Source organism: Streptomyces sp. NPDC006544 (assembly GCF_040611715.1).
GTDB lineage: Bacteria > Actinomycetota > Actinomycetes > Streptomycetales > Streptomycetaceae > Streptomyces.
In genome coordinates this window covers 1-55,846 of sequence record NZ_JBEXOV010000025.1, presented here as the reverse complement: position 1 = coordinate 55,846, position 55,846 = coordinate 1, and the positions used below count along the sequence as shown (strand labels likewise).

The 55,846-nt window shown below is 72.8% G+C and carries 49 protein-coding genes and 4 pseudogenes (1 of these 53 cut by a window edge); 30 read left to right on the top strand and 23 right to left on the bottom strand.

Annotation, left to right across the window (positions count from 1 at the left end):
- Window positions 1-235, bottom strand: the 5' portion of a protein-coding gene (locus ABZY44_RS14760; RefSeq protein WP_356653583.1) for an ATP-binding protein. The gene continues 215 nt to the left of window position 1, outside the view; only the first 235 of its 450 coding nucleotides appear in the window; it begins with the start codon at window positions 233-235; the stop codon falls past the left edge of the window.
- A 196-nt stretch (window positions 236-431) separates the two neighbouring features.
- Here ABZY44_RS14760 and ABZY44_RS14755 point away from each other — a divergent pair, with 196 nt between their 5' ends.
- Together ABZY44_RS14755 and ABZY44_RS14750 are read left to right on the top strand one after the other, a co-directional pair.
- On the top strand, window positions 432-1,316 hold the full coding sequence (locus ABZY44_RS14755; protein WP_356653581.1) for a helix-turn-helix transcriptional regulator: 885 nt from the start codon (window positions 432-434) through the stop codon (window positions 1,314-1,316).
- A gap of 13 nt (window positions 1,317-1,329) precedes the next feature.
- Window positions 1,330-1,551 carry a DUF397 domain-containing protein gene (locus ABZY44_RS14750; protein WP_356653579.1) on the top strand — a complete coding sequence of 74 codons (222 nt, stop codon included), beginning with the start codon at window positions 1,330-1,332 and terminating at the stop codon, window positions 1,549-1,551.
- Between the two features lie 43 nt (window positions 1,552-1,594).
- Here ABZY44_RS14750 and ABZY44_RS14745 read toward each other — a convergent pair whose 3' ends face one another.
- Entirely contained in the window at window positions 1,595-2,767 is a 1,173-nt protein-coding gene (locus ABZY44_RS14745; protein WP_356653577.1) for an 8-amino-7-oxononanoate synthase, read from the bottom strand.
- 154 nt (window positions 2,768-2,921) lie between these two features.
- On the opposite strand from ABZY44_RS14745, the gene bioB reads away from it, so the two are divergent.
- Genes bioB through bioD form a run of 3 tightly spaced genes read left to right on the top strand, consistent with a single transcriptional unit; the run spans window position 2,922 to window position 6,235 of the window.
- A complete protein-coding gene (gene bioB, locus ABZY44_RS14740; RefSeq protein ID WP_356653575.1) occupies window positions 2,922-4,157 on the top strand; it encodes a biotin synthase BioB in 1,236 nt (411 codons plus the stop codon).
- A complete protein-coding gene (locus tag ABZY44_RS14735; RefSeq protein WP_356653573.1) occupies window positions 4,150-5,463 on the top strand; it encodes an adenosylmethionine--8-amino-7-oxononanoate transaminase in 1,314 nt (437 codons plus the stop codon). The genes bioB and ABZY44_RS14735 overlap by 8 nt, the downstream gene beginning before the upstream one ends.
- A gap of 1 nt (window position 5,464) precedes the next feature.
- Window positions 5,465-6,235 (top strand): dethiobiotin synthase, encoded by a 771-nt coding sequence (bioD, locus tag ABZY44_RS14730; RefSeq protein WP_356653571.1) that lies wholly within the window; start codon window positions 5,465-5,467, stop codon window positions 6,233-6,235.
- 55 nt (window positions 6,236-6,290) lie between these two features.
- Here bioD and ABZY44_RS14725 read toward each other — a convergent pair whose 3' ends face one another.
- On the bottom strand, window positions 6,291-6,716 hold the full coding sequence (locus tag ABZY44_RS14725; RefSeq protein WP_356653569.1) for a GNAT family N-acetyltransferase: 426 nt from the start codon (window positions 6,714-6,716) through the stop codon (window positions 6,291-6,293).
- Window positions 6,717-6,930: 214 nt separating this feature from the next.
- Between ABZY44_RS14725 and ABZY44_RS14720 the strand changes: the two genes are divergently transcribed.
- From ABZY44_RS14720 to ABZY44_RS14695, 6 genes are all read left to right on the top strand, one after another.
- Window positions 6,931-8,274, top strand: coding sequence for a hemolysin family protein (locus ABZY44_RS14720; RefSeq protein ID WP_356653567.1), 1,344 nt, complete (start codon window positions 6,931-6,933; stop codon window positions 8,272-8,274).
- Window positions 8,271-9,290: a hemolysin family protein gene (locus ABZY44_RS14715; RefSeq protein ID WP_356653565.1), complete on the top strand. Its 1,020-nt coding sequence runs from the start codon at window positions 8,271-8,273 to the stop codon at window positions 9,288-9,290. Before ABZY44_RS14720 ends, ABZY44_RS14715 begins: the two co-directional genes overlap by 4 nt.
- 117 nt (window positions 9,291-9,407) lie before the next feature.
- Window positions 9,408-10,199 (top strand): SGNH/GDSL hydrolase family protein, encoded by a 792-nt coding sequence (locus tag ABZY44_RS14710; RefSeq protein ID WP_356653563.1) that lies wholly within the window; start codon window positions 9,408-9,410, stop codon window positions 10,197-10,199.
- 249 nt (window positions 10,200-10,448) lie between these two features.
- Window positions 10,449-11,882: an adenylosuccinate lyase gene (gene purB, locus ABZY44_RS14705; RefSeq protein ID WP_356653561.1), complete on the top strand. Its 1,434-nt coding sequence runs from the start codon at window positions 10,449-10,451 to the stop codon at window positions 11,880-11,882.
- On the top strand, window positions 11,879-12,421 hold the full coding sequence (mug, locus tag ABZY44_RS14700; RefSeq protein WP_356653635.1) for a G/U mismatch-specific DNA glycosylase: 543 nt from the start codon (window positions 11,879-11,881) through the stop codon (window positions 12,419-12,421). Before purB ends, mug begins: the two co-directional genes overlap by 4 nt.
- Window positions 12,422-12,691: 270 nt before the next feature.
- Window positions 12,692-13,936: a serine hydrolase domain-containing protein gene (locus ABZY44_RS14695; RefSeq protein WP_356653559.1), complete on the top strand. Its 1,245-nt coding sequence runs from the start codon at window positions 12,692-12,694 to the stop codon at window positions 13,934-13,936.
- Window positions 13,937-14,043: 107 nt separating this feature from the next.
- Here the strand turns inward: ABZY44_RS14695 and ABZY44_RS14690 are convergent, their stop codons facing one another.
- Window positions 14,044-14,793 (bottom strand): ABC transporter permease subunit, encoded by a 750-nt coding sequence (locus ABZY44_RS14690; protein WP_356653557.1) that lies wholly within the window; start codon window positions 14,791-14,793, stop codon window positions 14,044-14,046.
- 29 nt (window positions 14,794-14,822) lie between these two features.
- Window positions 14,823-15,734, bottom strand: coding sequence for an ATP-binding cassette domain-containing protein (locus tag ABZY44_RS14685; RefSeq protein ID WP_356653555.1), 912 nt, complete (start codon window positions 15,732-15,734; stop codon window positions 14,823-14,825).
- Window positions 15,735-15,842: 108 nt separating this feature from the next.
- Here ABZY44_RS14685 and ABZY44_RS14680 point away from each other — a divergent pair, with 108 nt between their 5' ends.
- The 3 genes from ABZY44_RS14680 to ABZY44_RS14670 all read left to right on the top strand — a co-directional run bounded on the left by ABZY44_RS14680 (window position 15,843) and on the right by ABZY44_RS14670 (window position 18,967).
- Complete coding sequence (locus tag ABZY44_RS14680) at window positions 15,843-17,036, top strand: histidine kinase (RefSeq protein ID WP_356653553.1); 1,194 nt, start codon at window positions 15,843-15,845, stop codon at window positions 17,034-17,036.
- Window positions 17,037-17,040: 4 nt separating this feature from the next.
- Window positions 17,041-17,691 (top strand): response regulator transcription factor, encoded by a 651-nt coding sequence (locus ABZY44_RS14675; RefSeq protein WP_356653551.1) that lies wholly within the window; start codon window positions 17,041-17,043, stop codon window positions 17,689-17,691.
- A 118-nt stretch (window positions 17,692-17,809) separates the two neighbouring features.
- Window positions 17,810-18,967, top strand: coding sequence for an ROK family transcriptional regulator (locus tag ABZY44_RS14670; protein WP_356653549.1), 1,158 nt, complete (start codon window positions 17,810-17,812; stop codon window positions 18,965-18,967).
- A 134-nt stretch (window positions 18,968-19,101) separates the two neighbouring features.
- Here the strand turns inward: ABZY44_RS14670 and ABZY44_RS14665 are convergent, their stop codons facing one another.
- On the bottom strand, window positions 19,102-19,860 hold the full coding sequence (locus ABZY44_RS14665) for a GntR family transcriptional regulator (protein WP_356653547.1): 759 nt from the start codon (window positions 19,858-19,860) through the stop codon (window positions 19,102-19,104).
- 298 nt (window positions 19,861-20,158) lie between these two features.
- Between ABZY44_RS14665 and ABZY44_RS14660 the strand changes: the two genes are divergently transcribed.
- The 3 genes from ABZY44_RS14660 (at window position 20,159) to ABZY44_RS14650 (ending at window position 24,500) form a co-directional block, all read left to right on the top strand.
- Window positions 20,159-20,998 carry an alpha/beta hydrolase gene (locus ABZY44_RS14660; RefSeq protein ID WP_356653545.1) on the top strand — a complete coding sequence of 280 codons (840 nt, stop codon included), beginning with the start codon at window positions 20,159-20,161 and terminating at the stop codon, window positions 20,996-20,998.
- A 342-nt stretch (window positions 20,999-21,340) separates the two neighbouring features.
- Window positions 21,341-22,942, top strand: a complete 1,602-nt coding sequence (locus ABZY44_RS14655) for an alkaline phosphatase D family protein (protein ID WP_356653543.1) — start codon at window positions 21,341-21,343, stop codon at window positions 22,940-22,942.
- A 121-nt stretch (window positions 22,943-23,063) separates the two neighbouring features.
- Complete coding sequence (locus tag ABZY44_RS14650; protein ID WP_356653541.1) at window positions 23,064-24,500, top strand: GNAT family N-acetyltransferase; 1,437 nt, start codon at window positions 23,064-23,066, stop codon at window positions 24,498-24,500.
- Window positions 24,501-24,552: 52 nt separating this feature from the next.
- Here the strand turns inward: ABZY44_RS14650 and ABZY44_RS14645 are convergent, their stop codons facing one another.
- Window positions 24,553-25,752 (bottom strand): PLP-dependent transferase, encoded by a 1,200-nt coding sequence (locus ABZY44_RS14645; protein WP_356653539.1) that lies wholly within the window; start codon window positions 25,750-25,752, stop codon window positions 24,553-24,555.
- A gap of 60 nt (window positions 25,753-25,812) precedes the next feature.
- On the opposite strand from ABZY44_RS14645, the gene ABZY44_RS14640 reads away from it, so the two are divergent.
- Both ABZY44_RS14640 and ABZY44_RS14635 read left to right on the top strand, forming a co-directional pair.
- Window positions 25,813-26,295 (top strand): Lrp/AsnC family transcriptional regulator, encoded by a 483-nt coding sequence (locus ABZY44_RS14640; protein WP_356653537.1) that lies wholly within the window; start codon window positions 25,813-25,815, stop codon window positions 26,293-26,295.
- 48 nt (window positions 26,296-26,343) lie between these two features.
- Complete coding sequence (locus tag ABZY44_RS14635) at window positions 26,344-28,047, top strand: DUF885 domain-containing protein (RefSeq protein WP_356653535.1); 1,704 nt, start codon at window positions 26,344-26,346, stop codon at window positions 28,045-28,047.
- 67 nt (window positions 28,048-28,114) lie between these two features.
- On the opposite strand, the gene ABZY44_RS14630 is transcribed toward ABZY44_RS14635, so the two are convergent.
- Window positions 28,115-31,138, bottom strand: coding sequence for an SMC family ATPase (locus ABZY44_RS14630; protein ID WP_356653533.1), 3,024 nt, complete (start codon window positions 31,136-31,138; stop codon window positions 28,115-28,117).
- Window positions 31,135-32,307, bottom strand: coding sequence for an exonuclease SbcCD subunit D (locus tag ABZY44_RS14625; protein WP_356653531.1), 1,173 nt, complete (start codon window positions 32,305-32,307; stop codon window positions 31,135-31,137). The genes ABZY44_RS14630 and ABZY44_RS14625 overlap by 4 nt, the downstream gene beginning before the upstream one ends.
- A 204-nt stretch (window positions 32,308-32,511) precedes the next feature.
- Here ABZY44_RS14625 and ABZY44_RS14620 point away from each other — a divergent pair.
- A pseudogene (locus ABZY44_RS14620) lies at window positions 32,512-32,718 on the top strand (PadR family transcriptional regulator); the annotation flags it as partial.
- A gap of 18 nt (window positions 32,719-32,736) precedes the next feature.
- Window positions 32,737-32,900 (top strand): annotated as a pseudogene (locus tag ABZY44_RS14615) (NADPH:quinone reductase); the annotation flags it as partial.
- A gap of 57 nt (window positions 32,901-32,957) precedes the next feature.
- On the opposite strand, the gene ABZY44_RS14610 reads toward ABZY44_RS14615, so the two are convergent.
- On the bottom strand, window positions 32,958-33,545 hold the full coding sequence (locus ABZY44_RS14610; RefSeq protein WP_356653529.1) for a hypothetical protein: 588 nt from the start codon (window positions 33,543-33,545) through the stop codon (window positions 32,958-32,960).
- Between the two features lie 113 nt (window positions 33,546-33,658).
- Between ABZY44_RS14610 and ABZY44_RS14605 the strand changes: the two are divergent.
- Window positions 33,659-33,799: pseudogene (locus ABZY44_RS14605) on the top strand (NADPH:quinone reductase); the annotation flags it as partial.
- A gap of 259 nt (window positions 33,800-34,058) precedes the next feature.
- On the opposite strand, the gene ABZY44_RS14600 reads toward ABZY44_RS14605, so the two are convergent.
- Window positions 34,059-34,685 carry a YigZ family protein gene (locus tag ABZY44_RS14600; protein ID WP_356653527.1) on the bottom strand — a complete coding sequence of 209 codons (627 nt, stop codon included), beginning with the start codon at window positions 34,683-34,685 and terminating at the stop codon, window positions 34,059-34,061.
- Window positions 34,686-34,848: 163 nt separating this feature from the next.
- Between ABZY44_RS14600 and ABZY44_RS14595 the strand changes: the two genes are divergently transcribed.
- Window positions 34,849-35,253 (top strand): CoA-binding protein, encoded by a 405-nt coding sequence (locus ABZY44_RS14595; protein WP_356653525.1) that lies wholly within the window; start codon window positions 34,849-34,851, stop codon window positions 35,251-35,253.
- A 13-nt stretch (window positions 35,254-35,266) separates the two neighbouring features.
- On the opposite strand, the gene ABZY44_RS14590 is transcribed toward ABZY44_RS14595, so the two are convergent.
- Window positions 35,267-35,893, bottom strand: a complete 627-nt coding sequence (locus tag ABZY44_RS14590) for a helix-turn-helix domain-containing protein (protein ID WP_356653523.1) — start codon at window positions 35,891-35,893, stop codon at window positions 35,267-35,269.
- 147 nt (window positions 35,894-36,040) lie between these two features.
- Here ABZY44_RS14590 and ABZY44_RS14585 point away from each other — a divergent pair, with 147 nt between their 5' ends.
- Entirely contained in the window at window positions 36,041-36,910 is an 870-nt protein-coding gene (locus ABZY44_RS14585; RefSeq protein WP_356653633.1) for a DMT family transporter, read from the top strand.
- 49 nt (window positions 36,911-36,959) lie between these two features.
- Here ABZY44_RS14585 and ABZY44_RS14580 read toward each other — a convergent pair whose 3' ends face one another.
- Entirely contained in the window at window positions 36,960-37,574 is a 615-nt protein-coding gene (locus ABZY44_RS14580; protein ID WP_356653521.1) for a GNAT family N-acetyltransferase, read from the bottom strand.
- Entirely contained in the window at window positions 37,571-38,311 is a 741-nt protein-coding gene (locus ABZY44_RS14575; protein ID WP_356653519.1) for an acyltransferase, read from the bottom strand. Before ABZY44_RS14575 ends, ABZY44_RS14580 begins: the two co-directional genes overlap by 4 nt.
- Window positions 38,312-38,473: 162 nt before the next feature.
- Between ABZY44_RS14575 and ABZY44_RS14570 the strand changes: the two genes are divergently transcribed.
- Window positions 38,474-39,019, top strand: a complete 546-nt coding sequence (locus tag ABZY44_RS14570) for a gamma carbonic anhydrase family protein (RefSeq protein ID WP_356653517.1) — start codon at window positions 38,474-38,476, stop codon at window positions 39,017-39,019.
- Window positions 39,020-39,086: 67 nt separating this feature from the next.
- Here ABZY44_RS14570 and ABZY44_RS14565 read toward each other — a convergent pair whose 3' ends face one another.
- The 3 genes from ABZY44_RS14565 to ABZY44_RS14555 all read right to left on the bottom strand — a co-directional run bounded on the left by ABZY44_RS14565 (window position 39,087) and on the right by ABZY44_RS14555 (window position 43,002).
- Window positions 39,087-39,767 carry a DedA family protein gene (locus ABZY44_RS14565; protein WP_356653515.1) on the bottom strand — a complete coding sequence of 227 codons (681 nt, stop codon included), beginning with the start codon at window positions 39,765-39,767 and terminating at the stop codon, window positions 39,087-39,089.
- 60 nt (window positions 39,768-39,827) lie between these two features.
- Window positions 39,828-42,380: a glycoside hydrolase family 3 C-terminal domain-containing protein gene (locus ABZY44_RS14560; RefSeq protein WP_356653513.1), complete on the bottom strand. Its 2,553-nt coding sequence runs from the start codon at window positions 42,378-42,380 to the stop codon at window positions 39,828-39,830.
- Window positions 42,381-42,549: 169 nt separating this feature from the next.
- A complete protein-coding gene (locus ABZY44_RS14555; RefSeq protein WP_204357948.1) occupies window positions 42,550-43,002 on the bottom strand; it encodes a DUF4442 domain-containing protein in 453 nt (150 codons plus the stop codon).
- Window positions 43,003-43,097: 95 nt separating this feature from the next.
- On the opposite strand from ABZY44_RS14555, the gene ABZY44_RS14550 reads away from it, so the two are divergent.
- Window positions 43,098-44,162 carry a hypothetical protein gene (locus ABZY44_RS14550; RefSeq protein WP_356653511.1) on the top strand — a complete coding sequence of 355 codons (1,065 nt, stop codon included), beginning with the start codon at window positions 43,098-43,100 and terminating at the stop codon, window positions 44,160-44,162.
- A gap of 184 nt (window positions 44,163-44,346) precedes the next feature.
- Window positions 44,347-45,540 (top strand): MFS transporter, encoded by a 1,194-nt coding sequence (locus ABZY44_RS14545; RefSeq protein ID WP_356653631.1) that lies wholly within the window; start codon window positions 44,347-44,349, stop codon window positions 45,538-45,540.
- Window positions 45,541-45,595: 55 nt separating this feature from the next.
- Here the strand turns inward: ABZY44_RS14545 and ABZY44_RS14540 are convergent, their stop codons facing one another.
- The 4 genes from ABZY44_RS14540 to ABZY44_RS14525 all read right to left on the bottom strand — a co-directional run bounded on the left by ABZY44_RS14540 (window position 45,596) and on the right by ABZY44_RS14525 (window position 49,677).
- The gene (locus ABZY44_RS14540) at window positions 45,596-46,444 is read right to left on the bottom strand and encodes a fused MFS/spermidine synthase (RefSeq protein ID WP_356653509.1); all 849 of its coding nucleotides are present in this window, start codon (window positions 46,442-46,444) and stop codon (window positions 45,596-45,598) included.
- Window positions 46,445-46,454: 10 nt separating this feature from the next.
- Window positions 46,455-47,393, bottom strand: coding sequence for a patatin-like phospholipase family protein (locus ABZY44_RS14535; protein ID WP_356653507.1), 939 nt, complete (start codon window positions 47,391-47,393; stop codon window positions 46,455-46,457).
- Window positions 47,394-47,495: 102 nt separating this feature from the next.
- Window positions 47,496-48,674 (bottom strand): elongation factor Tu, encoded by a 1,179-nt coding sequence (tuf, locus tag ABZY44_RS14530; RefSeq protein ID WP_356653505.1) that lies wholly within the window; start codon window positions 48,672-48,674, stop codon window positions 47,496-47,498.
- A gap of 286 nt (window positions 48,675-48,960) precedes the next feature.
- Complete coding sequence (locus ABZY44_RS14525) at window positions 48,961-49,677, bottom strand: DNA alkylation repair protein (RefSeq protein WP_356653503.1); 717 nt, start codon at window positions 49,675-49,677, stop codon at window positions 48,961-48,963.
- Between the two features lie 49 nt (window positions 49,678-49,726).
- Between ABZY44_RS14525 and ABZY44_RS14520 the strand changes: the two are divergent.
- Both ABZY44_RS14520 and ABZY44_RS14515 read left to right on the top strand, forming a co-directional pair.
- Window positions 49,727-50,371 (top strand): annotated as a pseudogene (locus tag ABZY44_RS14520) (VTT domain-containing protein); the annotation flags it as partial.
- Window positions 50,372-50,605: 234 nt separating this feature from the next.
- Complete coding sequence (locus tag ABZY44_RS14515; protein ID WP_356653501.1) at window positions 50,606-51,484, top strand: undecaprenyl-diphosphate phosphatase; 879 nt, start codon at window positions 50,606-50,608, stop codon at window positions 51,482-51,484.
- Between the two features lie 311 nt (window positions 51,485-51,795).
- On the opposite strand, the gene ABZY44_RS14510 is transcribed toward ABZY44_RS14515, so the two are convergent.
- Window positions 51,796-51,936: a hypothetical protein gene (locus ABZY44_RS14510; protein WP_356653499.1), complete on the bottom strand. Its 141-nt coding sequence runs from the start codon at window positions 51,934-51,936 to the stop codon at window positions 51,796-51,798.
- A gap of 39 nt (window positions 51,937-51,975) precedes the next feature.
- Window positions 51,976-53,118 (bottom strand): Fic family protein, encoded by a 1,143-nt coding sequence (locus tag ABZY44_RS14505; RefSeq protein WP_356653497.1) that lies wholly within the window; start codon window positions 53,116-53,118, stop codon window positions 51,976-51,978.
- An 805-nt stretch (window positions 53,119-53,923) separates the two neighbouring features.
- Between ABZY44_RS14505 and ABZY44_RS14500 the strand changes: the two genes are divergently transcribed.
- The gene (locus tag ABZY44_RS14500) at window positions 53,924-55,525 is read left to right on the top strand and encodes a DUF4041 domain-containing protein (protein ID WP_356653495.1); all 1,602 of its coding nucleotides are present in this window, start codon (window positions 53,924-53,926) and stop codon (window positions 55,523-55,525) included.
- The last annotated feature ends 321 nt before the right edge of the window (window positions 55,526-55,846 follow it).

Below are 55,846 nucleotides of genomic sequence, written 5' to 3'. Positions count from 1 at the left end.
GCAGCCACTCCTCGCGCTCCAGGCGGATGTCCACGGTGAAGGTGGGGGACTGGCCGAAGGTGTGCTGCACGGCGTTGGTGGCGAGTTCCGAGACGATCAGCCGGACGCTGTCCGCGATGTCGGCCCCGTCGGGCAGTCCCCACCCGCCGAGCACCTCCGCGACGTAGCGGCGGGCGGCCGCGACCGAGGCCGGATCGCTCGGCAGAGTGACGGATGCTTCCTGGTGATCTGCCATGGCGACGGTCCCTTTCCCACCGGGGCGGAACCGTCCCGGTCTGTGCTGGACGCCAGAGTGTCACCCATCGTCCCCCGTTTTCTGCCGTTCCCTCAAGATATGCATATATCTGTCGCTCAATGCGGTGAACTCTGCTACGGAATAGCCTATTTGGACGGCAGACTGGTGCCACCTGTGCCGGTGAAAAGGAGGCGGTGTGCAACACGGTCCCGCGGTGCGCCGGCGCAAGCTCGGCGAGGAATTGCGCGCCCTGCGCGACCGGTCCGGACTCACCAGTGGTGAGGCGGCCCGGCTCGTCGGATGGCACCAGTCGAAAATCAGCCGCATCGAGACGGGGCGCAGTGGCGTCAAGGTGGCGGACATCCGACTGCTGCTCGACGCCTACGGAAGCGTCGCGAGCCCTCAGCAGCGCGCCCTGCTGGAAGCACTCTCGGTATCGGCGGCCGGCCCCGCCCCGGGCGCCGACACCGGGCGCGGGCGCCAGTGGTGGCACGACTACCGGGGCCTGCTGCCGCAGGAGTACCGGGACTTCATCAGCCTGGAGGCGAGCGCCCGGGCCGCCCGGACCGTCGAACTCTCCGTCGTGCCGGGCCTGTTGCAGACACCGGAGTACGCGCGCGCGGTGACCCGGGCGGCGCTCGGCGGACTGCCGGAGCCGAAGGTCGAGGCCCTGGTCGACGTACGGCTCGCGCGCCAGTGCGTACTGCGGGCGGATCCGCCGCTGGAGCTGAGCGCGGTCCTGGACGAGGCGGTGCTGCGGCGGAAGATCGGCGGGCCGGGGGTGATGGCGGAGCAGCTGCGGTACCTGGTGGAGGTGTCGAGCCTGCCCCAAGTACGGCTACAGGTGCTGCCCTTCAGCGTGGGGGGACATCTCGGCCTGACCGGGCCGTTCGTCATCTTCTCATTTCCGAACATCGCCGATCTGGATGTGGTGGTACTCGACCATTTGACGAGTAGCCTCTATCTGGAGCGGAAGGAAGACCTTGAGGCGTACAGCGCCGCGTTCCGCACCATCCAGGCGCACGCCCTCCCGCCCCGCGATTCGTCGGACCTGATCAGCGTCCTCGCTGACGACGCGTAAGGAGGCACTCCCCGTGTCCGCAACCCCCTTATCCACCGGCGGACTCCTGAACAGCGCGAAGTGGCTGCGCAGCAGTCGCAGTACCGGAATGAACAATTGCGTGGAAACGGCCGTCCTCGGTGACGGCCTGCTGGCCGTCCGCGACTCCAAGCGGGAGGACGGCCCGGCCGTGCTCTTCACGGGGCCGGCCTGGGACGGCTTCCTCGTCTCCGTACGGGCGGACCTGGCCCCGTAGGCACCGGGAGGATGAACGGGCGCCCCCGCGCCCGTGGCCCCGACTAGCGGTCCGTGGCTCCGGCCGGAGCGGTCCCGAGGATCGTCTCCACCGCCCGGCTGATCTCCTCCCCCGTGAGATCGGCGCGCGCGGTCAGCCGGAGGCGGGAGATGCCGTCCGGCACCGACGGCGGCCGGAAGCACCCCACGGACAGACCTGCCTCGCGGCAGTCGGCGGCCCAGCGCAGTGCCGCCGACGCCGACGGGGCCCGTACCGACACCACGGCCGCGTCCGGCCGGGCCGCGGTCAGGCCGGACGCGGTGAGCCGCCCGTACAGCTCGGCGGCCACCTCGCGGGCGCGGCCCGCCCGTTCGGGTTCCCGCTCCAGCAGGCGCAGGGCGGCCAGCGCGGCGCCCGTGGCGGCCGGAGCGAGCCCGGTGTCGAAGATGAAGGTCCGGGCCGCGTTGACGAGGTGCCGGATCACCTTGGCCGGGCCGAGCACGGCGCCGCCCTGGCTGCCCAGGGACTTCGAGAGGGTCATCGTCGCCACCACCCCGGGCGCGCCCGCGAGCCCGGCGGCGTGCAGCGCGCCGCGGCCGCCCTCGCCGAGGACCCCGAGCCCGTGCGCGTCGTCCACGAGCAGGGCCGCGCCCTCGGCCCGGCAGGCCTCGGCGTGGCGGGCCAGCGGAGCGGCGTCCCCGTCGACGGAGAACACCGAGTCGGTGACCAGCAGGGCCCGCCCGCCGTGCGCGGCGAGCGTCTTGCGCGCGGCGTCCGGGTCGGAGTGCGGGACGACGGCGGTCTCGGCGCGTGACAGCCGGCACCCGTCGACGATCGAGGCGTGGTTCCCGGCGTCGGAGACGACCAGCGTGCCCCGGTCGCTGAGGGCGGTGACGGCGGCGAGGTTGGCGGCGTACCCGGAGGAGAGCACCAGCGCGGCCTCGAACCCGCAGAACGCGGCGAGCTCGCGCTCCAGCTCCGCGTGCAGTTCGGTCGTGCCGGTGACGAGGCGGGATCCGGTGGCTCCGGCGCCCCAGCGCCCGGCGGCCTCACATGCGCCCCGTACCGTCTCGGGGTGCCGGGACAGCCCGAGGTAGTCGTTGCTCGCGAGGTCGAGGAGCGGTGAGGAGGCCGGTCGCGGACGCAGCGTCCGGACGAGTCCGGCCCGCTCCCGGGCCCGTTCCGCGTCGTCGATCCAGGCGAAGACGTCCACGGGGTCGGGCGTGTGCTGGGGCATCGGCGGTCCTCGTGTTTTGTCGGCAGTCCACAGAGCTGAACGACCCTAACAATCGTGACTTGAGCGCCAGGTGTGGCGATACACACACTCTCTTCCGGCCATGTTGTCGGATCTCTCCTTGGCCGGGAGTGGTGGTGTGGTCCAGGATCGCGTCATGGACCTGCTGAACACCCTCGTGGACAAGGGGCTGCGGCGTGAGCTGCCGACCCGCGAAGAGGCACTCGCCGTGCTGGCGACCTCTGACGACGCACTGCTCGACGTGGTGGCCGCGGCCGGCAAGGTGCGCCGCCAGTGGTTCGGGCGCCGGGTCAAGCTGAACTACCTCGTCAATCTGAAGTCGGGGCTCTGCCCCGAGGACTGCTCGTACTGCTCCCAGCGGCTGGGGTCGAAGGCCGAGATCCTCAAGTACACGTGGCTGAAGCCGGAAGAGGCCTCCCAGGCCGCCGCCGCGGGCGTGGCCGGCGGAGCCAAGCGGGTCTGCCTGGTGGCGAGCGGACGCGGCCCGACCGACCGTGACGTGGACCGCGTGGGCAAGACCATCGAGGCCATCAAGGAGCAGAACGAGGGCATCGAGGTGTGCGCCTGCCTCGGTCTGCTCTCGGACGGCCAGGCGGAGCGCCTGAAGGACGCGGGCGCGGACGCCTACAACCACAACCTCAACACCTCCGAAGCCACCTACGGCGAGATCACCAAGACCCACACCTACGCCGACCGGGTCGACACGGTGCAGAAGGCGCACGCCGCCGGCCTGTCGGCCTGCTCGGGTCTGATCGCGGGCATGGGCGAGAGCGACGAGGACCTCGTCGACGTCGTCTACTCGCTGCGCGAGCTGGACCCGGACTCGGTGCCGGTCAACTTCCTGATCCCCTTCGAAGGCACCCCGCTGGCCAAGGAGTGGAACCTCACCCCGCAGCGCGCCCTGCGCATCCTGGCGATGGTCCGCTTCGTCTGCCCCGACGTCGAGGTCCGCCTCGCGGGCGGGCGCGAGGTCCACCTGCGCACCCTGCAGCCCCTCGCCCTGCACCTCGTCAACTCGATCTTCCTCGGCGACTACCTGACCAGTGAGGGCCAGGCAGGACAGGCCGACCTCGACATGATCGCGGACGCCGGTTTCGAGGTGGAGGGGGCCGGTACCTCGACCCTCCCCGCGCACCGCTCCGAGGTCGCGGAGGCACAGGGCGGCTGCGGCTCGCACGGCGCCGGCGCCTCGGTCTGCGGTTCCTCCGCCCCGGCGGACGAGGCCGGCTGCGGTTCGGCGTGCGGCGGCTGCTCCGGCCACTCCGGGCACGAGGCCCCCGTACCGGCCCAGGCGGAGGCGGGAGAGGTCCGCACCGGCCTGGTGGCGGTGCGCCGACGCGGCGCGGGGACGGACATCGCCCCCAATGCCTGACCTTCACGACCCGCTGCCGGCCGCCGAACTGCTCGCGCTGGACCGGCAGCACGTCTGGCACCCGTACGGCCCCATGCCCGGGCGGCAGGAACCGCTCGTCGTCTCCTGCGCCTCGGGCGTCCGGCTGCGGCTGGCCGAACCGGCGCAGGGGAACGACGAGCTGGTCGACGGCATGTCCTCCTGGTGGTCGGCGATCCACGGGTACAACCACCCGGTGCTGAACGAGGCGGTGACCGGCCAGCTCGGCCGCATGTCGCACGTGATGTTCGGCGGGCTCACCCACGAGCCCGCCGTCCGGCTGGCCGCGAAGCTCGTCGAGATCACCCCGGCCGGCCTGGAACACGTGTTCCTCGCCGACTCGGGCTCGGTCTCCGTCGAGGTCGCGGTGAAGATGTGCCTCCAGTACTGGCGTTCGGTGGGACGCCCCGCGAAGTCCCGCCTGCTCACCTGGCGGGGCGGCTACCACGGGGACACCTGGCAGCCCATGGCCGTCTGCGATCCCCAGGGCGGCATGCACGAGCTGTGGTCGGGCATCCTCCCCCGCCAGCTCTTCGCGGACGCACCGCCGAGCGGGTTCTCCGCACCGGTGGACCCCTCGTACGTCGCCCACCTGCGCTCCTTGGTGTCGGCGCACGCGGACGAGCTGGCCGCGGTGATCGTCGAACCGGTGGTCCAGGGCGCCGGCGGCATGCGCTTCCACAACCCGGCCTACCTCCGGGTCCTGCGCGACCTGTGCGACGAGTTCGGCGTCCTCCTGATCCTGGACGAGATCGCGACGGGATTCGGCCGCACGGGCGCGCTGTTCGCGGCCGACCACGCGGGGATCACCCCGGACGTGATGTGTCTGGGCAAGTCACTGACCGGCGGGTACCTCACCCTCGCCGCCACCCTGTGCACGGAGCGGGTGGCGGACGGCATCTCCCGGGGCGAGGTCCCCGTACTGGCCCACGGACCGACCTTCATGGGCAACCCGCTCGCCACGGCCGTCGCGCTGGCCTCCGTCGACCTGCTCCTCGGCCAGGACTGGCCGCTCGAGATCAAGCGGATCGAGGCGGGCCTGACCGAGGGACTGGCTCCGGCGGCCTCGGTCCCGGGGGTCAAGGAGGTCCGCGTGCTGGGCGCGATCGGCGTGGTGCAGCTCGACCACCAGGTCGACGTGGCGCGCGCCACCCGGGCGGCGGTCCGGGAGGGTGTGTGGCTGCGTCCGTTCCGAGACCTGATCTACACGATGCCGCCGTTCGTCACGGGCGACGCCGACGTGGACCGCATCTGCCGCGGTGTCCTCGCGGCCGCGAAGGAGGCCTGACATGACCGCCGTACCCACGGCCGACCGCCCGGCGCACGGGGCGGGCCTGCCCACCGGCTCGGTCCTCATGGTGTCCGGCACGGGCACGGAGATCGGCAAGACGGTCGTCACCTCGGCCGTCGCGGCGGCCGCGCTCGCCGCCGGCCGCTCGGTGGCCGTCCTCAAGCCGGCCCAGACGGGTGTCGGCCCGGACGAACACGGTGACGCGGCGGAGGTCGTCCGCCTGGCCGGCTCCGTCACCACGGCGGAACTGGTCCGCTACCCGGAGCCGTTGGCCCCGGACCGGGCGGCCCGCCGCGCGGGCCTCGCCACGGTCTCCCCCGCCGAGATCGCCGGAGCGGCGCGCAGCCTCGCCCGGACGCACGATCTGGTCCTGGTCGAGGGCGCGGGCGGTCTCCTGGTCCGCTTCGACGAGGAGGGCCACACCCTGGCCGACGCCGCCCGGCTCCTGGGCGCCCCGACCCTGGTCGTGGCCACGGCGGGGCTGGGCACGCTCAACACCACGGCCCTCACGGCCGAAGCCCTGCGGGCGCGGGGCCTCGTCGGCCTGGGCGTGGTCATCGGCAGCTGGCCCGCCGGTCCCGATCTGGCGGCCCGCTGCAACCTGGCCGACCTTCCGTCGGTCTCGGACCTGCCCCTGCTGGGCGCGGTCCCGGAGCGGGCGGGAGCGCTGGAGCCCGCCGCGTTCCGCGCCGCGGCCCCCGCCTGGCTGGCGCCGTCGCTCCACGGCACCTGGTCGGAGCCGTCCTTCCGGACGCTCTGGCCCGCCTGACGCGGCCCGGCCGGCGGGCCCGCGGGGCGGCCCCCGGCGGGCCACCCCTGCTCCGTCATCCGTTCAGCGGCTTGACCCAGCGGGTCCAGTGGTCCTCCGGGTGGTAGCCCCCGGCCTCCCACGCCCTGCGGCCGCGCTCGTTGCGGTCCAGCACCATGGCGTCCGCCCGTCGCCCGCCGAGCGCCGCGAACCGCTGCTCGGCGGCGGCGAGCAGCGCCGATCCGATCCCCCGGCGGCGGTGGTCCGGGTGCACCGCGAGCCGGTAGAGGTGGCAGCGCCAGCCGTCGAACCCGGCTATGACCGTGCCGAGCAGTTCGCCCTCGCGGCGCGCGAGGAGCAGCGCCTGAGGATCCCGGGCGTGGAGGCGCTCGACGCCGTCGAGGTCATCGCTGATACTCGTGCCCTCGGCGGCAGCCTTCCAGAAGTCGAGGACGGCTGCGAGATCGGCCGCCGATGCGGGATCGATGCGAAGATCGTTCATGCGCGGATCCCATCACGTCCGAGAGGGTCCGCCAAAAGAATGATCCGATCACTTTGCCTTTCCTTTACCCTGTAGGCGACAGTTCCCTTCCTCTCCGAAACGAAAGGTGTGAGCGTCCGCCCATGGGCGAGCCTCCCCGTCCCCTTCCCTCCCCCGCACGACACCGCGCGACGGCACTCCTCCTGGCCGATCATGGGACGGAGGTGAGCGACCGATGACCGAAGTGCTCCTGCTCCTCCTGGCGCTGCTGCTCTGCCTTGCCTGCGGAGTCTTCGTCGCGGCCGAGTTCTCGCTGACCACCGTCGAGCGCAGCGAGCTGGAACAGGCCGTCGAGCGCGGCGAGCGCGGCGCCGACAGCGCACTGACCGCCGTCCGCAGCCTGACCTTCCAGCTCTCCGGCGCCCAGCTCGGCATCACCGTGACCGGCCTGGTCATCGGCATGATCTCCAAGCCCTCGATCGCCGCCCTGCTCCAGGCCCCCTTCGAGGCCATGGGGCTCTCCGCCGGGGCCGCGTCCTCCACCGCCCTGATCCTCGGCACCGTGCTGTCCACCGTCGTCCTGATGGTCGTCGGCGAGCTGGTGCCCAAGAACTGGGCGATCTCCTCGCCGCTGGCCGTCGCCAAGCGCGTCGCCACCATGCAACGGGTCTTCTCCCGTGCTTTCAGGCCGCTGATCAGCCATCTCAACACCACGGCGAACCACATGGTGCGCCGGTTCGGCCTGGAGCCCGCCGAGGAGCTCGCCTCGGCGCGCACCGCGCAGGAGCTGGTGGCCCTGGCCCGGCACTCGGCGAAGGCGGGAGCCCTGGAGAAGGACACCGCCGAGCTGTTCGTGCGGACCTTGAACCTCGCCGATCTGACCGCGGAGAACGTCATGACCCCGCGCGTCCAGGTCACCGCCCTCGACGTGCAGACCAGCGCCGAGGACGTCGCGAACGCGACCCTCGCGACCGGGCTGTCCCGCTTCCCCGTCTACCGGGGCAGCCTCGACAGCGTCGTCGGCACCGTCCACATCAAGGACGTACTCGCCCTGCCCGCGGCGGAGCGGCACCGCCGTCCGGTGTCGCATCTGCTGCGCGAGCCCCTGCTCGTACCGGAGTCGCTCACCGTGGACCGGCTGCTGGACCTGCTGTCCGGCAAGCAGACGATGGCCGTGGTCATCGACGAGTACGGCGGCACGGCCGGAGTGGTCACGCTCGAGGACATCGTCGAGGAGGTCGTCGGCGAAGTACGCGACGAGCACGACCCGCACGAGATCCCCGATCTGGACGCGGCCGGCACCGACGACGCGGGGCGCGCGCTGTACTCCGCGGACGGTTCCGCGCGCACCGACCAGCTCCAGCGGATCGGCCTGCGCGTGCCGGACGGCCCGTACGAGACCCTGGCCGGTCTGATAGCGACCCAGCTCGGGCGGATCCCCGTGGTCGGCGACAGCCTGGAGCTGGACGGCTGGCGCCTGGACGTGGTGGACGCCGGCGGGCGGCGGGCGGCGCGGGTGCTCCTGCACGTGCCGGCCGAGCCCACCACGCGTGACGACGACGGGGAGGAGGCGCGATGACCGCCGTCCAGTTGCTGATCGGCCTGGCGACCCTCGTCGTCAACGCCTTCTTCGTCGGCGCGGAATTCGCGCTGGTCTCGGTCCGGCGCAGCCAGATCGAACCGTACGCGGAGCAGGGTGACCGGCGCGCCAAGTCGGTGCTCTGGGCCCTGGAGCACCTGTCCGCGCTCATGGCGGCCGCCCAGTTGGGCATCACCCTGTGCACGCTGGTGCTGGGCGTGGTGGCCGAACCGGCCATCGCACACCTGCTGACCCCCGCGTTCGACTTCTTCGGGGTACCGGCCGGCCTGACGCACGCGATCTCCTTCGTGGTGGCGCTGGCCCTGGCCACGTACCTGCACATGCTCTTCGGCGAGATGCTGCCGAAGAACGTGGCACTGGCCGAGCCGGTGCGCACGGCACTGCTGCTGGGGCCGCCGCTGGTCGCCCTGGCCCGGGCCCTGAGGCCGGTGATCTTCACGGTCAACGCCTTCGCCAACACCCTGCTGCGTCTGTTGCGCGTGGACGTCAAGGACGAGATCACGGCGACCTTCTCGGACGACGAGCTGGCGCGGATCGTCAAGGACTCCAGTAACGCGGGGCTCATCGACGACCGGGCGAGCGAGCGGCTGCACGACGCCCTGGAGCTCGGGCGCAGGCCGGTCACCGATGTGGTGCTGCCCTCCGACCGGGTGGTTCCGGCCCACGAGGGCATCACCCCGGCCGGCCTGGAGCAGCTGTCGGCGGAGTCGGGGTACTCCCGCTTCCCGATGATCGACGCGGAGCACCGCATCCTGGGCTACCTGCACGTCAAGGACGCCCTGGACGTGACGGAGCGCGACGAGCCCTTTCCGGCCTCGGCGCTGCGGCCGATCGCCCAGGTGCGGGCGGAGACCCCGCTGGACGACGTCCTGACCGCGATGCGGCGCAGCCGTACGCACCTGGCGGCGGTCCTCGGGGCCGACGGCGTGATGACGGGCCTGGTCACGATGGAGGACGTGCTGCGAGAGCTGTTCGGCCGGCCGGCCTCCGCATAGTCCCGCCCCGCCGCGGGCGGGCGGTGCCCCGGTCCCACTTGAGGGGGCCGGGGCACCGCCCGCCCCCGGGCCGGGGCCTGCGCGCAGGGGGTACCGCGCGGTAGCATCGCTCCCGCCATGGAGATGAATGCCTCTTACACCAGTCTCGTCGCGGTCGGCGACTCCTTCACCGAGGGAATGTCCGACCTGCTCCCCGACGGCTCCTACCGGGGCTGGGCCGATCTGCTGGCCGACCGCCTCGCGGCGCGCGAGCCCGGCTTCCGCTACGCGAACCTCGCCGTCCGCGGCAAGCTCATCGGCCAGATCGCCACGGAGCAGGCCCCCGCGGCCGCCGCGATGGGTGCCGACGTGGTGACCCTGGTCGGCGGCCTCAACGACGCACTGCGTCCCAAGGTCGACATGGGCCGGGTCCGCGGGCACCTGGAGGAGGCCGTCGGCCTGCTGGCGCCTTCCTGCAAGACACTGGTCCTGATGCGCTCCCCGGGCCGCAACGGGCCCGTGATGGAACGATTCCGCCCCCGCATGGAGGAGCTCTTCGTCATCATCGAGGAGCTCGCCGCACGGCACGGCGCCCTCGTGGTGGACCTCTACGGCGCCGCCGTCCTCGGGGACCCCCGGATGTGGGACGTGGACCGGCTGCACCTGACGGCCGAGGGCCACCGCAGGGTGGCGGAGGCCGTCTGGCAGGCGCTGGGCCTGCCGCCCGGGGCCGACTGGCGCACCGAGCTGCCGCCCGCCGCCCCGCCGGGCTGGGCCGTGCGCCGCTCGCAGGACCTCAGCTTCGCGCGGCAGCACCTGCTCCCCTGGGTCGGCCGCCGCCTGACGGGCCGCTCCAGCGGGGACGGCCGCCCGGCGAAGCGCCCGGAGCTGCTGGCGTACGAGGCCTGGCAGGAAGAGCGGCTCCCCTAGCCAGCCAGCCAGCCAGGGCTGGGCGGGGCCGGAGGGGGCCGGAGGGGGCCGGAGGGGGCCGAGGGACCGGGGCCCATGCCGCGGGCCCCGGGGAGCTGTGGCCCTGCGGGGGCTGTGGGGGCTGCGGCGGGGCGGGGCGGGGCAGCGACACTGTGGCGCTGTGGCGTGGCTCTCGTAGCAAGGCACAATCCGGGGCGGGGCCCCTACCTGCGTAAACACACAGCCGGGGCCCAAGTAGAATCTCTCTACGTGACTGCCAAGCCCCGCATCCCCAATGTCCTGGCCGGCCGCTACGCCTCCGCGGAGCTCGCCGTCCTGTGGTCCCCCGAGTACAAGGTGACGCTGGAGCGGCGGCTGTGGCTCGCCGTGCTCCGTGCTCAGAAGGACCTCGGTATCGAGGTCCCGGACGAGGCCCTCGCCGATTACGAGCGCGTCCTGGAGACCGTCGACCTCGCCTCCATCGCGGAGCGCGAGAAGGTCACCCGGCACGACGTGAAGGCCCGCATCGAGGAGTTCAACGCCCTCGCCGGCCACGAGCACGTCCACAAGGGCATGACCTCCCGCGACCTCACCGAGAACGTCGAGCAGCTCCAGATCCGGCTCTCGCTGGAACTGGCCCGGGACCGTACGGTCGCCGTCCTCGGCCGACTCGGCAAGCTGGCCGGCGAACACGCCGAGCTGGTCATGGCGGGCCGCTCCCACAACGTCGCCGCGCAGGCGACCACCCTGGGCAAGCGCTTCGCCACCGCGGCCGACGAACTGCTCGTCGCCTACGGGCGCCTCGAGGACCTGCTGGGCCGCTACCCGCTGCGCGGCATCAAGGGCCCCGTCGGCACCGCGCAGGACATGCTCGACCTGCTGGGCGGTGATGCCTCGAAGCTCGCCGACCTGGAGCAGCGCATCGCCTCCCACCTCGGCTTCGGCCAGGCCTTCACCTCGGTCGGCCAGGTCTACCCGCGCTCGCTGGACTACGACGTGGTCACCGCGCTGGTGCAGCTGGCCGCCGCCCCGTCCTCGATCGCCAAGACGATCCGCCTCATGGCCGGTCACGAGCTGGTCACCGAGGGCTTCAAGCCCGGCCAGGTCGGCTCCTCCGCGATGCCCCACAAGATGAACACCCGCTCGTGCGAGCGCGTGAACGGCCTGATGGTCATCCTGCGCGGCTACGCCTCGATGACCGGCGAGCTGGCCGGCGACCAGTGGAACGAGGGCGACGTCTCCTGCTCCGTGGTCCGCCGGGTCGCCCTGCCCGACGCGTTCTTCGCGCTCGACGGCCTGATGGAGACCTTCCTGACGGTCCTCGACGAGTTCGGCGCCTTCCCGGCCGTCGTGGCCCGCGAACTGGACCGTTACCTCCCCTTCCTGGCCACCACCAAGGTCCTGATGGGCGCGGTGCGGGCCGGGGTCGGCCGGGAGGCCGCCCACGAGGTCATCAAGGAGCACGCGGTGGCTTCCGCCCTCGCCATGCGCGAGCAGGGCGCGGAGCGCAACGAGCTGCTGGACAAGCTGGCCGCCGACGAGCGGATGCCGCTGGACCGGGCCCAGCTGGACGCCCTGATGGCCGACAAGCTGTCCTTCACCGGTGCCGCGGGCGACCAGGTCGCCTCGGTGGTCTCCCGCATCGAGGAGATCACCAAGGAGCACCCGGAGGCCGCCGGCTACACCCCGGGGTCGATCCTCTGACCCCCGAAGAGCTGAACGCCGCCCGCGACCGCGTCCTCCCGGACGTGGTCGCGGGCGGTCTTCGTGTGCTCTTCTGCGGCATCAACCCGGGGCTGCTCTCCGCCGCGACGGGACACCACTTCGCCCGCCCCGGCAACCGCTTCTGGCCGGTCCTGCACCTGTCGGGCTTCACCCCGCGCCGCCTGGCCCCGGCGGAGCAGGAGGAACTGCTGGCCTACCGCCTCGGCATCACCAACGTCGTGGCCCGAGCCACCGCACGCGCCGACGAACTCGGCGCCGAGGAGTTCCGCGAGGGCGGCCGGATCCTGACGGCCAAGGTCGAGCTGCTGCGCCCCCAGTGGCTGGCCGTGGTCGGCGTCACCGCCTACCGCACCGCCTTCGGGGAACGAAAAGCGCAGATCGGCCCCCAGGAGCGCACCATCGGCGCCACCCGTGTCTGGGCCCTCCCCAACCCCAGCGGTCTCAACGCCCATTGGACCGCCGAGTCCATGTCCCTCGAGTACGCCCGCCTCCGCGAGGCGGCCGACTCGGGCACTTAGGCCGTCTCTTCCGGATCTTGCCGGGGCCCGCAGCGCCAGACACCACGGGCAAGCCCGACGAGATCCGAAAGATGACGACACGGGCCGCGTCAGGAACGTTCGCCCCGTCACGACGCCCGCACGCACTCTCGCCGGGCCGAGCGCCGCTCTTCGACGGGCAGACGGTGCCGTCGCGGCACCGGAGGAACCGCGGTCGGCGACTCGCCGCGCGACCGGGGTGAGGCGGGCCTACGCTTGGTTGCCCGGGTCCTCGGACGACAGGAGACCGCTGTGAAGTCGACCCCCACGCGACTGCGCCGGGCCTGTGTTGCCGCCGCGGCCGCGAGTGTCCTCCTCGCCCCGGCCGCCGCGGGCTCCGCGTACGGGGCGACCGCCCCGCCGCCCTCCGCCTCCGCCGCTCCGTCCGCCCCCTCCCCCTCCCCCGGCACCGGCTCCGACTTCCCCCGGCTCACGCCGGCCGTCGCGGCGCAGCTGGACGCGGCCGTCCGCCAGGTCATGCGCGAGACGGGGGTGCCGGGCGTGACGGTGGGCCTGTGGGCCCCCGGCAAGGGAAGCTACGTGAAGAGCTTCGGCGTGGCGGACAAGGCGACCGGAGCGCCCATGAAGCCCGATCTGCACATGCGGATCGGCAGCGAGACCAAGACGTTCACGGTCACCGCCCTCCTCCAACTGGTCGACCAGGGGAAGATCGGCCTGGACGACCCGATCGGCACGTACATCACCGGTGTCCCGAACGGGGACCGCATCACCCTGCGCCAACTGGCCGGCATGCGCAGCGGGCTCTTCAACTACAGCGAGGACCCGGGCTTCATCAAGAGGTACCAAGCCGATCCGTCGCAGGCCTTCACACCACAGCAGTTGCTCGCCTACTCCTTCAAGAATCCCGTGCAGTTCCAGCCGGGTGCGGAGTTCGACTACTCCAACACCAACTTGATCCTGCTCGGCCTGGTGATCGAGAAGATCACCGGCCGCCCCCTCCACGAGGTCATCCAGAAGGACGTCGTAGAGCCGGCCGGACTGCACCACACGCTCTTCCCCACCAGCCCCGAGATCCCGGATCCCCACGCGCAGGGCTACACGAACCAGACGGCCTCGGGCAGGACCGTGGACTCTACCGGCTGGAACCCCTCCTGGGGCTGGGCCGCCGGAGAGATGATCTCCGACCTGCAGGACCTGCGCAGTTGGGCACACACCCTCGCCACCGGCACCCTGCTGAAGCCCGCGACCCAGGCCGAGCGCCTGAAGACCACCCCCATGAACCTTCCCGGTGACGGCTACGGGCTCGGCATCTTCAACGTCCAGGGCTGGATCGGCCACAACGGCTCGATCCCCGGCTACGAGGTCCTCCCCGTCTACCTGCCCGAGGCGCGGGCGACGATGGTCATCCTCCTCAACACCGACAGCCAGACCAACGGCCAGGAGCCCAGCACGCTCCTCGGTCAGGCGGTCACCCAGATCGTGACCCCCGACCACGTGTACCCCGGCCACAAGCCCCTGGATCCCAAGCCCAGCTGATACCGCGCCCCGTCCCCGGACCGACCGGGCTCCTCGAGTACGTCACGTCCCTGAGCCGGTCCGATCGTGGCGCGGTGGGGCCGGGGCGCGACGGGCCGTCCCCGGCGTCACGCGTCCCGGCGCCGCAGGGACAACCAGCCGGCGGTCACCGCGACCAGGGCCCACAGGGCCAGCACCCCCAGACCCGTCCAGGGGGCGAGGCCCACGGAGGTGTCCAGTCGCATCATCATCTGGCCCGCACGGTCCGGCAGGAACTGGGCTACGCCCTCGGAGGCCGCGCCCAGCACGAAGGACACGATCAGCGTAAGGGGTATGAGCAGGCTCAGGACCGCGGTCGCACTGCGCAGCACCGCCGTCAGTCCGGCCGCCAGCAGGGTCATCAGCGCCAGGTACATGCCGCAGCCGAACATCGCACGGTAGGTACCCGGGCTGCCCGGGTCCAGTGCGTAGGGCCCCATGAACGCCTGCCCCGCGAAGAAGGTGGCCAGTGCGGTGAGCTGGCCGGCCACGAGGGCGACCGCGCCCACCACCGTCATCTTGGACAGGTAGAGCCGCGTACGGTTCGGCACCGCGGTCAGCGAGGTCCGCAGGGCGCCGTTGTGGAACTCGCCGGACAGCGCGGTCGCGCCGAAGGCGAAGGCGGCGATCTGGCCGAAGTTGAGGCTGTAGAAGGCTGCGAGGAGCGGATCGTCTCCCATGCTGCCGGCCTCCGTCTGGCCGATCATCGCGGCGGTCATCGCCTGGATTCCCACCGTGACGGCGAAGATGCATATCAGCGCCCCGAAGGTGCCGCGCAGGGACCGTATCTTGATCCATTCCGAACGCAGGACGGGGACGGTGGGCAGAGCGGTGCTCATGGGGAGGCCTCTCCAGGTGAAGGGTCGGGTCAGCGGGTGGCAGCGAACTGGGCACTGCCTGCGGTCAGCTCGAGATAGGCCTGCTCCAGCGAGGCCCTCTCGTCGACCAGTTCCAGCATCGGAATGCCTTCGCGGGCGGCGATGACACCGAGCCGCTCGGCCTGTATGCCGTCCACGGTCCACCGCCCTGCTTCGGCGGTGACCAGCTCGAGGTCGTCGCGGGCCAGGGCCTCCCGCAACCGGGCCGGGTCGGTGGTGCGCAGCCGGACCCTCGGGGTGCTGCGGGCGTCGATGAACTCCTCCATCGAGGTGTCGGCCAGCAGCTTGCCCTCCCCGAGTACGACCAGATGGTCGGCGAGGGCCGCGGTCTCGGTCATCAGGTGGCTGGAGACGAGGACCGTGCGCCCCTCTGCGGCCAAGGCGCGCATGAGTTCGCGGATCCAGATGATGCCTTCGGGGTCGAGCCCGTTGGTCGGCTCGTCCAGCAGCAGTACCTCGGGGTCCCCGAGGAGTGCGGCCGCTATGCCGAGGCGCTGGCGCATGCCCAGCGAGAAGGTCTTGATCCGCCGCTTGGCCGCCGAGGCTATTCCCGACTGCTCGAGGACCGCCTCCACCCGGCTCGCCGGAAGGCGGTTGGCCGCGGCGAGGAACCGGAGGTGGTCGCGGGCCGTGCGGCCGCCGTGCGCCGACTGCGCGTCCAGCAGCGCGCCCACCCGGTGGAGGGGATCGGGTAGTTCGGTGAACCGCCGGCCGCCGATGGTGGCCGTTCCGGAAGTGATCCGGTCCAGGCCCAGCAGCAGGCGCATCGTGGTCGACTTCCCGGCGCCGTTGGGTCCGAGGAAGCCGGTGACGCGGCCGGGCACGACATCGAAGGTGAGGTGGTCCACAGCCCTGGTTCGGCCGAATTCCTTGGTCAGTTCTCGGATCTCGATGCTGTTCATGGCTCAAGGTTCGCCGCCGGCCCCGCCCCTCTTCCTCCCCCGTGCGAGGGTTCTCCCTCCCCCACGTGGGGGAGCCGCGCTGATGACCTGAACTGCCACGATGGGGGGATGCACCGACTCATGCGCGCCGCACTGCGCCCAGTGACCTACTCACGCTGGGTGCATCTGTGCGTGCCCATCCTGATGCTGGCGGTGTGGATGTTCATAGGGCCCGAGGCTCCGTGGGTACCGGTGCTCCTCGTCATACCGCTGGGTCTGCTGCCTTGGATGCGGCTGGCCGAGGGGCTCCAGGCGCAGTTCCTCCTCAGTCCGCCCGCGCGGGGCCCCGGGGCCACGCCGGAGCCCGAGGAGCACGGTTTCAGCGCCGTCGCGTCCAAGAAGTGGAGCGACCGCTGGCGGACCTTGCTGTGGCTGGAGATACGGCTCGTCTTCTCGCTGGTCACCCTGATGGTGTCCGTGTGGCTGCCGGTGCTGACGGTCGATCTGATCACGGCCGCGCTCAGCGGAAGGGTCGGCGCGAAGAGCGTGCTGCCCTTCACTCCCCCGTCCTGGGCGGCGTGGCTGCTCGCACCCGTGCCGCTGGTCCTGCTGCTCGTCCTCGTGATCAAGCTCGGCGAGGTGATCACCGTCATCGGCCGTCGGCTGCTGGGGCCGACGGCGGCGGAGCGGGTCAGTGCCCTGGAACTCCGTACCGAGCAGTTGCTGGAGCGCACCCGCATCGCGCGGGAGCTGCACGACTCGATCGGCCACGCACTGACCGTGGCGGTCGTGCAGGCGGGGGCCGCGCGGGCGGCGGGCGACCCGGAGTTCACCGACCGTGCGCTGAGCGCGATCGAGGAGACGGGCCGGGCCGCGCTGGAGGACCTGGAGCGGGTGCTGCTCGTCCTGCGGGAGTCCGGCCGGCGCCCCTCCCAGCGGCCGACCTTGGCGGAGGCGGACCGGCTGCTCGAGTCGGCGCGCGCCTCGGGCGCCGCGGTCGACGCGCAACTGATCGGCCCCCTCGACCAGTTGCCGGGACCGGTCACCCAGGAGGGGTACCGCATCCTGCAAGAGGCACTCACCAATGTGCTGAGGCACTGCGGTCCGGTACCCGTACGGGTGCGGATCGGCATGGTCGCCGACCGGCTGGACCTGGAGGTGACCAATCCACTGCCGGACCGGCCCACCGTGATGGCCGGCAGCGGCACCGGGCTGCGCGGAATGCGGGAGCGGGCGGCGCTGCTCGGCGGAGAGGCCGAGACCGGTCCGTACCAGGGGGGTTGGAGGGTGCGCGCACGGCTTCCGCTGGAGCGAATACGCTGACCGGATGCCGGTTACCGTACTGCTCGTCGACGACGAACCCCTGGTGCGCGCGGGTCTGCGCGCCGTCCTGGACGCCCAGCCCGACATCGAGGTGGTCGGGGAAGCCGCCGACGGAGCCTCGGTGGTCCCGCTCGTGCGGCAACTGCGACCGGACGTCGTGGCCATGGACGTCCGGATGCCGTTGCTCGACGGGATCGAGGCGACCCGGGCGGTCCTGCGCTCCGTGGACTCCCCGCCGAAGATCCTCGTGGTCACGACGTTCGAGAACGACGAGTACGTCTACCAGGCGCTGCGCGCCGGCGCGGACGGGTTCCTTCTGAAGCGGGCCCGGCCGTCGGAGATCGTGCACGCGGTGCGGCTGGTGGCGGAGGGCGAGACGCTGCTCTTCCCGGCGGCGGTGCGGACCCTGGCCGCCGAGTACGGCAACCGGCAGGCGCGGACGGTGCTGGAGCGGGCCGCGCTGACCGACCGGGAGGAGGCCGTGCTGCGCTTGATGTCGAAGGGACTGACCAACATCGAGATCGCCCGTGAGCTGATCGTCGGGACGGAGACGGTGAAATCCCACGTGAGCGCGATCCTGGCGAAACTCGGGGCGCGGGACCGGACCCAGGCCGTGATCGCCGCGTACGAGTCGGGGTTCGTCGCCCCTGCCTGACCGTTGCCGGGACGGGTGGGGAAGCACGGATTCCGGCCGATGGGGGGCTGCTTCTCGCCGTCGTGCCGGGTCCGCAGTACGATCCGCCTGACACGCTCGCTCGCTGGGAGGACACACGTTGGGGCAGCTGACCGGCGGGGACCCCTCGCTGCTCCGGCGGATCAATTCCGCCGTGGTTCTGCGGGCACTGCGCGCGGCCGAGGCGCCGACCCTCACCGACCTCACACGGGTGACCGGGCTCTCCCGGCCCACCGTCGAGGGGGTCGTCGAGGGGCTCATCGGTACGGGGCTCGTCGTCGAGGCCGGTGCGGAAGAAGGGGCGCGGCGCCAGGGCCGGCCGGCCAGGCGGTTCCGCTTCCGCGCCGAGGCCGGGCACCTGCTCGGCGTGGAGATCGGCTCGCACAGGATCGCGGTGCTGCTCTCCGGCCTGGACGGGCGGGTGATCGGCGCCGGCACCAAGGAGGTCGCCGAGACGGCGTCCGCCGACGAGCGGCTGGAGAAGGTGCGGACGGCGGTGGCCGATCTGCTGCGCAGGGCCGGGGTGCCCCGCGACTCCCTCCGGGCGGTCGGCGTGGGCAGTCCCGGGATCGTGGAGGCCGACGGCACCGTCCGGCTCGGTACGGCGCTGCCCGGCTGGACCGGGCTGCCGCTCGGGGAACGGCTGCGCCGCTCCTTCCGCTGCCCGGTACAGGTGGAGAACGACGCGAATGCCGCGGCGGTGGCCGAGCACTGGAAGGGCGCTGCGGCCGACACCGACGACATGGTCTTCGTGATGGCCGGGCTCAGCCCCGGTGCGGGATCACTGATCGGCGGACGGCTGCACCGCGGTTTCGGTGGGGCCGCCGGAGAGATCGGCGCCCTGCACCTGCTGGGCCGCGAGGCCACCCCGGAACGGCTGCTGTCGACGACCGGTGAGCCGCTGCATCCGCTGGACGAGCCGGCCGTGGCCGAGGTCTTCGCGATGGCCAGGCGCGGCGACGCGCGTGCGGTGGCCGCGGTGGAGCGGTTCCTTCAGCGGCTGGTCCACGACGTGGCGGCGCTGGTCCTGGCGATGGATCCGGAGCTGGTCGTGGTCGGCGGCTGGGCCGCCGGGCTGGACGGGGTCCTGGAGCCCTTGCGCCGGGAGCTCGAGCGGTACTGCCTGCGCCCGCCGCGCGTGGCCCTGTCCCTGCTGGGCGAGGCGGCGGTGGCAACGGGTGCGTTGCGGCTGGCGCTGGACCACGTGGAGGAAGAGCTGTTCGCCGTGGAGAAAACGGTGACGGCCCGCCGCCGCTGATCCCCCGCGGGGCGGGCCGCACGGTGCGCCGTCCGGGTCTGACGGTCCGGGCAGGCAGGCGCGTTGGCGGCCGGCCGAGCGGCGCCGGCCCCAGCCGGCCCGGCCGGCCCTCCGTGAAGGGCCGGCCCGAGGGTTCAGGAAGCGGCGCGCGCGTCGTGGGTGATCTGTACGTCGCCCGAGTCGCCGAAGGTGAGCCGGCAGGTGTCCGCACGGTAGGTGGCCACCGAGACGGCCGCGGTCCCCGCCGCCGTGAAGTAGCGGGTGGTCACCAGGAGGACCGGGGCGCCGGGCAGCCGGTCCAGTTCCTTCGCGTCGTCGGCGCGCGCCGAACCGAGCTCCACCGAGCGGTCCTGCCCGTCGAGGGCGAGCCGCTGCAGCTCGCGCATGACGGCGCGGGCGCGCGCCGGACCGGCCGGCGCATCGATCGCGGAGAGTCCGGGCACCGAGGTGGCGGGGACGTACAGCAGTTCGGCCGCGACGACCTGACCCTGCTCGACGCGGGTCCGGCGCACCGCGAGGACCAGTTCACCCGGGGCGGTGCCGAGGAGTTTCAGGACGGCCGCGCCCGGTACGGCTTCCGCCGCGTCCACCGGTTCCCAGCCGTCGGTGCCCTCTCCGGGCCAGCCGTGCTGCGCGCCGCCGACGTCCACGCCCACGCGCGGCGGGGCGACGGTGGTGCCGACGCCGCGGCGGCGTTGCAGACGGCCTTCGAGCTCCAGCTGCTCCAGGGCCTGACGCAGGGTCGCGCGGGCGACGCCGAAGCGGGCGGCGAGGTCCCGCTCGTTCGGGAGGACCTCGCCGACGGCGAAGTCCTGGTCGAGCGCCTCACTGAGGACGGTCTTCAGGTGCCAGTACTTCGGCTCCGGCACCGATTCGAGCTGCGTGGTCCCCACCCTGACTCCTCCTGCAATCGCTGCAATCGCCGTGTTCCAGCGGCAGTTCCGCGCCCTTGTTTATTAAAGGTTCCTGCACTATCCCTGCGACGATAGGACGGCGCACCCCCTTGGTCAAGACCAATCCTCGTACCTTTGCCGGGCAGACCGGGCATATGTGGCAAGCCGTTCACGGGATGTTCGCGGTCCCCCGGGTTCAGAACTCTTGGCGACGGGGGCTACCGGTCGGTAATCATGGCGGGAGACACTACTGACGATCTGTCTCGCACGCGTCCGCCCGACCCCGACGAGGAGCATCATGACCGCCACGGTCTCCTTCACGATCGATTCGCCGCTGGGCCCCCGCACCGCCACCGCCGCCTACGAACGCAAGGGCGCGGGCGAACCGCTCCTCCTGCTCCACGGCATCGGCCACCACCTCCAGGCCTGGCACCCGGTCACCGACATCCTGTCCGCCGAGCACGACGTGATCGCCGTCGACCTGCCCGGCTTCGGCGTCTCGGAGCCGCTGCCCCGCGGGGTCCCGTACAGCCTCGACACCGTCGCGGCCGCGCTCGGCGCGCTCGGCTCCGCCCTCGGTGTCGAGCGCCCGCACGTCGCGGGCAACTCCCTCGGCGGGCTGCTCGCGCTCGAGCTGGGCCGGGCCGGCCTGGCCCGCTCGGTCACCGCGCTCTCCCCGGCCGGGTTCTGGACGGAGGGCGAGCGCCGCTACGCCTTCGCCGCGCTCCGCGCGATGCGCGCCGGCGCGGCCGCGCTGCCCCTGCCCGCAGTGGAGCGGCTCTCGCGCAGCGCGACCGGCCGGGCGGCGCTCACCGGCACCATCTACGCGCGCCCTGCCCGCCGTTCCCCCGACGCCGTCGTTGCCGAGACCCTTGCGCTGCGCGGGGCCACGGGGTTCGAGGACACCCTGGCGGCGGGCGGCTCCGTACGGTTCACCGACGACCTGCCCGGCCTCCCCGTCACCATCGCCTGGGGCACCCGAGACCGGCTGCTCCTGCGCCGCCAGGGCATACGCGCCAAGCGCACCATCCCCGGCGCCCGCCTCGTCCGCCTCCCGGACTGCGGCCACGTCCCGATGAACGACGACCCGGCCCTGGTCTCCCGCGTCATCCTGGACACGGCCCGCGCCGCCCGCTGACCGGCGGAGCCGTGGCCTGTCGGCCCGTTGACCCGTTGGTCCGTCGACCCGAAGTCCCTGCGGCCCGAATCCCCGAAGCCCCTCCGCCCCGTTGGTCCGTAGCCCCAAAGCCCCTTTGTCCCGTTGGCCCGTAGCCCCAAAGCCCGGCAGCCCCGTCAACCCGTATCCCCGTCGGCCCGTCGGCCCGTCGGCCCGCCCTCCGTCCGACCCTCCCGGCCCCCTCGGTCCGCCCATCAGTGTTCACACACGGTTCGCGCGGGTGACGCGGCCGTGCCGGTGTGCCGCCGGTGTACGGCGGCACACTGGTCCGGCCCGCCCCCGCCGGCCTCTGGAGACGCACCGATGGCACCGATTCCGCACACCCGACGGTCCCTGCTCGGCGGCTCCCTCGCCGTTCCCGTGGGCCTCGCCCTGTCCACCGCCCTGTCCGGCGCCCTCGCCGCCCCGGCCTACGCCGCCTCCGGTCCGGCCCTCGCCCGGTCCGGCCGCCCGAACGCCCTCTGGGGCGTCCAGTCCGGGGAGATCACCGCCCACTCGGCCACCGTCTGGACGCGCTCCGACCGGCTCGCGCGGATGTACGTGGAGACTTCCCCGAGCGAGTCGTTCCGCTACGCCGTCCGCCGCCACCGCGGCCCGCTGCTCGGCCCCGGCACCGACTTCACCGGCACCACCCCGCTGCGTGAACTCCCACCCGGCCAGCAGATCCACTACCGCGTCGTCCTCGCCGACCCCGACGACCTGCGCCGCACCGGCGAGCCGGTCCACGGGACGTTCCGCACCACCCCCGCCTCCCGGCGCCGCGACGTGCGCTTCCTGTGGTCCGGGGACCTCGCCGGCCAGGGCTGGGGCATCAACCCCGGTCTCGGCGGCTACCGCGTCTTCGACGAAATGCGGCTGCGCGACCCCGACTTCTTCCTCTTCAGCGGGGACACCGTCTACGCCGACGGCCCGATCCAGGCCTCCGTACCCCTGCGCGACGGCACCCTATGGCACAACGTGACGACCGAGGAGAAGGCCAAGGTCGCCGAGACCCTCGCCGAGTACCGCGGCAATTTCCGCTACAACCTGCTCGACCGCAACCTGCGCGACTTCAACGCCCAGGTCCCGGTCCTCGCGCAGTGGGACGACCACGAGGTCCGCAACAACTGGTACCCGGGGCAGATCCTCGACGACCCCCGCTACACCGTGAAGGACGTCGACACCCTCGCCGGACGGGCCCGCCGGGCCTTCGGCGAGTACTTCCCCGTCACCGACCTGCGCGGCGGTCGCGCCGAGGGCCGGATGTACCGGGTGATGCGCCACGGCCCGCTGCTCGACGTCTTCGTCCTCGACATGCGCACCCACCGCGACGCCAACTCCCCCGGCCGCCAGAGCGACGACCCCGTAGGCATCCTCGGCCCCGAGCAGTTGGCCTGGCTCAAGCGCGAGCTCTCCCGCTCCCGCGCCACGTGGAAGGTCATCGCCGCCGACATGCCGCTGGGGATCGTGGTCCCCGACGGGGCCGCGAACTTCGAGGCCGTCGCCCAGGGGGACCCGGGCGCGCCGCTCGGCCGCGAACTCCAGATCGCCGAGCTGCTGCGCCACATCAAGCACCAGCGCATCACCGGCACCCTCTGGCTCACCGCTGACGTCCACTACACGGCCGCGAACCACTACGCGCCCGAGCGGGCGGCCTTCACCGACTTCGAGCCGTTCTGGGAGTTCGTCTCCGGGCCCATCGGGGCGGGCGGCTTCCCGGCGGGCCCGCTCGACGCCACCTTCGGCCCGCGGACGGAGTACGTCCAGTCCGCCCCGCTCGCCAACATGTCCCCGGCCGAGAACCCCCCGTACTACGGCGAGGTCGAGATCGACGGTGACAGCGGCGAGCTCACGGTCCGCCTGCGGCGCCAGGGCGGCGGCGTGCTGTTCACCCGAACGCTGCGGCCCGGACGGGTGGGTCAGTAGCGGATGCGCCCCGCATCTGGGATCAGCTGGAAAACAGGGCGAAATCGTCCAGATGGATCCTTAACCCATCGGTCACAGATCGTTCGCGATCACGCAACACCCCTGGGTCACAGTGGTCCGTATGACTGAGCGTACTGCTGCCCCTGCCCAGCGTTCCCACCGCCACCACTGGCGCCGGGACGTCGTCGAACTCGCCGCCCTCTTCTGCGCCGTGGCCGTCGCCGACGGCATCGCCAATCTCGTCGTGCACGGCCCGCGCGGCCCCGTGCTGCTCGTCGCCTCCGCCCTCGCACTCCTGGTCACGGCGGCGTTCCACACGTGGTGGGCACGACGCCACAGCCATGCGCCCCCGCCCACGAGCACGGCGCCCGGCGATCGGGGCGCGGCCCCGATCGCCGGGACGGCCGCGGACACCGCGCTCACCACCATCCTGTGGCGGATGCGGACGACCGTGCGCGACGAGCCCGGCAGCCTCGCCGTGATCTGCGCCGCCCTCGCCCGGAGCGGGGTCGACATCCTGACCCTCCAGACGCACCCGCTGCCCGAGGGCGGCACGGTGGACGAGTTCCTGCTGCGCGCTCCGCAGCAGCTGCCCTCCGCCGAGCTCACCCGGGCCATCGCCGGCGCGGGCGGCCACAGCACCTGGATCGAGCGCGCCGACGCCCACGACCTCGTCGACGCCCCGACCCGCGTCCTGGGACTGGCCACCCGCACCGCGCTGGACGCCGCCGAGCTGCCCCTCGCACTGCGCCAGCTGCTCGGCCGCTGCACCATCCACTCGATCCCCGCGACCACCCTCTCGGGGCGCCCGAACGCCGCCGCGGACGCGCCGGTCGAGGGGGTCCTCGAGGCCACCGTCATGCGGCTGCGCGACCCGTCGGGCGGCGCGATCACCATCGAGCGGCCCTACCTGCCGTTCACCCCGACCGAGTTCGCCCGCGCCCGTGCGCTTGTCGAGCTCGACGCCCGGCTCGGGCCGCGCGTCCCGCGCAGCCAGGACGTCCTGACCCTGCCCGAGGGCAACGAGATCACCGTGCGCCGCGCCGACGGCTCCGACGGGCCGGCCGCCCGCGCGATGCACGACCGCTGCTCCGAACGCACCCTGTCCCTGCGTTACCACGGCCCCGTCGCCGACGCAGACCGCTACCTCGGCCACCTGCTGAGCCCGCGTTTCGGCCGTACGCTCGCCGCTACCACCGCCTCCGGCAAGCTCGTCGCCCTCGGCCACCTGCTCTGGGACGGCGACGAGACCGAGGTCGCGCTGCTCATCGAGGACGACTGGCAGCGCCGGGGCATCGGCACCGAGCTGCTCGGCCGGCTGGTCGCGATGGCCGTCGAGGCCGGGTGCGACAGCGTGTACGCCGTCACCCAGGCCTCGAACACCGGCATGGTCGCCGCCATGCGCGGCCTCGGCCTGCCCCTGGACTACCAGATCGAGGAGGGCACCCTGGTGATCACGGCCCGGCTGGACGCGACGCCGGTCGTCTCGCGACTCCCGTACGAGCTGTCGTCCGAGCCGCCGGCCGCATCCCGCGCCCTGCCCCGTACGCGGCACTGAGCGCGGGATCCGGGCCTGGTGCCGTGACCGGCGGGGTGTGCCGGTCACGGCACTAGCGGACCAGGGCCGGACGGGCCGCCTCGGCGCGATCCTCGCCACCACCGCGGCCCACGGCCCGGTCCAGCGCCTGGTCCAGATCCGCCCACAGGTCGTCCACGTCCTCCAGCCCGACCGACATGCGCAGCAGCCGGTCGCTGACGCCCGAGGCGTGCCGGTCCCCCTCGGCCACGATGCGGTGGCTGATGGAGGCCGGGTGCTGGATGAGGGTGTCGACGCTGCCCAGGCTGACCGCCGGCGTGATCAGCCGGACCGAGGCGATCACCGCGTGCGGGTCCCCGGCCGTCTCGAAGGCGACCATGGCCCCGCCGATCCGCGGATAGTGCACCCGCAGCACGCGCGGGTCGGCCTCGAGCCTGCGGCTGAGTTCGGCGGCGCTCGCGGAGGCCGCCCGTACCCGGACGGGGAGCGTCGAGAGCCCGCGGAGCAGCAGGTAGGCGGCCAGGGGGTGGAGCACCCCGCCGGTGGCGAACCGGACCTGGCGCAGCTGCCGGGCGAACTCCTCGTCGCAGGCCACGACCCCGCCCAGGACGTCCCCGTGCCCGCCCAGGTACTTGGTGGCGCTGTGCAGCACCACGCGGGCACCGCTCTCGGCCGGCCGCTGCAGGACGGGGGTCGCGAAGGTGTTGTCGACGAGCAGCGGAACGTTCCCGCAGGCGTGCGCGGCGGCCCGCAGGTCGATCTCCGCGAGAGTGGGGTTGGCGGGCGACTCGATCATGACGAGCCCGGTGTCGGGCCGGATGGCGTCGGCGATGCCCGCCGGATCCACCCAGGTCACCGTGGTTCCCAGCAGGCCGCTGCTCAACAGGTGGTCGCTGCACCCGTAGAGCGGTCGTACGGCGACCACGTGACGCAGGTCCTTCATGCCCCGCACCAGCAGGCAGGCCGACAGCGCGGCCATCCCGCTCGCGAAGGCGACGGCGCTCTCGGTGCCTTCGAGCCGGGCCAGGGCCGTCTCGAACCGGGCGGTGGTCGGATTGTCCAGCCGGGAGTAGACCGGCGGGCCCTCGGGCCGGGCTCCGGTGGTGGCGAACGCGTCGATGCGAGCGGCCTCCGCCCGGCTGTCGTACGACGGGTAGGTCGTCGACAGGTCGAGCGGAGGCGCGTGCAGTCCGAGCCCGGCGAGGTCCTCGCGTCCGGCATGAACGGCTTCGGTGGCCAGTGACCGTCGTGCGGTCTGGGCGTTCGTCTCCATGGGCCGTACTGTGCGCGGCGCCACGGCCGGGGCGCGAAATCGCCGTGCTACGTTCGGCCAATGTCCGAATCCGTCGCGCTGGACCCGGTCGATCTGCACATTCTGCGGCTTCTGCAGAACGACGCCCGGTCCACCTATCGCGATCTCGCCGCCGAGGTCGGCATCGCGGCGTCGACCTGCCTCGACCGAGTCGCCCGGATGCGCCGCTCGGGAATCATCCTCGGCAACCGGCTCCGGCTGGATCCCGCCAAACTGGGGCGGGGCCTGGAGGCGTTGCTGCTCATACAGGTGCGCCCGCACCGGCGGGAGCTGATCGGCCCGTTCGTCGAGCGGGTGCGCTCGCTGACCGCCTCGCGAGCCGTCTTCCACCTGACGGGACCCGACGACTACCTCGTTCACGTGGCCGTTTCCGATCCCGGCGAGCTCCAGCGGCTGGTCCTCGACGAGTTCACCTCACGGCGTGAAGTCGCCCGTGTGGAGACCCGGTTGATCTTCCAGGAATGGGACTGCGGGCCCCTGCTGCCCCCCATGTCAGCAGGCTGAGATCATTTGGTGATGACGCGGGCCCGTCCCACGTACGAAGATGTCCGCATGTCAGACAACCTCCACAGTGACGGCGCCGCTCGGCTGCCCCGCCAGGTCGCCGACGCCTACGTCGACGACCTCATCGCCCTCGACCCGATCACGGGCACCTACCTCGGTGTCGCCGCCAGCTCCGGCAAGCTCCCGGACCTCTCCCCGGCGGGCCGCGCCGCGGCCGCCGAGCTGTCCCGTTCGACCCTCGCGCTGCTCGATGCCGCCGAGCGCCGGCCGGGTGCTGACAGCGACGTCGAGCGTCGCTGCGCCCGCCTGCTGCGCGAGCGCCTCACCGCCGAGATCGCGGTCTTCGAGGCCGACGAGGACCTGCGCGCGGTCAGCAACATCCACTCCCCGGCGCACTCGGTCCGCGAGGTCTTCACCCTGACCCCGGCCGACACGGACGAGGACTGGGCCGCCATCGCGGAGCGGCTGCGCGCCGTTCCGGCCGCCTACGCGGGCTACCGCGAGTGCCTCGCGCTCGGCTTGGACCGCGGGCTGTACGGCGGCCCGCGCCCGACCGCCACGTTCATCGAGCAGCTCACCGGCTGGGCCGGCGAGAACGGCGGCGGCGAGGCGTTCTTCGCCGAGTTCGCCGCGGGCGGCCCGGACGCGCTGCGCGCCGAGCTCGACGCGGCGGCCGCCGCCGCGACCGGCGCCGTCGTCGAACTCCGCGACTGGATGCGGGACGTGTACGCCCCCGCGGTCGAGGGACAGCCGGACCCGGTGGGCCGCGAGCGCTACGCCCGCTGGTCGCGCTACTTCAACGGCACGGACCTGGACCTGGACGAGGCCTACGCCTACGGCTGGTCCGAATACCACCGGCTGCTCGCCGAGATGAAGTCGGAGGCCGCCAAGATCCTCCCCGACGCCGGCCCCTGGGAGGTGCTCAAGCACCTGGACGAGCACGGCACCCACATCGAGGGCGTCGACGAGGTCCAGGCCTGGCTGCAGGGCCTCATGGACGAGGCCATCGAGAACCTGGACGGCACCCACTTCGAACTCGCCGAGCGGGTCAAGAGGGTGGAGTCGCGGATCGCCCCTCCGGGCGGCGCGGCGGCCCCGTACTACACGAACCCCTCGGAGGACTTCTCCCGTCCGGGGCGCACCTGGCTGCCGACGATGGGCCAGACCCGCTTCCCCGTGTACGACCTGGTCTCCACCTGGTACCACGAGGGCGTTCCGGGCCACCACCTCCAGCTGGCGCAGTGGACGCACGTCGCGGACCAGCTCTCCCGCTACCAGGCCAGCGTCGGGCTCGTCAGCGCCAACGCCGAGGGCTGGGCGCTGTACGCGGAGCGGCTGATGGACGAACTGGGCTACCTCAAGGACGCCGAGCAGCGGCTCGGCTACCTGGACTGCCAGATGATGCGTGCCGCGCGGGTCATCGTGGACATCGGCATGCACCTGGGCCTGGAGATCCCGGCGGACTCGCCGTTCCACCCGGGCGAGCGCTGGACGGTGGACCTGGCGCAGGAGTTCTTCGGTCTGCACAGCGGCCGGCCGGGTGACTTCGTCGAGAGCGAGCTGACCCGCTACCTGTCGATGCCGGGCCAGGCCATCGGCTACAAGCTGGGCGAGCGCGCCTGGCTGCTGGGCCGCGACAACGCGCGGGCCGCGCACGGCGATTCCTTCGACCTGAAGGCGTGGCACATGGCGGCACTGTCCCAGGGTTCGCTCGGCCTGGACGACCTGGTGGACGAGCTGTCGAAGCTCTGACCGGCGGTTCTCGTGCGCACGGTCCGGCCGGCTCCGCGACAGGAGCCGGCCGGACCGCGGGGTCCGCTCAGCCGGTCCCGGCCGCCGCGCGGTGGCGCACCACCGAACCGCCGCGCTGCTTGACGATCTCCAGCTGCGCCTGCACGCGGGTGCGCAGATCGGCCACGTGGCTCACGATGCCCACGCTGCGGTCGCGTTCGCGCAGGGAGTCGAGTACGTCGAGCACCTCGTCGAGCGCCTGGTCGTCGAGGCTGCCGAAGCCCTCGTCGATGAAGAGCGTGTCGAGCCGCATGCCGCCGGCCTCGTCGGTGACCACGTCGGCGAGGCCCAGCGCGAGCGCGAGCGAGGCGAAGAAGGTCTCGCCGCCGGACAGCGTGGCGGTGTCCCGCTCGCTGCCGGTCCAGGCGTCGACCACGTGCAGCCCGAGCCCGGAGCGCCCGCGCCCGCTGGCCTTGGCGTCGGAGTGGACGAGGGTGTAGCGGCCGCCGGACATGCGCAGCAGCCGTACCGTCGCCGCGGCGGCGACCTGCTCCAGCCGGGCCGCGAGCACGTACGCCTCCAGCCGCATCTTGCGCTCGTTGTCGGCGGAGGTTCCCGCGGTGAGTCCGGCGAGGCGGGCCACCCGGTCGTACTCCTCGCGCAGCGGGCCGAGCGCCCGGAGCTCCCGCTCCGCCTGGTGCGAGAGCCGGTCCAGTTCGGTGCAGCGCACGCGGGAGGCGTCGACGGCGGATCCGGCGCCGCGGAGCACCGCGGCGGCCCGGTCCGCGTACGCGAGGGCGGCGCCCGGATCGGCCGGGGGCAGGGCGGCCGCCGCCGCGGTGTCCTGCTCGCCGCGCCGGTCGGCCAGCATGGCCTCCTCGGCCTGCCAGGCGTCCATCCGGTGCTGGAGGTCCGTGCGCTGGTACTCCGGGAGTACGGCGTCGGCCGCTTCCGCGACGGTGTCGAAGCCGGCCTTGAAGGCGGCGTCGGCCAGCTGCCCGTCGGCCTCCTTCAGCCGCGCGGCGGTGGCTTCGGCCCGGCGCAACGCGGCCGCGGCCGCGGCCACCATGCGCACCCGGTCCTCCAGGACCCCGGCGCGGGCCGCGACGCTGGGCGCGTTCCCCCGTACGAGGGCGAGCTCCGCCTCCAGCGAGGCCTGTTCCTGGTCCAGGGCCTCGCGGCGCGTGGTCCGCCCGGCGGCCCGGACCTCCGCCTCCAGCCGGTCGGAGCTGCGCACCGCGTGCTCCCGCTCGGCGCGGGCGAGCTGCTCGCGGGCGGAGTGCAGTGCGGCGGCCGCGGTGTGGGCGGCGGCGTGCCGGGTGCTCAGGTCGGAGGTGAGTTCCAGCAGTTCGGCCGTGGTGGCGTCGCCGGCCGCGGTCGCGGCCTCGGCGCGGGCCTCACGGACCGCGGCGAGCCGGCGTTCCACTTCGGCCCGGCGTTCCTCGGCCCGTTCGAAGCGGGCGTGCGCCGCGTCCTCGGCGGCCCGGTCCACGTGGCCGGGGGCCGGGCGGGCCGGCGCCGGGTGTTCGGCGGCTCCGCACACGGTGCACGGCTCCCCCGCGACGAGCGCCGCGGCCAGTTCGGCGGCGATCCCGCGCAGCCGGGTCTCCTTGAGTTCCAGCCAGTGCTCCCGGGCGGCGGTCGACTCCTCGCGCGCGGTGAGCAGTTCGCCGGAGGCCCGCTCGGCGTCGGCGTCGAGGGCGTCGCGCCGGCGGGCGGCGTGCAGGTGCATCCGCGCGGGTTCCAGTTTGCCGGCGAGCTGCTCGGCCAGGGTCGCGGCCTGCTGGGCGGCGTCGGCGCGCCCGGCCAGCGCGGCCCGGGTGGCCTCCCAGCGGCCCAGCCACTCGGCGGTCTCCTGCTGCTGCTCCTCGGCGGCCCGCGATTCCCGTTCCAGGTTGGCCCGTTCGCGGCCGATCTCGGCGCAGCGCTGCTCGGCCCGGCGGGCGGCGCCGAGCGCTCCGAGGTCCTCGCGCAGCCGCTGTTCCTCGGCGGCCAGCTGTTCGGTGCCCGCTTCGGCCAGGACCGGCGGCAGCTCCGCACGGGCCACGCCCTCGGCGTGCGCGGCGGCCATGTGGGCGCCGGCGGCGGCTCCGCGCAGTTCCAGGGCGGGCGCGACGAGGGCTCCGCGCCGGGCGCGGTCGAGCAGGGCGCGCACCCGCTCCCGCTCCGGGGCCGCCTCGGCGAGGAGGGCGGCCCGGCGGGTGGTCTCGGCGTGCCGGCGCTGCAGGCGGTCGAGCTCGCGCGCTTCCTCGGCGGCCCGCCGTGCGGCGGCGTGGCGACCCTCGACGGCGGCGAGGGCGTACTCGGCGACGGTGAGCCGCTCGCGGGCGGAGCTGCGCGCGACGGCCGCCCAGGCGCGGACGGCCTCGGCGAGCCCGGGGTCGCCGGGCTGGTGCCGGGGCAGCGGCCAGGCGCGCAGGTCGGCGCAGTCGCCGGCTGCCTGCGCGAGGCGCTGGGCGGTGTGCAGCACCTGCTCGTCCCCGGCGCGGACCTTGGCCTCGGCGGTCCGGCGCCGGTCGCCGAGCAGGGTCTCGACGGCGGCGAAGCGGCGGGTGTCGAAGAGCCGGCCCAGCAGCCGGCCCCGCGCCACCTCGTCGGCCCGCAGGAAGCGCGCGAACTCTCCCTGCGGGAGGAGCACGACCTGGCAGAACTGCTCGCGGCTCATGCCGAGCAGGTGCTCGATCTCCTCGCCGATCTCCTGGTGGGAACGGCTGAGGGCACGCCAGCGTTCCCCCTCGCCCGTCCCGTCGTACTCGCGCAGCCAGCTCTGCGCCTTGTCCTTGGTCGTCCCGTTGCCGCGCTTCTTCGGCCGGTCCTGTTCGGGGCGGCGGGTGATCTCCAGGCGCCGTCCGCCCGCGGTGAGTTCGAGGGTGACCTCGGTCGGGACGCCGGGGGCGGCGTGGTCGCTGCGCAGGCTGGTTCCGGGGGCCTGGCGGGAGCCGGGCACCGACCCGTAGAGGGCGTAGCAGACGGCGTCCAGGACGGAGGTCTTGCCCGCCCCGGTCGGCCCGTGCAACAGGAAGATCCCGGCGCCGGACAGGGCATCGAAGTCGATCTCCTGCGGTTCGGCGAAGGGCCCGAAAGCGGTGATCCGTAGCCGGTGCAGCCTCATCGGCGGGTCTCCTGCAGGCTGTCGCCGGCCCGTACGTCGTCGAAGGCGCCCTGCAGCACGGCCCGTTCGGCCTCGTCGGCGAAACCGCCGCCGCCGCGGACGTGGGCGACGAAGTCCTCGGCGATCTCCTGGTCGCTGCGGCCCTTGAGCCGCTGCGCGTAGGAGCCCCCGGCGTCCTCGGTACGGCCCTCGGGGTCGAAGGCGAGGCTGAGGGTGTGCGGGAAGCGCTCGGTGAGCCGGGCCATGGGGTCCTCCGGCCGGACGGGGTCGGTGAGCGTGGCCTCCAGCCAGCGGTCCGCGTACGAGGCGTACGCGCTGTCGCCGAGCAGGTCCTCCAGGCGCCCCCGGACGCGGGCGAGCGAGCGCGGGACGGGGGTGTCGAGGCGCTCGGCGTTCTCGATCTCCCCCTCCGCGCCCAGTTCGATCAGCCACATGGTCTTGCGGTGGTCGGCTTCGGAGAAGGAGTAGGCGAGCGGGGAACCGGAGTACCGGACCCGTTCGTTGATCGTCTGGCAGCCGTGCAGGTGGCCGAGGGCGGCGTAGTCGACCCCGTCGAAGACGGAGGCCGGCACGGCCTCGACCCCGCCGACGGTGATGTCGCGCTCGCTGTCGCTGGCCTGCCCGCCGGTGACGAAGGCGTGCGCGAGGACCACGGAGCGGGTGCCGGGCGGCCGGCCGGCCAGGTCGGCCCGGATCCGGTCCATCGCCGCGCCCAGGACCGCCTCGTGGCTCACCTTCCCCGCGCCGAAGTCGTCCTTGACCAGCGCGGGCTCCAGGTAGGGCAGCCCGTACAGCGCCACGTCCCCGTGCGCGTCGGCCAGCACCACCGGGTCGGCGCATCCGGCGGGGTCGGTCCGCAGGTGGATCCCGGCCCGGCCGATCAGGGCGGCCCCGACGCCGAGGCGGCGGGCGGAGTCGTGGTTCCCGGAGATCATCACGGTGGGCACGCCGAGATCGGCGAGCCGGTGCAGGGCCCGGTCGTAGAGCGCGACGGCGGGCAGCGGGGGCACGGCCCGGTCGTAGACGTCACCGGCGACGAGGACGGCGTCGACCTCGTGTTCCCGGGCGCTCTCCACCAGGTGGTCGACGAAGGCGGCCTGGGCGTCGAGCAGGTTCACCCGGTGAAAGGACCGGCCGAGGTGCCAGTCGGAGGTGTGCAGCAATTTCACGAAATCGCCCTGACCTGCACGTTCACCCCTACTGCGCCTCTAAGACCAGCACGAACCAGCACGGGGCTCGCCGTCAACACTTGCAACGCTAACGCACCGCGCCCCCTGAACCACCACTCACCTCAGATCACCCCTGGGAATTGGAGTCCTCTCCTAGGCCGCGGTGGCGGGTGGCGGCCATGGTCCCGCTCCGCCACCGCCCTCTACGTGCTCAGCCTGACCCCGGATGGGCGGGCCGACATGCTTCAGCGTCTGCGCAAGCCCGCCGACCATGAAATCACCGACTTCACCCGGTTCTACATCGTCCTGGCATTCCTCTCCCACCTGCCAGACGGGGCCGAACAGCACGCGGTGCTGCGCAGGCGGCTGGAGTTCCTGGAAGAACCGGCGAGTTTCTTCTACGACGACCAGGGACCCGCCGCCGACGTCCTGCACGTCGGCGAACTCCCTGATCCCGTCCCCGGCCCTGGCGAGGCCAGCGCCCGCGTCACCGTCTCGGGCGTCAACCCGGCGACACCAAGAATCGGCGCGGCCGGCTCGGCTCGTCCATGCCCTACCCGCGGGTGATCCCGCACAGCGACGCCGCCGGACTGGTCCTGGTCCACGGAGTTCGCGGCGGCGTCGGCTCCCTGGCCGCCGCGTAAAAGCATTCACGAACCCCGGGAGACGACCCGTCCACTGGCGAAGACGATGCTCGAGCAGGGCTTTACGATCACTGGGCAGGAGTTCCACAGCTCCACCCCGGCCTTGATCAGTTCCAGTACCGCCCGTTTCTCCGCGGGCGTCCATGCGGCGCACTCGCCTCCGAACAGCTTCTCGTAGGCGATGTCATGCACCGCGCTTTGCTGGGGCAGCCGACGGACCTCGCCGAGTCCTCGGGCCAGATCCTCGAAGAAGTTCCACGCCTCCAGCACCGCACCCGAGGGGACGCGCCGGCGCACCGGGTCCTCCAGCCAATGCTGAACACGGGCGAGCTCCAGAGTGTCGGCCTCAGAAGTGGCCAGCCTGCGCCCCCGTCGGCCCGCATACACCCGTGCCTGGCGAACGGTCGTGAACACCGGCACCTGACAGCGATCAGCTTCTGGCAACGCCACCACCTGATCAGGTTCGTCGCCCCCGCCACCGACCCACAGAACTACCGCGCTGCGGCCGAGCCCGCGCACCCGATATGCGTAGAGACTCCCACGCCTACCGCAAGGTCCGGCCGCAAACACATCTGCCATCTCGATCTTTGCCACGCCCTCACACTGGCACGACCCACGAGAACCGTCGCGGATTTTCTCCGCAGCGACTGTCATGATCGGAGAACCTGCAGAGTCCCGCTACCCGGCCAACGATGCGAGCAGAGCCACTAGACCGCGTCGACCCGGCCGTCGTCTCCCACGCCGTCGCCCTGGACAACGGCGACCCCGCCACGGCCATCCGCTCGTACGCGCCGCGGGGTGTCGACCGGATCATCGAGGTCGCGCTGTCCGACACCGCCGACCTCGAGGGGACGCCCGTGAAGCCGCAACCCGTCCGGGTGCGACGGGTTCCACCGGCGTTCAGCCCCTGCTGCGAGGTCGCGACGGGGTACTCGTCGCAGGACTTCCCGGTGATGCTCGGGGCGCTGCCGCACGCCCGCGTGCGGTTGTTGCTGAAGACCGGTGGCGTTCTCGGTTCGCGTGAGCGGGCTGGCGAAGGTCGCACCCGGGAGCCCAGATGCCTGGAACTCCTCAGGACGCTCCGGACGCGCGGGTCGCCCCCAGCGCTCAGGGCGCGTAGGTCTCCCCGCCGAGGGTGAGGACGGCGGTGCCCGCGGTGCTGTCGGCCAGCCAGGCCTCGAAGGCGGGCAGGTCGGCCTCGGGGAGGGCGACCTCGATCTCGACGGCCGCCCCGTAGCGCAGGTCCACCACGGTCCGGCCGGTGGAGCGCAGGTCGTTCTGGGTCTTGCCGGCCCGTTGGTGGTCGACGGTGACGGTCGCCAGCCGGTAGCGGTGGCGGGTGACGGTGCCGAGCGCGTCGAGGGCTTCGCCGACGACCCCGCCGTAGGCGCGGATCAGCCCGCCGGCCCCGAGCTTCACGCCGCCGTAGTAACGGGTGACGACCGCGACCGCGTAGCGGATGTCCCGGCGCGTCAGCATCTGGAGCATCGGCACCCCGGCGGTGCCGCCCGGCTCCCCGTCGTCGCTGGCCTTCTGGACGGAGGCGTCGGCGCCGATGACGTAGGCGAAGCAGTTGTGCGAGGCGGTGGGGTGATCCTTGCGGATCCGCGCGACGAACTCCTGCGCCTCCCGCTCGGTCGCGGCGGGTGCGAGCGCGCACAGGAACCGCGAGCGGTTGATCTCCGACTCGTGCACGCCCTCACGGGCCACCGTCACGTACTGGTCTGCCTTCACCTCCCCACCCTAAGCGGTGCTCCCGACGGCCCGGTCCGCGTGGACGCGCCGCCGGTGCGGGGGCGGGAATCGCGCGTGACCCTCGGCTGTTGAGGCACGTGCGGGCCTCGGCGACGGGCCGGGGACCGCGCGCAGGCAGGCGACGCAGCAGGAGGCGGCACACGTGTACGGCGATCGGGCGACCATCGGCAAGATCCTCACCGAGCTCGGTGACACCTGGGCCGTGGTGGGCCTGTCCAACAACGAGGACCGGGCCGCCTACCGCGTGGCCCAGGTGCTCCAGCGGTACGGCAAGCGGGTGGTCCCCGTGCACCCGAAGGCCGAGACGGTCCACGGCGAGCCGGGATACCCCTCGCTGGAGGCGATTCCGTTCAAGGTGGACGTGGTGGACGTCTTCGTGAACAGCGCCTTGGCCGGCGCGGTCGCCGACGAGGCCGTCGCGAAGGGGGCGGAGGCCGTCTGGTTCCAGCTGAACGTGATCGACGAGGCCGCCTACGACCGCACCCGCGCGGCCGGCCTGGACATGGTCATGGACCGCTGTCCCGCCATCGAGATCCCCGCCCTCTGAGGCTCCGCCCCGGTCAGTCCTCCACCGGCGGAGCGGATGCCGGCGGGACCGAGGCCGGCGTGACGGCGGCGGAGACCTGCGGGATCGAGACCGCCATCGTCATCTCCATCGGCACCGGGCCCTCGTTGCGGTAGGCGTGCGGGGCGTTCGCCTCGAAGGAGACGGCCCCGCCGGCCGGTACGGCGTACCGCTCGTCGGCGACGACCAGCGTCAGCTCCCCCGCCGTGACGTGCAGCATCTCGAAGGTGCCGGACGGATGCGGGTCCGAGGCGGCCCCCTCCCCCGGCTCCAGGTGGTAGGTCCACATCTCCACGGGCCCGCGCCGGTCGTCGCCGAGCAGCATGCTCGCGCCGCTCCCTCCCACGGTGGACCACATCCGCACGCCCTGTCCCGGCAGCACCACCCGGACCTGGGGACTGCGGTCGTGGTCGAGCAGGGTGGTGATGCTGACGCCCAGCGCGTCGGCCAGCTTGACCGTGGTGCCGACGCTGGGGTTCGTACGGGCCTGCTCGATCTGGATGATCATGCCGCGGCTCACTCCCGCACGGGTGGCGAGGGCCTCCAGGGTGAAGCCGCGCTCAGCGCGCCAGCGCTTGAGATTGCGGGCCAGCGCCTGGGTCAACTGTTCGAGGTCCGACACCCCTACCGTCCAATCCGGCTGCCGCCGTGCAGGAAGAGTTCAATATTCTGGATGACACAGTTCAATGAACTGAACTATGGTGCGGTGTGCGCGGCGTACCCCACGTTGAACTTCACCATCCACCGCACTGTACTGCGAGGTCCTGCCATGACCGCCCTGCTCGCCCTGGCCACCGCCGTCCTGTGGGGCCTCGCCGACTTCGGCGGCGGGCTGCTGACCCGCCGGATTCCGGCTCTCACGGTCATCGTGGCCTCCCAGCTCGTCGCCGTCGCGGTACTGGGCGCGGTGGTACTGGGCACCGGCGCCTGGCGCGAGGCCGGACCACAGCTCTGGTTCGCCGTCGGGGCGGGCGTGGTGGGGCCGGTCGCGATGCTCAGCTTCTACAAGGCGCTCGCGCTGGGCCCCATGGGCGTGGTCTCCCCGCTGGGCTCCGTCGGCGTCGTGGTGCCGGTGGCCGCCGGGCTGATGCTCGGCGAACGGCCCGGCATCGGCCAGTTCGCCGGGATCGCGGTGGCCGTCGCGGGCATCGTCCTCGCGGGTGGTCCCGAGCTGCGCGGGGCGCCCGTACAGCGGCAGACCGTCCTGCTCACCCTCCTCGCCGCCTTCGGCTTCGGCGCGGTGATGGCCCTGATCGCGCCCGCCTCCTCCACCGTCCCGGGGCTGCTCCTCGCCCTCTTCGTCCAGCGCGTGACCAACGTCGCCGTCGGCGGCGCCGCGCTGTGGGTCCAGACCCGGCGTGGTGTCCCGGCCCTCCCGGCGGGCTCGGGCGGCCCGCGGATCCTGTGGGCGCTGCTGCCGGCGCTCACCTTCGTCGGTCTCGCGGACGTCGTGGCGAACGGCACGTACTCCACCGCGGCCCAGCACGGACCCGTCACCGTGGCCGCCGTGCTCTCCTCGCTCTACCCGGTGATCACCGCGCTCGCCGCCTTCGCCGTCCTCAAGGAACGACTGCGCACCGTCCAGGCCGCGGGCGCTGGCCTGGCCCTGGCGGGCACCGTCCTGCTCGCGGCGAGCTAGCCAGCCAGCTACGTGTGTCGTCCCGGCTCCCGGCGGGGTCCACGAGGACCTACCGGGGGCCGGTCTCCGACGCGGACGCGCCGCCCGGCGGCCGCCGGACGTGCAGATGACCGTCCATCGGAAAGGACGGAGGGAAGGCGGGAAGGATCCGGTCGAACCGGAACCCCGCCTTGTCCGCGACCCGGCAGGAGGCGAGGTTGTCCACCTGGTGCAGCAGCTCCAGCCGGTCCAGCCGGCCGGGGGCCTCGGCCGGGAAGGCGGCGAACGCCCAGGCCGCGACCGCCTCGAGGGCCCGGGTGGCCACCCCGCGGCCCCGGGCCGGCGCCGCGGTCCAGTAGCCGGCCTCCGCAGATCCCGGGCGCTCGGCGGTCCGCTTCAGCACCACGCCGGCGACCGGCGGCCCCCCGCACGCGCCCCCGCGTGCGCCCGGGTACGAGGCCTCGCGCACGGCGAAACTCAGCCGGTTCCCGCTCTCCCAGCCCTCCCGCTGCTCCTCCAGCCATCGCCGCGCCCCCTCGGGCCCGTCGACGGTCCGCGTCAGCCAGTGCCTCATCGCGGGGTCCCGGTGCACCTCGACCAGCGCCTCGGCGTCACCGGCGCCCCACGGCCGCAGCACCAGCCCGGCGGTGGCGGCGGTCGCCGCGACGCGCAGCTCGGGGGTCACTCGCTCTCCGCCGGTGCGGCCAGTGCGCGCAGCTGCTCCGGCGTCACCCCGTCGGGAATCGGTACCGGGGCCGGGGTGCGCAGCGGCGGCTGCCAGCCCGTCCCGGGCTCCCACCGGCGCACTATGCGCGCCGGGGCTCCCGCCACCACGGCGTGGTCGGGCACCTCGCCGCGTACGACGGCCCCCGCGGCCACGACCACGTTGCGGCCCAGCCGCGCCCCGGGCAGGATCACCGCGCCGGTGCCCAGCCAGCAGCCCGGGCCGATCTCCACCGGCGCACTGCGCGGCCACTGCTTGCCGACGGGCTCGTGGGGATCGTCGTAGCTGTGGTTCGTGGAGGTGATGTACACCCCGGGACCGCAGAAGGTGTCGTTGCCGATCGTGATCCGGGTGTCGGCGATGACGTGGCTGTCGCGGCCGATCACCACCCCGTTGCCCAGGACCAGCACCGGCTCGGCGCCGAGGTCGAGGTCCGGCATCATCCCGGCGGTCAGCGTGACCCGTTCGCCGATGATGCAGTGGTCGCCCAGCCTGATCCAGGGCTCGCCGAACACCGTGCCCTGGGGGAAGGCGAGCCGGGTCGCGTGCCCGATCGCCCCGAAGCGCAGCGGCCCGGGGGTCTGCGCGGTGACCGCGCCGGCCCGCTGCATCCAGCGCCAGCCCGCGTGCACGGCACGCCCCGCCAGCCGGCGGCGCAGGGCCGTGAGAGATGAGAACGTGTTCTGGTTCTTCGCCACCGGGCCACCGTAGCGCGCCGGGTGCCCCGGCCGCGCCGTGATCTTCACCCCATCTCCGGGGGCGCGGGGCGCGTGCCCTACGGTGCCGGTAGCGCGACACGACGTACAGCCACAGGTGCGGCCAGATCCAGGGCCGGACGTACAGCCGGAGGAAGAGAACACATGACGCAGCAGGCTGCCCGGGCATTCGTGGCGGGTGTCGGCGGGAGGAACCCCGAGATCGACCCCACGGCCTTCACCGCGCCCACCTCGGTCGTCGTCGGCGACGTGCGCGTGGGCCCGGGCGCCAGCATCTGGTACTCGGCGGTGCTCCGCGCGGACTGCGGTCCGATCACGCTCGGTGCCGACAGCAACGTGCAGGACAACTGCACCGTGCACGTGGACCCCGGCTTCCCGGTCTCCATCGGCGAGCGCGTCTCGATCGGCCACAACGCGGTCGTGCACGGCTGCACGGTCGAGGACGACTGCCTGATCGGCATGGGCGCGACGGTCCTCAACGGCGCGGTCATCGGCGCCGGATCCCTGGTGGCGGCCCAGGCGCTGGTCCCGCAGGGCATGATCGTCCCGCCCGGGTCGCTGGTCGCGGGGGTGCCGGCGAAGGTCCGGCGCGAGCTGACCGCCGAGGAGCGCGAGGGCCTCAAGGTGAACGCGCTGATGTACACCGAGCTGGCCGAGCAGCACCGCGCCGCGGTGACCCCGGAGGCGTAACCGCCGCTCGTCGGCCCGGCCGACGAGCACGGCTCAGTCGGCTCGTCGGCTCAGTCGGCTCGTCAGCTCAGTCGGCGAGCACGGCCGGAGCGGCCGGGGCCGACTCCGGCCCGGTCCCCTCGGAGGCCTCCGCGCGCGCCGCCGCGGCCGCCTTCTTCATCCGGCCCCGCACCACCACCGTCACGGCGATCCCGAACAGCAGCGCCAGCGCGAGCGCCACCCACGAGAACCCCTTGAGCCACGGCTCGGCGACGATCCCGATCGTGTAGATCACGGCTGTCGTGCCGCCCGCCCACAGGATGCCGCCGAGGACGTTCGCGATCAGGAAGCGCCAGTACGGCATGTGCAGCACGCCCGCCAGCGGTCCGGCGAAGATCCGCAGCAGGGCCACGAACCGCCCGAAGAAGACGGCCCACATGCCCCACCTGTCGAAGGAGCGCTCCGCCACGGCCACCTGGTCCGGTCCGAAGTGCTTGGGGAAGCGGCGTCCCAGCCGCTCGAGCAGCGGCTTCCCGCCCTTGCGCCCGATCGCGTAGCCGATCGAGTCGCCCACGATCGCCCCGGCCGTCGCGCAGACGCCCAGCACCACGGGGTCGATGTGACCCTGCTGCGAGGCCAGCAGCGCTGCGCTGACCAGGACGATCTCCCCCGGCAGCGGAATGCCGAGGCTCTCCACTCCGATGACGAGCCCCACCAGGAGGTAGATGCTGACCGCCGGAATCGTCTCCAGCCATTCCTGGATGTGCACCGGTACGTCCTCCCGAATTCTCCCCCCGGCCCGTCCCCTGTGACAGACCGAACGGGCAGCCTATCCGGTCGTCACCAGAGCCTTGGCCCTCAGCGGAAGCTCGCGCGAGGAACGGCCGGCGAACACCTCGCGCCGGCCCGAGCCCAGCACCCACGCGTGCCGTTGCGGGTCCCAGGAGGAGAGCGTGCGCGCGTCGATGTCGATGACGACCCGCTGCGCCTCGCCCGGCGCGAGGGTGAGCCGCCGGTAGCCGGCCAGCGCCCGCACCGGCTGCTCCAGCTTCAGGTCCGGGGAGGGCCCCACGTACACCTGGGCCACCTCGGTGCCCTTGCGGCGTCCGGTGTTGCGGACGGTGAACTCCACGCGCAGCCCCCCGTGCCGTGCCTTCGCGCCGTCCGCATCACCCGCACTTCCCGCACCGCCCGCACCGCCCGCACCGCCCGGCCGGACCGTCAGCTTCTCGTACTCCCACGTCGTGTACGAGTGCCCGTGCCCGAAGGCGAACAGCGGGGCCACCCGCTGCGCGTCGTACCAGCGGTGGCCGACGTGCACGCCCTCGGAGTACTCCTGCCGGCCGCCCAGTCCCGGGTAGCGCATCGCGTCGCCGCCGACCGGGGTCGCGTGCTCGTCGGCCGGGAAGGTCTGGGTGAGCCGGCCGCCGGGGTCCACGTCGCCGAAGAGCACGTCGGCGGTGGCGCCCGCGCCCTCCTGGCCCGGGTAGTACATCTGCAGGACCGCGCCGGTGCGGGCGAGCCAGGGCATCGTCGTGCTGGAGGAGGTGTTCAGCACCACCGTGGTGCGCGGGTTCGCCGCGGCGACCGCCTCGATCAGCGCCGCCTGGCCGCCCGGCAGGCCCAGCGAGGCGCGGTCGCTGCCCTCGGTGGCGTCCTCGTAGGCGAACAGCACCACGCTGCGCGCCGCCTTCGCGGCCCGCACCGCCTCGCCGAGGTCAGCGGCCCGGGTCGCCTTCGTGGTGTGCCGCAGCCGCAGCCGCTGCCCCTTCGGGCCGCCCTCGGCGCTGACGGCGAGCCGGTGCTCGCCCGCCTTGAGCGCGAGGGTGCGGCGGCGCACGGCGAGCCCGTCGGGCGCCGCGCCCAGAAGTCCGCCCGCGAACTGCTCGGCCACGCCCGGGCGCACGGGGAACAGCTCCTCCCCGTCGAGGCGGACGCCCGGCCGTTTCCCGGTGTAGTGGACGAGCAGGGTCCACTCGTCGTCGGCGGCCAGCCGGAAGGTCCCCTCGTAGGTCCAGGTCCGGCCGGCGTCCACCCTCCGGTCGTCGAGTCCGGCGTCGGGCGACAGCAGTTTCGCCGGGAGGGGGCGCCCGTACACGTCCTCGCCGAGCGCGTAGCGCACGGTGGAACCGTTCCCGGCCCGCCGCCGGATCGCCGTGAGGGGCGCGGCGGCCGCGTCCGGGATCACGTGTGCGCTGCCGCCGCCGCCGACGAAGGGGGTCTGGCCGGTGGGGCCGATGACGGCGATCGAGCGTGCGGCGGCCCCCGTCAGCGGCAGGGTGCCGTGCTCGTTGCGCAGCAGGACCGCGCCCGCCACGGCCACCCGGCGGGCGACCTCGGCCCCGGCCGCCGCGTCGCGGGCGGGCCGTGCGGCGGGGTGCTCGACGAGCAGTCCGAAGCGGTCCATGGTGACCAGGACGCGGCGCACGGCGAGGTTCACGGCGTCCTCGTGGACGGAGCCGCCGCGCACCGCCTCGCGCAGCGGGGCTCCGTAGTGGGTGCCGCCGGGCATCTCCATGTCGAGTCCGGCGCCGATCGAGGCGACGGTGCTGTGGGTGGCGTCCCAGTCGGACATCACCCAGCCGCCGAACCCCCAGCGGCCGCGCAGGAGTTCTTCGAGGAGCGGCTTGCTCTCGCAGGCGTAGACGCCGTTGACCTTGTTGTAGGCGCCCATGACCGCGCCCGCGCCGGCCGCGACGGCGGCCTCGAAGCCCCGTAGCTCCGTCTCGTGGAGGGTCTGCTCGGCGGCGATCACGTCGACGGTGTCGCGGCCCTTCTCCTGGTTGTTGAGCGCGAAGTGCTTGACGGCGGCGATGAGCCCCTCGTCCTGGATGCCCCGGACGACCTCGGCGACGAGGTCGGCCGTCAGTTTCGGGTCCTCGGCGAAGGTCTCGAAGTTCCGGCCGGCGAACGGGGTGCGGATGAGGTTGGCCATCGGCGAGAGCAGGACGTCCTGGCCGAGCGCGCGCCCCTCGCGCCCGATCACCCTGCCGTATGCGCGGGCCAGGGCCGGGTCGAAGGCGGAGGCGAGCAGGACGGGCGCCGGCAGCGCGGTGGCCGGCTCGGCCACGCGGACCCCGGCGGGCCCGTCGGCGAGACGCAGCGCGGGGATGCCGAGGCGGGGGATGCCCGGTACGTAGCCGGCCTGGCCGAGGGGGGCCGGGTCGGGGGCGCCGTGCAGCAGGACGGTCTTCTCCTCGAGCGTGAGCCGGTCCAGCAGCCCGTCGATCCTGGCGGTGCTGCCGGCCCTGGGCGCGGCGGCGGAGACCTTGCGGGGCCGTGTGCCGGGCGGCGGCGCCGGTACGCAGGCGGCGGCGCCCAGGGCGGCGCCCAGCACTCCGAGGAGGCCCAGCGCACGGCGTCTGGGCACGGCCTCGCTCATGGGCGCTCCCCCTGCGGCGCGGGCATCGGCGTCGGTGGACGGGAGCGGCCCGCGCCGGACCGCTCCCGTCGCCCACTGTGCGCCGCCCGCCGCGCGGGCCGGCCTCAGGCGCGCCACCGCGCCGCCGAGGTTCAGCCCTGCGGCGGCTGCCGGGGTCGGGCCGGTGGCGTCACGCGTTGGGGCGAAGCGTCCAGACCACGGTCATCTCGCCGGTCACGGCCTCGTCCTCGCGCTGGATGGCGATGGTGACGGGGAACTCGGGGCGGCCGCCCGCGTCGAGTTCGGCGACGATCTCGGCGGCCGGGCGGCCGAGGGTGGCGGTGGCCGTCACGACGCCCTTGGCGAGCTTCTTGTAGCCGATCTCGGCCTTGACGGCGAGGGGTACGGCGCGCGAGAGCTGGTCGCCGAAGGCGGCCAGGACGATCGCTCCGCTCGCCGACTCGGCGAGGGTGAACATGGCGCCGGCGTGCGGGCCGCCGAGGTGGTTGTGGAAGTCGGGCTGGTCCGGGAGCCGGACGACCGCACGCTCGGGGGTGGTCTCCAGGAACTGGAGGTTCAGGGTCTTGGCCATCGGCACGGTCGCGGCGAGGAGTTCGCCCACGTTCATCTGTTCTGCGCTCATGGAACGCGATGTTACCCGCGAGTAGACAGCGTTGGCCATACCTGTACGGGGGCGGCCGTGGCTCCCCACGCCCCCTCCCACTATCGTTACCGGCCATGTGGCCAGGACAGCAGCAGCCGCCCGGGGGAGAACAGAACCCCCAGGACGCGCATCAGAACCCGTACCAGCAGCAGCCGGGAACGCCGAACCCGTACCAGCAGCAGCCGCCGACGGCGTACGGCGACCAGCAGCCCGGCTACGGATATCCGCAGCAGCCGCCGGCCCCCCAGCAGTGGGGCCAGCAGCCGCCGACCGTTCCGGTACAGCAGTGGGGCGGCCCGACGCCTCCTTCCGCACCGCAGCCCCCGCGCGGCGGGAGCCCCTTCTCGACCAGGACCGTCGCCATCGTCGCGGCCTCGGCCGTCGCCGTGACGGCCGTCGGCATGGGCGCGTTCGTCCTCACCCGGGACGACGACTCGGCCGACGAGGCGGACGGCAAGCCGACCAGTTCCCCCTCCGCCCCCGCCTCCTCCGGCGCGTCCACCCCCGCGAGCCCCGGGGCCAACCCGCGCGGCGGCGCCGACGCCAAGCCCGTCATCCCGGGGTGGAAGGTCGTCATCAACCCGAAGTACGGCACCGCCTTCGACGTCCCGCCGGACTGGAACGTCCTGTCCTCGGGCATGTCCACCGGCTTCGAGGACGACGTCAAGAACGACGGTTCCCCCGTCGTCATGATGTCCGCGCCCGCCTTCCTCAAGGAGGACTGGTGCAAGGTCGACTCGAACAAGGACGGCAAGGAGGAGTCGACCTCGCTCGCGGGCACCGGCAGCAAGGGCGGCCAGGGCGCGAAGGACACCGCCGAGGCCGCACGCAACGAGGCCGGCAACTGGGTGTTCGCCGCCTACGCGCAGAAGGCGCCGAAGGGCACCGTCAAGGTCACCGAGCCGAAGGAGTACACCACCTCCTCCGGCCTCAAGGGCCACATGGCGACCGCGTCCGTGACCGGCCTGCCGAAGGAGAACAAGTGCTCCTCCGACGGCAAGGCCATCGCCTTCAGCTTCACGACCCCCAAGGGTGACCTCTCCAGCTGGATCCTCTACGGCGCCGCGGGCGTCCCGGACGAAGTGAGCACGGAGACCTACGAGAAGATCCTCAGCACCATCCGCATCAACACCGGCTGATCCGGGCCCTGCCCGCAGCCTCCTTCCCGGGCCGGTTTTCCGTTTGGATTACCGGCCCGGGCCGGGGGATAGTCCGGGGGTGAGTTCTCCCCCCGCCCTCTCCCCCGGCCCCGCCCTCCCGCCCGGCACGTCCCGTCCGCGCCCGTCCCGCCGCCCGCCGGCCTGGGCGGGCCGCAACTACACCCTGCTGACGGGTGCGGCGGTCATCACGAACCTCGGGAGCCACGGAGCGCTCATCGCCGCCGCCTTCGCCGTGCTCGAGGCCGGCGGCTCCGCCGGCGACGTCGGCCTGGTGGCCGCCGCCCGCACCCTGCCGCTCGTCCTCTTCCTGCTCATCGGCGGCGCGATCGCCGACCGGATACCGCGCCACCGCGTGATGGTCGCGGCCAACGCGTTGAACTGCCTCTCGCAGGCCGCCTTCGCCGCCCTCGTCCTCGCGGGCGACCCGCAGCTGTGGCAGATGATGCTGCTCACCGCACTGTGCGGAACCGGTACGGCCTTCTTCAACCCGGCCGCCGAGGGCATGCTCCTGTCCAGCGTCTCCGGCGAACACGCCAACCGCGCCTTCGCCCTCTTCCGCATGGCGATGAACGGTGCCGGCGTCGGCGGAGCCGCCCTCGGCGGTGCCATGATCGCGGGGATGGGGCCCGGCTGGGTCCTGGCCGTGGACGCGGCCGCCTTCGCCGTCGCCGGGACCCTGCGCGCGTTCCTCGACGTCAGCCACGTGGCCGGCCAGGCTCCCGGTGGCGGCCTGCTGGCCGACCTGCGCGAGGGCTGGGTGGAGTTCCGCAGCCGCGCCTGGCTGTGGAGCATCGTGCTCCAGTTCTCCGTCGTCGTCGCCGTCGTCGGCGCCGCGGAGGCGGTCTACGGTCCCCTGGTCGCCCGGGAACAACTGGGCGGCCCGGCCCCCTGGGGCCTGGCCCTGGGCTTCTTCGGTCTCGGCACGATCGGCGGAGCCGTCCTGATGATGGTGTGGAAACCGCGCCGCCTGCTGCTGGTCGGAACCCTGTGCGTGTTCCCGCTGGCGCTCCCCTCCGCGGGGCTGGCGGTGCCGCTGCCGGTGTGGGGCCTGTGCGCGGTGATGTTCCTGACCGGCACGGCCATCGAGGTCTTCGGCGTCAGCTGGATGACGACGATGCACCAGGAGATCCCGGAGGAGAAGTTCTCCCGGGTCTCCGCCTACGACTGGTTCGGCTCGGTCTCGATGCTCCCCCTGGCCACGGCGGTCGCCGGCCCGGTCGAATCCGCCGTCGGCCGCACCGAGGCCCTCTGGGGCTGCGCCGGGCTGGTCGTCCTGGTCACCGCGGCCGTCCTGCTGGTCCCCGACGTCCGCCACATGACCCGCAAACCGGTGAAGCCGGGCCCCGCCGGCGGGTGAGGTCCGGGGTGCGGGGGTCGGGGCCCCGGCGGGCGGGGCGGCGGCTCCCGGCGACTCAGCCCAGGCTGAACGCGCCCTCCGGCGGCTCGGGCGACGCCACCGCGTCGGTGTCATTGACGGGCAGGGCCCCCCGTACCAGTCGCGCCACCGCGTCCCCCGCCTCGACCCGCGCGGGAAACGCGTCACCCGCGCACGCCCGGGAAAGTCCCGCGACCGGCAACTCCCCGTCCGAGGCCAGCAGCACCGCGTTCCCGAACCGCCGCCCCCGCAGCACCCCGGGCTCCGCGATCAGGGCGAGCTGTCCGAACACCGCCCCGAAGTTCGCCAGCTGCCCCCGCAGGAATCCGAACGGCGCCCCGTCGGCGAGGTTCGCCGCGTAGACGCCGCCGGGCCGCAGCACCCGCGCCACCTCCCGCGCGTACTCCACGGAGGTCAGCGAGGCAGGCACCCGGGAACCCCCGAAGACGTCCCCCACCACCACGTCCGCGCTCGCGGCCGGCGCCGCCGCCAGCCAGCCCCGCGCGTCGGCGACGTGCACCTCGATCCCGGCGCCCGCCGCCACCGGCAGGTGCTCCGCGACCAGGGCCACCAGCCCGCCGTCGAACTCCACCACGTCCTGCCGCGACCCCGGCCTGGTCGCCGCCGCGTACCGCGGCAGGGTCAGCGCGCCGCCGCCCAGGTGCAGCAGGTCCAGCGCGGCCCCCGGCTCGCCCGCGCAGTCCAGTACGTGCGCGAGCCGGCGAACGTACTCGAACTCCAGGTACTCCGGGTCGTCGAGGTCCACGTACGACTGCGGCGCCCCGTCCACGGTGAGCAGCCAGGCCCGCTCCCGGTCGACGTCCGGCAGCAGTCTGGCGCTGCCCTGGTCCACGTCCCGGATCACCGGAATCTGTTCGTCACTCACCGCACCATTGTCAGGCCGCCGGAGGCGCCCAGACCTCGGCTGCCTCCGCGGCGTGCTCGCTCGCCTGCGCGAGGCCCGCCCGGGCCGCCGGATCGCGCCGGGCGGGGTCCAGTACGTTGCGCCCGAACACCTTGCGGGCCGCCGCCGACGGCGTGATCAGCAGGACCTTCGCCCCGGCCGCCCGCAGCCGCGCCGCCTGGGACGCCGGTGAGGGGACGAGTCCGGAGCCCATGGAGACCGGGGCGAGGATCACCACTCGCGCACAGCCCGCGGCGAGGTCGGCGTTGGTCGCGGAGCGGACCCCGCCGTCGATGAACCGGCGCCCGTCGACCGTGACCGGCGGCCACACCCCGGGTACGGCGCAGCTCGCCGAGACGGCGTCGACCAGCCCGGCACCGCTCCTGCGGTCGAAGGCCGCCATCTCGCCGGTCAGCGCGTCCACGGCCGCGACGACCAGGCGCCGCTCGGGCCAGTCGTGCGAGACCAGCCGGCCTTCCAGTACCTTGCGGCGCTCCGCCTCCGGTTCGGTGACGGCGGCGAGCGCGAGGGCGCCGACCCGGCGCCGGTAGGCCCGTGCGTCGCGCGAGCGCACCATCGCGACGGCGTACCGGCCGATGAGCGAGGCCCCCAGCTTCGCGGGGAGTTCGCCGCCCGGGTCGCCGAGCTGGCGCTCGTACAGCTCCTGCGGGGTGAGCAGTCCGGAGGCGAGCTGCGCGCCGACGACGGAGCCGGCCGAGGTGCCGACGACGAGGTCGGCGCCGAAGAGGTCGACGCCCGCGCGGGCGAGCCCGTACAGCATCCCGGCCTCCCAGCCGACGCCGGTCAGTCCGCCGCCGCCGAGCACCAGCGCCGTGCCCTTGCCGCGGACCCCGTCCACGCCACGGCCCCGGTCCACAGCCCTCTCCTCGTCCCCGTCCTCGCCGTGCCCGCCCTTGCCGTCGCCGCCCATGGGCCGCCGCCCCCTCCCGCATGCCAGTGGTGACGGCAGTCTCGCGCAACCGGACCACCGCCACCACAAGGGGCGTGCCAAAACCTTCCGCGGGACGGCCCGCTACCCGACCTCGGTCACCGTCCCCGCGCCGACCGTGCGGCCGCCCTCACGGATCGCGAAGCCGAGCCCGTTCTCCAACGGGACGTCCCGCCCGAGCTCGACGGTCATGGTGACCGTCTCCCCCGGCCGGGCCGCCCCCGGCTCGCCGAGGTCCACGTCGCCCACCACGTCCGCGGTGCGGATGTAGAACTGCGGCCGGTAGCCGGAGGCCACCGGGGTCGTGCGGCCGCCCTCCCGGGCGGACAGGAGGTACACCCGCGCCGTGAACCGACGGGTCGGCACGACGCTGCCGGGCGCGGCCACCACGTCTCCGCGGCGCACCGCGTCGCGCGGCACCCCGCGCAGCAGCAGCGCGACGTTGTCCCCGGCCTCGGCGGACTCCATCGGTTTCCCGAAGGTCTCCAGCCCGGTGACCACCGACAGCGCCGGCTCGCCGGCGCCGCCGAGCAGGCTGACGCGGTCGCCCGTGCGGACGGTGCCCCGCTCGACGGCGCCCGTGACGACGGTCCCGCGCCCGGTGATGGTCAGGACGTTCTCCACCGGCATCAGGAACGGCGCGTCCGTGTACCGCACGGGCGTCGGCACGTACGTGTCCACGGCGTCGAGCAGGGCCTCGATCGCCGAGGTCCAGCGCGGGTCGCCCTCGAGCGCCCCGAGCCCGGACACCCGGACGACCGGGGTGGTGTCCCCGCCGTAGCCGTGTGCGGTGAGCAGCTCGCGGACCTCCAGCTCGACCAGGTCGGTGAGCTCGGGGTCCGCGGCGTCGGCCTTGTTCAGCGCGACCACGACGTGGTCGACGCCGACCTGCCGGGCGAGGAGCACGTGCTCGGCGGTCTGCGGCATGACCCCGTCGAGCGCGGAGACGACGAGGATCGCCCCGTCGAGCTGGGCCGCGCCCGTGACCATGTTCTTCACGTAGTCGGCGTGGCCCGGCATGTCGACGTGGGCGTAGTGCCGGGTGCCGGTCTCGTACTCGACGTGCGTGAGGTTGATGGTGATCCCGCGCCGGGCCTCCTCCGGCGCCCGGTCGATGCGGTCGAACGGCACGAAGGAGGCGCCGCCGCGGGCGGCGAGGACCTTGGTGATGGCGGCGGTCAACGTCGTCTTCCCGTGGTCGACGTGACCCATGGTGCCGATGTTTAGGTGCGGCTTGGTGCGCACGAAGGCCGTCTTGGCCATGATGTCTTCCCGTGTGATCCGAAGCTGGAATACGGGACCCCTGGAGCGAACCGACCCTTCCCCTGTGGGGTCCGCCGGACGATCCGGGAAGGGTCAGCTTCGTGCGCCGCCGCATGCGAATGCGCCCGCGGCGCTTTCCGTGAGGACGGCAGCCTTCGGCGCGTCCGCGACTGCGGACGGCGCTGCGGGGAAGGCGTACCGGGACATGCCCGTGATCCTGCCGGACCGGGGCCGTCCCGTCGAAGGGTTATTCGCCGGGCCCGTCCTTCGCCCAACCGTCCTTCGCCTACAGGTTCTTGAGCGCCTCGCGCACCGACAGCGGGGAGAGCGACTCCCGCTCCGCCGCGACGAAGGCGCGTACCGCGCCGGGGTCCGTCCTGGCGTACTCGCGCAGGCACCAGCCGATGGCCTTGCGGATGAAGAAGCCGGGGTGGCCGGCCTGCCGGCGGCAGTACGCGAAGAGCCGCTCCGCGTCCGTCGTGGACGTGCGGCGGAGCTGGTGGAGGAGGGCGGCGCGGGCCACCCACATGTCCTCGTCCCCGATCCACTCGTCCATGACGGACGCCAGCGCCGGGTCGGCCGCCACGAGCGGGCCGACCGTGTGCGCGGCGAGGGTGTCGACGGTGTCCCACCACGGATCGGTGACGATCAGGTGCCGGACGACGGGCAGGAAGCCGGAGGAGCAGCGTGCGACGTGCCGGCGCAGGTAGTCGGCGGCGAAGTAGCGGTACTCGCGCTCCGGGAGCCCCCAGCAGCGCAGCGCGAGCGCCGCGCAGTCCGCTTCGTCCGGTTCCGGGGTGTCCTTGGTCACGGTCCGCGACAGCTCGCGGCGCAGCGGGGTGCGGATTCCGAGGAAGGGCCCGACGTCCTTCATGTACGCGGCCATGTGCCCGGCCTGGACCGGGTCCGCCGCGGCGCCGAAGGAGCCGGTGAGGCGCTCCGCCAGCAGGTCGGCGAGAGCGCTGCGCGGAACCCGCGGCGGCGGCGGGCCGTTCGACTGCATGAGGCCCAGATTACGGCGCGGGGTCATTCGGGTCGGTTAGTCTCCCGGAATGTCCCTCCTCCTCGCGCCGCGGACCCGGCTGGCGCTGCTCGTCGCGCTGCTCCTGGCGGCCGGCGTGTGCGTCGTGCTGTTCGAGCCCCAGCGTCTGCTCTCGGAGGGCTGGCCCCCGGGTCTCCCGGTGGGCGCGGCGGTGCTGCTCTTCGCCGGCGCGTACGGGGTGTGCACGGCGGCCCTGGTGCCGCGTCCGCTCCTGAATCTGGCCTCGGGCGCCCTCTTCGGATCCCAGTTCGGCCTGGCCGCGGCGGTCGGCGGCTCGGTGGTGGGTGCCGGGATCTCCTTCGGCCTCGGGCGGCTGATGGGCCGCGACGCGCTGCGTCCGCTGATCCGCGGCCGCTGGCTGCAGGCAGCCGACGACCAGCTCGCCCGGCACGGCTTCCGCTCGATGCTCGCGGTCCGGATCTTCCCCGGCCTGCCCTTCGCGGTGGCCAACTACGGCGCCGCGATGTCCCGCTGCGGCTGGCTCCCCTTCCTCGTCGCCACGGCGATCGGCGTGATCCCCAACACGGCCGCGTACGTCGTCGCGGGGGCCAGCGCCTCCTCCCCGTCCTCCCCCGCGTTCCTCGCCTCGTTCGGCTTCATCGCCCTCTCCGCTGTGGGCGCGGCGGTCGTCGCGTGGCGCAAGCGCCATCACCTCGCGCCCGCGCGGAAGTCCGCGCCGACGGCCGCGCACCCCGCGCCCGGACACCCCGCGCCCGCGCCCCCGGCCGGGGGGCACACACCGGCTCGGACCGGGCGACAGGGCGGCCGACAGCCCCTGCCGGCCCGCGAGCTGACGCCCGTATACCCCCCTGTGGTCACGGCGGCACCACACGGGCCCTAGCATCGGACCCGAACTGCCCTACGATCACAAGGACGAGCGCACCCCGACATGAGCTGGTTCGAATCCCTAATCCTCGGTCTCGTCCAGGGGCTTACGGAGTTCCTCCCGATCTCCTCCAGCGCCCACCTGCGGCTGACCGCGGCGTTCGCCGGCTGGCACGATCCGGGAGCGGCCTTCACCGCCATCACGCAGATCGGCACCGAGGCGGCCGTGCTGATCTACTTCCGCAAGGACATCGCGCGGATCATCTCCACCTGGTTCCGCTCGCTGTACACCCGTGCGCTGCGCTCCGAGCAGGACGCCAAGATGGGCTGGCTGGTGATCGTCGGCTCGATCCCGATCGGTGTGCTCGGCCTCGCCTTCAAGGACCAGATCGAGGGCCCGTTCCGCGATCTGCGGCTGATCGCCACCACCCTCATCGTGATGGGCATCGTGCTGGGCGTCGCCGACCGGCTCGCGGCGCGCGACGAGGAGGGCGGCCGGCACCGCGCCATCCGCGAGCGCAAGACGCTCAAGGAACTGAGCGTCAAGGACGGCCTGATCTTCGGCCTCTGCCAGGCGATGGCGCTGATCCCGGGCGTCTCCCGCTCCGGCGCGACGATCTCCGGCGGCCTGCTGCTGGGCTTCACCCGTGAGGCCGCGGCCCGCTACTCCTTCCTCCTCGCCATCCCGGCCGTCCTGGCATCGGGCGTGTTCGAGATCAAGGACGTCGTCGAGGACCCGGGCCACATCGCCTGGGGTCAGACGGTCTTCGCGACGGTCATCGCCTTCGTCGTGGGCTATGCCGTCATCGCGTGGTTCATGAAGTTCATCTCCAGCCGCAGCTTCATGCCCTTCGTGATCTACCGGATCCTGCTGGGCATCCTGCTGTTCGCCCTGATCGGCGCGGGCGTGCTGAGCCCCCACGCCGGCGAATCCGGCGGCTGAACCATGGCCGCAGAGGTAGCGCTATCGAGCATTTCCTAGCGCCTGATTGCAGCACCCCGACATGATCATCTCCCATTCCCACTTGTCTCCCACTCATCTCCCACCGGGGAGGCCACTAGGACGCGTGCGTCCGCAAAGTAGGGGATGACGCGGAAGGGCCCGCACGGAGTGCGGGCCCTTCCGCGTGGCGGCCGGCCCAGGTCAGTCGAGGCTGAGGCGCGCCGGCAGGCCCTGGACACGGCCGGCGAGGGCCTTCTCCGGGTCCGGGCTGATGGTGGCAAGTGCCACTGCGGCCGTCACGATCACGGCGCTCAACTCCTTCTCGACGAGCCGCCAGCGCGGGCGGTGAGGAAGTCGAGGGTGTAGCGGTCGGGGTTGCCGCAGTCGGCCAGGCCCATGAGCTTGCCGGAGCTGGTCCAGTTGCCGAGTCCGAGGTGTTCGGCGACGCTCACCGCCGCAGTTCGATCAGCCCGAGTCCAGCTGCCTTGGTGCTATGCGGTGGCGTAGGGGTTGATGATGCGGTGCGGTCGGCGGGAGGTCGCCATGACGTTCTGCGGGAAGCGGGGGCCGGCCACGTAGTGGCGTCCCTTCGTCTGCCCGATCGCGGTGAGCACGTCGGTCTTCGTGAGGGCCTGCAGGTCCCGGGTTGCCTGCTGGGTGTTGATCGCTTCCTGCCGCTCGTAGCGCGAGCGGCGCACCCGGCCCACCATCGCGACCTCGTGGAGGGCAGTCACTTGCCGCTCGCTGATCCCGTTGGCGTCGGCGTGCTCCATCAGCTCGATCCAGACCTGGTTCGAGCGGTCGACCCGATGCTGCACCCGCTGAGCCTGCTCGTGGTAGGCGCGCAGGTTGAACTTGATCCAGGGCAGCGTGTCGCGTTCGGGCGAGTACACCGGCCCGCCGACCTCCCGGAGCACCTTGCAGTACTCCCAGGTGTTGCCGGGCATCCCGAGCCACTCCTCAATCGAGGAGAACTCCGGTGCGAGAAAGCCGCCGCGGGCAATCAGCAGGGTCTGCAGGGAACGGGACATACGGCCGTTCCCGTCGGACCACGGATGGATCTTCACCAGGTTCAAGTGCGCCATCGCCGCCCGGATCAGGACGTGAGCTTCGATGTCGCCGTCATTTAGCCAGTCCACCAGCTCGGCCGTCAGGCCGGGCACGAGCTCCTGGTCGGGTCCGTCGTAGTCGGTGGCGAGCTCGTCACCGGGCGCGGTGATCCGGATCGAGGTCTTGCGCCACTGCCCGGCGGTGCGCAGCGGGTGGTGGTGGCCCTGGAGCATCCAGTGCAGCGCGTTGAGTAGTTCCTTGCTGTACCGGAAGTCGGCGACGTCGTGGAGTGACTGGATGTAGGTCATCGCCTGCTGGTAGGCGAGGGTCTCCGCCTTGTTCTCCTCGCTGGCGTCGACCTCACGCTCCCCGTCCATCAGGTCGGCGACATCCTTCGCGTCAACCTGATAGCCCTCGATCGTGTTCGACGCCGCGATCGCGCTCGCGGTCAGCGCCTTACGCAGATCCTGAGTCCACTTCATCGGCGCCTGCTGCACCGCGTCACGCAGGCGCTCGCGCAAGCCGTCCACCTCGTGCAGAACCTTGAGGTCTGCGGCGTCGAGCACGGGAGTCTTATACAGCATGACTCAATGATACCAGCTACCTATCATTCTGGTAGGAGTCGAGAGCGCTGACCACGCCAACCTGCAGAGACGCAGGCAGGTCGCCTGCCACACAAGCCACCGACCACCGCTACCAGGACTGCAGACGTTCGGACAGCTTCTTGGACCATGTCGCACGGTGCGTCCGCCGCCGACGGCGCACCGGTCGAGGGCCACGTCGTAGGACAGGCCGTGCTCGCGCCGGGGCCTTGGCGACCAGACGCTCGCGCAGGATGTCGACGGCGACCGCGAGGCCGACGTCGTCATGACGCTCGCCGTGCAGGGCGAGACCCACGTCGGGGACGCACTCCTGCGACCAGGCCGGACCGGCGCCCAGCACGGCCGGCGTGACGCCCTCACGCCGCAAACCTTGTCGGCGTGGAAAGCGCCGCACGTGCTCGTGTACGCGGTCAGCCAGTCGAGGGCTCCCATCGCCATCCCGAAGGCCCAGCCGGCAGTGGTTGACCCATGCGGGGCGAGGAGTATGAGGCAGACCAACCACCGGCAGGGCGACGAAACACGCCGCCAGGAACACGGGTGGGCGTCTCGCCGAAATGCCGGGGCCGAGCTGGTCGGATCGAGTTCACAGTTCGTATCCGCGGTATCCCGCTGACGTGCCCAGTGCGGGAAAGCGGGTTCGGCTGTGTTTGTGGCTCTGCCGGTTCATCTCCGCGAACGCATTGTGCGAACGCCTCGTAGAACAGGCGCCCAAATGGGAACGCACTCGCGCACCCTCCGTGACCAGGCGGTCTCTCGATGCTCTTGCTTGGCATGCAGATCTCACGCCATGATCAAGCAGGACCGACTTGTGAACGATCGCTCTGATCTTGACGCTGGGGGGCGTATGGGTGCCTATCGTTTCAACCCGCCACCGAACTGGCTGATGCCGCCGAACTGGACTCCCTCGGACGACTGGACTCCGGACCCCTCCTGGCCGCCACCCCCGAACGGCTGGCAGCTGTGGATTCCAACGCAGCAGAACGGAGAAGGCCCTGCGCCCGCAGCTGCGGCCGAGGTTCCGGTGCCTCGCCGGCAGCGCTGGTTCCATCGCAAGCGGGGTGAAGGCGGAAGCGAGGCCGAGCAGCTGCGCGACTGGATCGCGCGCACCCAGGGCGCGGACGCCGCGGCGCTGGCACTGCTGAAGCAGCAGACCCGTCAGGAAGCCGAACAACTGCGCCGGCAGGCGACGGACGAGGCCGACGAGATCGTGCGCGAGGCACGTCGTACGGCAAAGGAGGGTCAGGCAGCCGCCCGCCAGGCCGCGAAAGACACGGAGAAGGCACGGAAGGAGGCGGAGCAGCACCGCGCCGAGGTCTATCAGGCGGAGAGCAAGCTGAACGACCTGCGTACGCGCATCGTGACCACCGACGAGACCGTGATGCTCCAGCAGGTCGGGATCTACGCCTACCGCCACCCGCTCGACGACGCTGTGGCCTACCGGGCCCGTCTGGACACCATCAAGGCGAAGATCAAGGAACTCGCCCGGTCGCAGCAGGCCGTACTCGGCGCCAGCGGTTGGACCGTCAACGGATCGGCCCGCCAAGGCACCAAGATGATCCGCGACTACTCGAAACTCATGCTCCGCGCCTACAACGCCGAAGCCGACTACGCCGTGCGCAGCATGCGTCCACACCGCCTCACCTCGCTCGTCGACCGCCTGTACAAGAGCCGGGAGACGATCGCCAAGTTGGGCGCCACCATGGACATCCGGATCTCTGATGCCTACCACGATGCCCGAGTGGAGGAACTGCGTCTGACGGCTGACTTCCTGCAGCGCAAGGAAGAGGAGAAGCAGGCCCAGCGCGAGGCCCGCGCCCGCGAGCGTGAAGAGGCAACCGCTCAGCGGGAACTGGATCGCGAGCGGGAGAAGCTGCACAAGGAGATGAGCCACTACCAGAGCGCGCTGGACAGGCTGCGGGCCCAAGGCGATCACGCGGCCGCAGCCGAGATGGCGGCGAAACTCGCGGAGATCGAGGGGGCCCTGGACGACGTGGAGGCCCGAGCAGCCAACATCCGCACCGGCTACGTATACGTCATCTCCAACGTCGGCGCCTTCGGCGACAACATGGTCAAGATCGGAATGACGCGGCGCCTCGAACCGCTGGAACGCATCTATGAGCTGAGCGGCGCCGCGGTGCCCTTCCGATTCGATGTCCACGCACTGATCTTCAGCAAGGACGCAGTCGGCCTCGAAACGCGTCTTCACCAAGAGTTCGCGTCACGCCGGGTCAATCGGGTCAACAGCCGCAAGGAGTTCTTCCGCGTCACACCGGCAGAGGTCAAAGCCGTCCTCGAACGGAGCGCCGGTGAGCACCTCGTCGAGTTCAACGAAGTGGCCGAGGCGATCGAATGGCGCAGCAGCACGACGAAAGGCAGCGGAGCGCCGTAAAGCCACGCACAGGTGACGTGGGCCGGCGGGCGCAGGGCAACTACGTGGTCGGAGCCGGCACTGACCTTGCCGGCGCTCTCCAAACCTGGGGGGTCTCAGCGGGCCCGCCCCTGGCCCGAACGGGGCGGGGCTGGCGCGGGTGGCCAGATCGAAGGCGGGCAGGCCGTCAACCGGTCCCACGCGAAGATCTGAGGTTCCCCCGGTGTGCGGGAGGTGCTGATCAGCAGGTCAGGGCGGGTTGACGTGGTTTCAGGTTCGTTCGTTCGGCCGTTGCCTGGTCGGCGTAGTGCTTTTCCTCGAACTCGATGGGGCTGAGGTAGC

Bases quoted from the DNA above. Each gene is read 5' to 3' on its own strand.
- ABZY44_RS14550 (WP_356653511.1), top strand. From the start codon at position 43,098: ATGTGGCCAGGACAGCAGCAGCCGCCCGGGGGAGAACAGAACCCCCAG.
- ABZY44_RS14685 (WP_356653555.1), bottom strand. From the start codon at position 15,734: ATGAACAGCATCGAGATCCGAGAACTGACCAAGGAATTCGGCCGAACC.
- ABZY44_RS14635 (WP_356653535.1), top strand. From the start codon at position 26,344: ATGTCAGACAACCTCCACAGTGACGGCGCCGCTCGGCTGCCCCGCCAG.
- ABZY44_RS14680 (WP_356653553.1), top strand. From the start codon at position 15,843: ATGCACCGACTCATGCGCGCCGCACTGCGCCCAGTGACCTACTCACGC.
- ABZY44_RS14645 (WP_356653539.1), bottom strand. From the start codon at position 25,752: ATGGAGACGAACGCCCAGACCGCACGACGGTCACTGGCCACCGAAGCC.
- ABZY44_RS14735 (WP_356653573.1), top strand. From the start codon at position 4,150: ATGCCTGACCTTCACGACCCGCTGCCGGCCGCCGAACTGCTCGCGCTG.
- ABZY44_RS14560 (WP_356653513.1), bottom strand. From the start codon at position 42,380: ATGAGCGAGGCCGTGCCCAGACGCCGTGCGCTGGGCCTCCTCGGAGTG.
- ABZY44_RS14525 (WP_356653503.1), bottom strand. From the start codon at position 49,677: ATGCAGTCGAACGGCCCGCCGCCGCCGCGGGTTCCGCGCAGCGCTCTC.
- tuf (WP_356653505.1), bottom strand. From the start codon at position 48,674: ATGGCCAAGACGGCCTTCGTGCGCACCAAGCCGCACCTAAACATCGGC.
- ABZY44_RS14555 (WP_204357948.1), bottom strand. From the start codon at position 43,002: ATGAGCGCAGAACAGATGAACGTGGGCGAACTCCTCGCCGCGACCGTG.
- bioD (WP_356653571.1), top strand. From the start codon at position 5,465: ATGACCGCCGTACCCACGGCCGACCGCCCGGCGCACGGGGCGGGCCTG.
- ABZY44_RS14725 (WP_356653569.1), bottom strand. From the start codon at position 6,716: ATGAACGATCTTCGCATCGATCCCGCATCGGCGGCCGATCTCGCAGCC.
- ABZY44_RS14660 (WP_356653545.1), top strand. From the start codon at position 20,159: ATGACCGCCACGGTCTCCTTCACGATCGATTCGCCGCTGGGCCCCCGC.
- ABZY44_RS14640 (WP_356653537.1), top strand. From the start codon at position 25,813: ATGTCCGAATCCGTCGCGCTGGACCCGGTCGATCTGCACATTCTGCGG.
- ABZY44_RS14715 (WP_356653565.1), top strand. From the start codon at position 8,271: ATGACCGCCGTCCAGTTGCTGATCGGCCTGGCGACCCTCGTCGTCAAC.
- ABZY44_RS14630 (WP_356653533.1), bottom strand. From the start codon at position 31,138: ATGAGGCTGCACCGGCTACGGATCACCGCTTTCGGGCCCTTCGCCGAA.
- ABZY44_RS14515 (WP_356653501.1), top strand. From the start codon at position 50,606: ATGAGCTGGTTCGAATCCCTAATCCTCGGTCTCGTCCAGGGGCTTACG.
- ABZY44_RS14745 (WP_356653577.1), bottom strand. From the start codon at position 2,767: ATGCCCCAGCACACGCCCGACCCCGTGGACGTCTTCGCCTGGATCGAC.
- ABZY44_RS14650 (WP_356653541.1), top strand. From the start codon at position 23,064: ATGACTGAGCGTACTGCTGCCCCTGCCCAGCGTTCCCACCGCCACCAC.
- ABZY44_RS14690 (WP_356653557.1), bottom strand. From the start codon at position 14,793: ATGAGCACCGCTCTGCCCACCGTCCCCGTCCTGCGTTCGGAATGGATC.
- ABZY44_RS14535 (WP_356653507.1), bottom strand. From the start codon at position 47,393: ATGGGCGGCGACGGCAAGGGCGGGCACGGCGAGGACGGGGACGAGGAG.
- bioB (WP_356653575.1), top strand. From the start codon at position 2,922: ATGGACCTGCTGAACACCCTCGTGGACAAGGGGCTGCGGCGTGAGCTG.
- ABZY44_RS14585 (WP_356653633.1), top strand. From the start codon at position 36,041: ATGACCGCCCTGCTCGCCCTGGCCACCGCCGTCCTGTGGGGCCTCGCC.
- ABZY44_RS14710 (WP_356653563.1), top strand. From the start codon at position 9,408: ATGGAGATGAATGCCTCTTACACCAGTCTCGTCGCGGTCGGCGACTCC.
- ABZY44_RS14500 (WP_356653495.1), top strand. From the start codon at position 53,924: ATGATCAAGCAGGACCGACTTGTGAACGATCGCTCTGATCTTGACGCT.
- ABZY44_RS14505 (WP_356653497.1), bottom strand. From the start codon at position 53,118: ATGCTGTATAAGACTCCCGTGCTCGACGCCGCAGACCTCAAGGTTCTG.
- ABZY44_RS14675 (WP_356653551.1), top strand. From the start codon at position 17,041: ATGCCGGTTACCGTACTGCTCGTCGACGACGAACCCCTGGTGCGCGCG.
- ABZY44_RS14720 (WP_356653567.1), top strand. From the start codon at position 6,931: ATGACCGAAGTGCTCCTGCTCCTCCTGGCGCTGCTGCTCTGCCTTGCC.
- ABZY44_RS14570 (WP_356653517.1), top strand. From the start codon at position 38,474: ATGACGCAGCAGGCTGCCCGGGCATTCGTGGCGGGTGTCGGCGGGAGG.
- ABZY44_RS14655 (WP_356653543.1), top strand. From the start codon at position 21,341: ATGGCACCGATTCCGCACACCCGACGGTCCCTGCTCGGCGGCTCCCTC.